The sequence below is a fragment of the Streptomyces sp. NPDC050433 genome, assembly GCF_044458565.1.
Taxonomy (GTDB): Bacteria; Actinomycetota; Actinomycetes; order Streptomycetales; family Streptomycetaceae; genus Streptomyces.
In genome coordinates, this window is the sequence record NZ_JBITIB010000026.1 from 1 (window position 1) to 56916 (window position 56916).

Annotated in this window: 51 protein-coding genes and 2 pseudogenes (1 of these 53 only partly in view); 26 read left to right on the forward strand and 27 right to left on the reverse strand. The window is 70.5% G+C overall.

Annotated features, from left to right (window positions below; all coding sequences use genetic code 11):
* Positions 1 to 158: 158 nt before the first annotated feature.
* Positions 159 to 515 carry an iron-sulfur cluster assembly accessory protein gene (locus tag ACIBLA_RS27705; RefSeq protein ID WP_023542295.1) on the reverse strand — a complete coding sequence of 119 codons (357 nt, stop codon included), beginning with the start codon at positions 513 to 515 and terminating at the stop codon, positions 159 to 161.
* Between the two features lie 300 nt (positions 516 to 815).
* Between ACIBLA_RS27705 and nadA the strand changes: the two genes are divergently transcribed.
* Positions 816 to 2003, forward strand: a complete 1188-nt coding sequence (gene nadA, locus ACIBLA_RS27710) for a quinolinate synthase NadA (protein ID WP_363246726.1) — start codon at positions 816 to 818, stop codon at positions 2001 to 2003.
* 81 nt (positions 2004 to 2084) lie between these two features.
* Here the strand turns inward: nadA and ACIBLA_RS27715 are convergent, their stop codons facing one another.
* The 5 genes from ACIBLA_RS27715 to ACIBLA_RS27735 all read right to left on the reverse strand — a co-directional run bounded on the left by ACIBLA_RS27715 (position 2085) and on the right by ACIBLA_RS27735 (position 8592).
* Positions 2085 to 5267 (reverse strand): efflux RND transporter permease subunit, encoded by a 3183-nt coding sequence (locus ACIBLA_RS27715; protein WP_399200196.1) that lies wholly within the window; start codon positions 5265 to 5267, stop codon positions 2085 to 2087.
* Between the two features lie 145 nt (positions 5268 to 5412).
* Entirely contained in the window at positions 5413 to 6099 is a 687-nt protein-coding gene (locus tag ACIBLA_RS27720) for a response regulator (RefSeq protein WP_399200197.1), read from the reverse strand.
* Positions 6096 to 7322: a sensor histidine kinase gene (locus tag ACIBLA_RS27725; RefSeq protein WP_399200198.1), complete on the reverse strand. Its 1227-nt coding sequence runs from the start codon at positions 7320 to 7322 to the stop codon at positions 6096 to 6098. Before ACIBLA_RS27725 ends, ACIBLA_RS27720 begins: the two co-directional genes overlap by 4 nt.
* Positions 7323 to 7500: 178 nt before the next feature.
* Positions 7501 to 7782 carry a hypothetical protein gene (locus ACIBLA_RS27730; protein ID WP_363246722.1) on the reverse strand — a complete coding sequence of 94 codons (282 nt, stop codon included), beginning with the start codon at positions 7780 to 7782 and terminating at the stop codon, positions 7501 to 7503.
* Between the two features lie 9 nt (positions 7783 to 7791).
* A complete protein-coding gene (locus tag ACIBLA_RS27735; RefSeq protein ID WP_363246721.1) occupies positions 7792 to 8592 on the reverse strand; it encodes a PspA/IM30 family protein in 801 nt (266 codons plus the stop codon).
* Between the two features lie 273 nt (positions 8593 to 8865).
* On the opposite strand from ACIBLA_RS27735, the gene ACIBLA_RS27740 reads away from it, so the two are divergent.
* From ACIBLA_RS27740 to ACIBLA_RS27750, 3 genes are all read left to right on the forward strand, one after another.
* Complete coding sequence (locus ACIBLA_RS27740; protein ID WP_399200200.1) at positions 8866 to 9462, forward strand: DUF3043 domain-containing protein; 597 nt, start codon at positions 8866 to 8868, stop codon at positions 9460 to 9462.
* Positions 9463 to 9503: 41 nt separating this feature from the next.
* Positions 9504 to 10256 carry a methyltransferase domain-containing protein gene (locus ACIBLA_RS27745; protein ID WP_363246729.1) on the forward strand — a complete coding sequence of 251 codons (753 nt, stop codon included), beginning with the start codon at positions 9504 to 9506 and terminating at the stop codon, positions 10254 to 10256.
* Between the two features lie 136 nt (positions 10257 to 10392).
* Positions 10393 to 12171, forward strand: a complete 1779-nt coding sequence (locus ACIBLA_RS27750) for an ABC transporter ATP-binding protein (RefSeq protein WP_399200264.1) — start codon at positions 10393 to 10395, stop codon at positions 12169 to 12171.
* A gap of 82 nt (positions 12172 to 12253) precedes the next feature.
* Here ACIBLA_RS27750 and ACIBLA_RS27755 read toward each other — a convergent pair whose 3' ends face one another.
* Positions 12254 to 12481, reverse strand: a complete 228-nt coding sequence (locus ACIBLA_RS27755; RefSeq protein ID WP_363246719.1) for a hypothetical protein — start codon at positions 12479 to 12481, stop codon at positions 12254 to 12256.
* A 93-nt stretch (positions 12482 to 12574) separates the two neighbouring features.
* On the opposite strand from ACIBLA_RS27755, the gene ACIBLA_RS27760 reads away from it, so the two are divergent.
* From ACIBLA_RS27760 to ACIBLA_RS27770, 3 genes are all read left to right on the forward strand, one after another.
* Entirely contained in the window at positions 12575 to 13831 is a 1257-nt protein-coding gene (locus ACIBLA_RS27760; protein WP_399200202.1) for a bifunctional adenosylcobinamide kinase/adenosylcobinamide-phosphate guanylyltransferase, read from the forward strand.
* 58 nt (positions 13832 to 13889) lie between these two features.
* Positions 13890 to 14990, forward strand: a complete 1101-nt coding sequence (gene cobT, locus ACIBLA_RS27765; protein ID WP_399200265.1) for a nicotinate-nucleotide--dimethylbenzimidazole phosphoribosyltransferase — start codon at positions 13890 to 13892, stop codon at positions 14988 to 14990.
* A gap of 99 nt (positions 14991 to 15089) precedes the next feature.
* A complete protein-coding gene (locus tag ACIBLA_RS27770) occupies positions 15090 to 16331 on the forward strand; it encodes a DUF1963 domain-containing protein (protein ID WP_399200203.1) in 1242 nt (413 codons plus the stop codon).
* Between the two features lie 64 nt (positions 16332 to 16395).
* On the opposite strand, the gene ACIBLA_RS27775 is transcribed toward ACIBLA_RS27770, so the two are convergent.
* A complete protein-coding gene (locus ACIBLA_RS27775; RefSeq protein WP_399200204.1) occupies positions 16396 to 17169 on the reverse strand; it encodes a hypothetical protein in 774 nt (257 codons plus the stop codon).
* 99 nt (positions 17170 to 17268) lie between these two features.
* Here ACIBLA_RS27775 and ACIBLA_RS27780 point away from each other — a divergent pair, with 99 nt between their 5' ends.
* The 8 genes from ACIBLA_RS27780 to ACIBLA_RS27815 all read left to right on the forward strand — a co-directional run bounded on the left by ACIBLA_RS27780 (position 17269) and on the right by ACIBLA_RS27815 (position 29154).
* Positions 17269 to 18066, forward strand: coding sequence for an adenosylcobinamide-GDP ribazoletransferase (locus ACIBLA_RS27780; protein WP_399200205.1), 798 nt, complete (start codon positions 17269 to 17271; stop codon positions 18064 to 18066).
* Positions 18067 to 18289: 223 nt separating this feature from the next.
* Entirely contained in the window at positions 18290 to 19846 is a 1557-nt protein-coding gene (locus ACIBLA_RS27785) for a leucyl aminopeptidase (RefSeq protein ID WP_399200206.1), read from the forward strand.
* 362 nt (positions 19847 to 20208) lie between these two features.
* Complete coding sequence (lpdA, locus tag ACIBLA_RS27790; protein WP_363246776.1) at positions 20209 to 21597, forward strand: dihydrolipoyl dehydrogenase; 1389 nt, start codon at positions 20209 to 20211, stop codon at positions 21595 to 21597.
* Positions 21598 to 21693: 96 nt separating this feature from the next.
* A complete protein-coding gene (gene sucB / locus ACIBLA_RS27795; protein ID WP_399200207.1) occupies positions 21694 to 23475 on the forward strand; it encodes a 2-oxoglutarate dehydrogenase, E2 component, dihydrolipoamide succinyltransferase in 1782 nt (593 codons plus the stop codon).
* A 195-nt stretch (positions 23476 to 23670) separates the two neighbouring features.
* Entirely contained in the window at positions 23671 to 24294 is a 624-nt protein-coding gene (locus tag ACIBLA_RS27800; RefSeq protein WP_399200208.1) for a GntR family transcriptional regulator, read from the forward strand.
* Between the two features lie 216 nt (positions 24295 to 24510).
* Entirely contained in the window at positions 24511 to 27201 is a 2691-nt protein-coding gene (gene aceE, locus ACIBLA_RS27805) for a pyruvate dehydrogenase (acetyl-transferring), homodimeric type (protein ID WP_399200209.1), read from the forward strand.
* Between the two features lie 125 nt (positions 27202 to 27326).
* Positions 27327 to 28145: a MerR family transcriptional regulator gene (locus ACIBLA_RS27810; RefSeq protein ID WP_399200210.1), complete on the forward strand. Its 819-nt coding sequence runs from the start codon at positions 27327 to 27329 to the stop codon at positions 28143 to 28145.
* Positions 28146 to 28188: 43 nt separating this feature from the next.
* Positions 28189 to 29154: a helix-turn-helix transcriptional regulator gene (locus tag ACIBLA_RS27815; RefSeq protein ID WP_399200211.1), complete on the forward strand. Its 966-nt coding sequence runs from the start codon at positions 28189 to 28191 to the stop codon at positions 29152 to 29154.
* On the opposite strand, the gene ACIBLA_RS27820 is transcribed toward ACIBLA_RS27815, so the two are convergent.
* On the reverse strand, positions 29145 to 30074 hold the full coding sequence (locus tag ACIBLA_RS27820; RefSeq protein ID WP_399200212.1) for an SDR family oxidoreductase: 930 nt from the start codon (positions 30072 to 30074) through the stop codon (positions 29145 to 29147). The two genes, ACIBLA_RS27815 and ACIBLA_RS27820, sit on opposite strands and share 10 nt — an antisense overlap.
* 136 nt (positions 30075 to 30210) lie before the next feature.
* On the opposite strand from ACIBLA_RS27820, the gene ACIBLA_RS27825 reads away from it, so the two are divergent.
* Entirely contained in the window at positions 30211 to 30735 is a 525-nt protein-coding gene (locus ACIBLA_RS27825) for a DUF4240 domain-containing protein (RefSeq protein ID WP_363246784.1), read from the forward strand.
* Positions 30736 to 30748: 13 nt separating this feature from the next.
* On the opposite strand, the gene ACIBLA_RS27830 is transcribed toward ACIBLA_RS27825, so the two are convergent.
* A complete protein-coding gene (locus ACIBLA_RS27830; protein WP_399200213.1) occupies positions 30749 to 31243 on the reverse strand; it encodes a GNAT family N-acetyltransferase in 495 nt (164 codons plus the stop codon).
* A 36-nt stretch (positions 31244 to 31279) separates the two neighbouring features.
* Here ACIBLA_RS27830 and ACIBLA_RS27835 point away from each other — a divergent pair, with 36 nt between their 5' ends.
* Both ACIBLA_RS27835 and ACIBLA_RS27840 read left to right on the forward strand, forming a co-directional pair.
* Positions 31280 to 32182 carry a TIGR01777 family oxidoreductase gene (locus ACIBLA_RS27835; protein WP_399200266.1) on the forward strand — a complete coding sequence of 301 codons (903 nt, stop codon included), beginning with the start codon at positions 31280 to 31282 and terminating at the stop codon, positions 32180 to 32182.
* A gap of 653 nt (positions 32183 to 32835) precedes the next feature.
* Positions 32836 to 34299 (forward strand): annotated as a pseudogene (locus ACIBLA_RS27840) (NAD(P)/FAD-dependent oxidoreductase); the annotation flags it as partial.
* A gap of 23 nt (positions 34300 to 34322) precedes the next feature.
* Here ACIBLA_RS27840 and ACIBLA_RS27845 read toward each other — a convergent pair.
* On the reverse strand, positions 34323 to 35930 hold the full coding sequence (locus ACIBLA_RS27845; RefSeq protein ID WP_363243553.1) for a regulator: 1608 nt from the start codon (positions 35928 to 35930) through the stop codon (positions 34323 to 34325).
* Positions 35931 to 36227: 297 nt separating this feature from the next.
* On the opposite strand from ACIBLA_RS27845, the gene lipB reads away from it, so the two are divergent.
* The 4 genes from lipB (at position 36228) to ACIBLA_RS27865 (ending at position 39368) form a co-directional block, all read left to right on the forward strand.
* Positions 36228 to 37040, forward strand: coding sequence for a lipoyl(octanoyl) transferase LipB (lipB, locus tag ACIBLA_RS27850; protein WP_363243552.1), 813 nt, complete (start codon positions 36228 to 36230; stop codon positions 37038 to 37040).
* A gap of 124 nt (positions 37041 to 37164) precedes the next feature.
* Positions 37165 to 38130 carry a lipoyl synthase gene (lipA, locus tag ACIBLA_RS27855; RefSeq protein WP_363243551.1) on the forward strand — a complete coding sequence of 322 codons (966 nt, stop codon included), beginning with the start codon at positions 37165 to 37167 and terminating at the stop codon, positions 38128 to 38130.
* 319 nt (positions 38131 to 38449) lie between these two features.
* Positions 38450 to 38650: a hypothetical protein gene (locus ACIBLA_RS27860; protein WP_399200267.1), complete on the forward strand. Its 201-nt coding sequence runs from the start codon at positions 38450 to 38452 to the stop codon at positions 38648 to 38650.
* Positions 38651 to 38669: 19 nt separating this feature from the next.
* Positions 38670 to 39368, forward strand: coding sequence for a DUF4191 domain-containing protein (locus ACIBLA_RS27865; protein WP_363243549.1), 699 nt, complete (start codon positions 38670 to 38672; stop codon positions 39366 to 39368).
* A 242-nt stretch (positions 39369 to 39610) separates the two neighbouring features.
* On the opposite strand, the gene ACIBLA_RS27870 is transcribed toward ACIBLA_RS27865, so the two are convergent.
* Positions 39611 to 40075, reverse strand: coding sequence for an RDD family protein (locus ACIBLA_RS27870; RefSeq protein WP_363243548.1), 465 nt, complete (start codon positions 40073 to 40075; stop codon positions 39611 to 39613).
* A 296-nt stretch (positions 40076 to 40371) separates the two neighbouring features.
* Between ACIBLA_RS27870 and glnA the strand changes: the two genes are divergently transcribed.
* The gene (gene glnA / locus ACIBLA_RS27875) at positions 40372 to 41781 is read left to right on the forward strand and encodes a type I glutamate--ammonia ligase (RefSeq protein WP_363243546.1); all 1410 of its coding nucleotides are present in this window, start codon (positions 40372 to 40374) and stop codon (positions 41779 to 41781) included.
* 247 nt (positions 41782 to 42028) lie between these two features.
* Here glnA and ACIBLA_RS27880 read toward each other — a convergent pair whose 3' ends face one another.
* The 11 genes from ACIBLA_RS27880 to ACIBLA_RS27930 all read right to left on the reverse strand — a co-directional run bounded on the left by ACIBLA_RS27880 (position 42029) and on the right by ACIBLA_RS27930 (position 50026).
* The gene (locus tag ACIBLA_RS27880; RefSeq protein WP_399200214.1) at positions 42029 to 42229 is read right to left on the reverse strand and encodes a hypothetical protein; all 201 of its coding nucleotides are present in this window, start codon (positions 42227 to 42229) and stop codon (positions 42029 to 42031) included.
* 263 nt (positions 42230 to 42492) lie between these two features.
* A complete protein-coding gene (locus ACIBLA_RS27885; protein ID WP_399200215.1) occupies positions 42493 to 43101 on the reverse strand; it encodes an AAA family ATPase in 609 nt (202 codons plus the stop codon).
* The gene (locus ACIBLA_RS27890; RefSeq protein ID WP_399200216.1) at positions 43098 to 43700 is read right to left on the reverse strand and encodes an exonuclease domain-containing protein; all 603 of its coding nucleotides are present in this window, start codon (positions 43698 to 43700) and stop codon (positions 43098 to 43100) included. The genes ACIBLA_RS27885 and ACIBLA_RS27890 overlap by 4 nt, the downstream gene beginning before the upstream one ends.
* Positions 43697 to 44875 carry a radical SAM protein gene (locus ACIBLA_RS27895; protein WP_399200217.1) on the reverse strand — a complete coding sequence of 393 codons (1179 nt, stop codon included), beginning with the start codon at positions 44873 to 44875 and terminating at the stop codon, positions 43697 to 43699. The genes ACIBLA_RS27890 and ACIBLA_RS27895 overlap by 4 nt, the downstream gene beginning before the upstream one ends.
* On the reverse strand, positions 44872 to 45483 hold the full coding sequence (locus ACIBLA_RS27900) for a nucleoside-diphosphate kinase (RefSeq protein ID WP_399200218.1): 612 nt from the start codon (positions 45481 to 45483) through the stop codon (positions 44872 to 44874). Before ACIBLA_RS27900 ends, ACIBLA_RS27895 begins: the two co-directional genes overlap by 4 nt.
* A complete protein-coding gene (locus ACIBLA_RS27905; protein WP_399200219.1) occupies positions 45480 to 46502 on the reverse strand; it encodes a thymidylate synthase in 1023 nt (340 codons plus the stop codon). Before ACIBLA_RS27905 ends, ACIBLA_RS27900 begins: the two co-directional genes overlap by 4 nt.
* 90 nt (positions 46503 to 46592) lie before the next feature.
* Positions 46593 to 46994: a hypothetical protein gene (locus tag ACIBLA_RS27910; protein WP_399200220.1), complete on the reverse strand. Its 402-nt coding sequence runs from the start codon at positions 46992 to 46994 to the stop codon at positions 46593 to 46595.
* A gap of 261 nt (positions 46995 to 47255) precedes the next feature.
* A complete protein-coding gene (locus ACIBLA_RS27915) occupies positions 47256 to 47573 on the reverse strand; it encodes a DUF6415 family natural product biosynthesis protein (RefSeq protein ID WP_399200221.1) in 318 nt (105 codons plus the stop codon).
* A gap of 119 nt (positions 47574 to 47692) precedes the next feature.
* Positions 47693 to 48055, reverse strand: coding sequence for an ATP-binding protein (locus tag ACIBLA_RS27920; protein WP_399200222.1), 363 nt, complete (start codon positions 48053 to 48055; stop codon positions 47693 to 47695).
* Between the two features lie 223 nt (positions 48056 to 48278).
* On the reverse strand, positions 48279 to 48740 hold the full coding sequence (locus tag ACIBLA_RS27925; protein WP_399200223.1) for a DUF6415 family natural product biosynthesis protein: 462 nt from the start codon (positions 48738 to 48740) through the stop codon (positions 48279 to 48281).
* A gap of 107 nt (positions 48741 to 48847) precedes the next feature.
* Positions 48848 to 50026 carry a helix-turn-helix domain-containing protein gene (locus ACIBLA_RS27930; protein WP_399200224.1) on the reverse strand — a complete coding sequence of 393 codons (1179 nt, stop codon included), beginning with the start codon at positions 50024 to 50026 and terminating at the stop codon, positions 48848 to 48850.
* 96 nt (positions 50027 to 50122) lie between these two features.
* Between ACIBLA_RS27930 and ACIBLA_RS27935 the strand changes: the two genes are divergently transcribed.
* Positions 50123 to 50653 carry a flavoprotein gene (locus ACIBLA_RS27935; RefSeq protein ID WP_399200225.1) on the forward strand — a complete coding sequence of 177 codons (531 nt, stop codon included), beginning with the start codon at positions 50123 to 50125 and terminating at the stop codon, positions 50651 to 50653.
* A 385-nt stretch (positions 50654 to 51038) separates the two neighbouring features.
* On the opposite strand, the pseudogene ACIBLA_RS27940 reads toward ACIBLA_RS27935, so the two are convergent.
* Both ACIBLA_RS27940 and ACIBLA_RS27945 read right to left on the reverse strand, forming a co-directional pair.
* Positions 51039 to 51817 (reverse strand): annotated as a pseudogene (locus ACIBLA_RS27940) (transposase family protein).
* Between the two features lie 57 nt (positions 51818 to 51874).
* Positions 51875 to 52501, reverse strand: a complete 627-nt coding sequence (locus ACIBLA_RS27945; RefSeq protein ID WP_399200226.1) for a LysE family translocator — start codon at positions 52499 to 52501, stop codon at positions 51875 to 51877.
* Positions 52502 to 52811: 310 nt separating this feature from the next.
* Between ACIBLA_RS27945 and ACIBLA_RS27950 the strand changes: the two genes are divergently transcribed.
* A complete protein-coding gene (locus ACIBLA_RS27950; RefSeq protein WP_399200228.1) occupies positions 52812 to 53597 on the forward strand; it encodes a class I SAM-dependent methyltransferase in 786 nt (261 codons plus the stop codon).
* Here the strand turns inward: ACIBLA_RS27950 and ACIBLA_RS27955 are convergent.
* Entirely contained in the window at positions 53566 to 54597 is a 1032-nt protein-coding gene (locus tag ACIBLA_RS27955) for a zinc-binding alcohol dehydrogenase family protein (protein ID WP_399200229.1), read from the reverse strand. The two genes, ACIBLA_RS27950 and ACIBLA_RS27955, sit on opposite strands and share 32 nt — an antisense overlap.
* A gap of 336 nt (positions 54598 to 54933) precedes the next feature.
* A complete protein-coding gene (locus ACIBLA_RS27960; protein WP_399200230.1) occupies positions 54934 to 56184 on the reverse strand; it encodes an exo-alpha-sialidase in 1251 nt (416 codons plus the stop codon).
* Between the two features lie 122 nt (positions 56185 to 56306).
* On the opposite strand from ACIBLA_RS27960, the gene ACIBLA_RS27965 reads away from it, so the two are divergent.
* Positions 56307 to 56916, forward strand: the 5' end (the start) of a protein-coding gene (locus ACIBLA_RS27965) for a hypothetical protein (RefSeq protein WP_399200231.1). 680 nt of this gene lie beyond the right edge of the window; 610 of the gene's 1290 nt are visible here — the first part of the coding sequence; the start codon lies at positions 56307 to 56309; the stop codon falls past the right edge of the window.

The window sequence follows — 56916 nt, forward strand, 5'->3', positions numbered from 1 at the left end:
GGGGCGCCGGCCCGCGGGGGGCCGGCTGGGCCGGCGCGGCGGTCGGGGCCCCCCCCGGCCCCGTGCGCATTCCCGGGCGTCCACCGGGTTACCGGGGGGGCCCCCCCGCGGGGGGGCCCACCGCCTTTCACCGTCTCGTCACGAGCGCGGGACCGCGATCAGCTGAAGGAGTCGCCGCACGCGCAGGAGCCGGAGGCGTTGGGGTTGTCGATCGTGAAGCCCTGCTTCTCGATCGTGTCGACGAAGTCGATGGAGGCACCACCGAGGTACGGGGCGCTCATCCGGTCGGTGACGACCTTGACGCCGCCGAAGTCCTTCACGACGTCGCCGTCCAGCGAGCGCTCGTCGAAGAACAGCTGATAACGGAGACCGGAACAGCCGCCGGGCTGGACCGCGACGCGCAGCGCGAGGTCGTCCCTGCCTTCCTGGTCGAGCAGGGCCTTGACCTTGCCCGCGGCGGCGTCGGACAGGAGGATGCCGTCGCTCACGGTGGTGGTCTCGTCCGATACGGACATCTGCTTCTCTCCCGAGGTGGGGCCTCCCCGCCGGGGCAGGGGAAGTGCGGACTCATTGCCGACAGCTACAACCGTCACGGCCGCGGATTCATTCCGGGCCCCGCCGCTCGCCTCGTCTGTCGTTCGTGCTCGGTGGGTCCCCTTCATGCTCGCACACCGGGCCCGAGAGGGGCACGGGTCACGTTCACGGGAACGCGTCACATCGACGCTATCGACATCGTCAAAGTGACGTGAAGGGGTTATCATAGATAATGTCATTTAGACGAGAAGGCTCTCCGCAGAGAAGAAAGGGTGCGTGACGTGACCACGGCCCAACCCCGTCAGGATCTCGCAGTCCAGCCGACGCCTCTCGCCCTGCTCCTGCTCGGCCGCGAGGCCGACCCCCGGAGCGAGCGCGGTGTGGAGTGCCCCGGTGACCTGCCGTCGCCGTCAGACCCGGATCTGGTCGAACGCGCCCGCGCGGCGAAGGAGAAGCTCGGCGAGAAGGTCTTCATCCTCGGCCACCACTACCAGCGCGACGAGGTCATCCAGTTCGCCGACGTGACCGGGGACTCGTTCAAGCTCGCCAAGGACGCCGCCGCGCGCCCCGAGGCCGAGTACATCGTCTTCTGCGGCGTCCACTTCATGGCCGAGTCGGCGGACATCCTGACGGCCGACGACCAGAAGGTCGTCCTGCCGGATCTGGCCGCGGGCTGCTCCATGGCGGACATGGCGACGGCCGAACAGGTCGCCGAGTGCTGGGACGTACTGACCGACGCGGGCATAGCCGAGCGGGTCGTACCCGTGTCGTACATGAACTCCTCCGCCGACATCAAGGCCTTCACCGGCAAGCACGGCGGCACCATCTGCACCTCGTCCAACGCCGAGCGGGCCCTCAACTGGGCCTTCGAGCAGGGCGAGCAGGTCCTCTTCCTGCCCGACCAGCACCTGGGGCGCAACACGGCCGTCCGGGACCTGGGGCTGTCCCTGGAGGACTGTGTCCTCTACAACCCGCACAAGCCGAACGGCGGTCTGACCGCCGAGGAGCTGCGGAACGCGAAGATGATCCTGTGGCGCGGGCACTGCTCCGTGCACGGCCGCTTCTCGCTGGACTCGGTCAACGACGTCCGTGAGCGGATCCCCGGAGTGAACGTGCTGGTCCACCCGGAGTGCAAGCACGAGGTGGTCTCCGCCGCCGACCACGTGGGGTCGACCGAGTACATCATCAAGATGCTGGAAGAGGCGCCGGCCGGCTCGAAGTGGGCGATCGGCACCGAGCTGAATCTGGTCCAGCGGCTGGCGAACCGGTTCGCCGCCGACGGCAAGGAGATCGTCTTCCTCGACAAGACGGTGTGCTTCTGCTCCACGATGAACCGCATCGATCTGCCGCACCTGGTGTGGGCGCTCGAATCGCTCGCCGAGGGCAAGGAGATCAACCGGATCCAGGTCGAGAAGGAGACGGCGGACTTCGCCCAGCTGGCGCTGGAGCGGATGCTCGCACTGCCGTAGGCGGTGAGCTCCAGGGAGCAGCGGTAAGGGGCGCCCGCCAATGGCGGACGCCCCTTACTCATTTACTGCTCCGGACCTCGGTCAGACGTTGACCGGCTCCGGCGACGGCACGTCGGTACGCGGCGGCGTACCGTCGCCGCCGTCCCCGCCGCCCGACTTCGCCGCACGCTTCGCCGCCTTCTTCTTGGCCCGGCGCTCCTTGCGGAGCTCGACCATCGAGTAGAGCGTCGGGACCAGCAGCAGCGTCAGGAGCGTCGACGTCAGCAGACCGCCGATCACCACCACGGCCAGCGGCTGGCCGATGAAGCCACCCTCGCCGGTGATCCCGAGCGCCATCGGAAGCAGCGCGAAGATCGTGGCCAGCGCGGTCATCAGGATCGGGCGCAGTCGGTGCCTGCCGCCCTCGACGACCGCCTCGACCACGCCGAGCCCCTGCGACCTGTACTGGTTGATCAGGTCGATCAGCACGATCGCGTTGGTCACCACGATGCCGATCAGCATCAGCATGCCGATCATCGCCGGCACACCCAGCGGTGTACCGGTGACCAGCAGCAGACCGATCGCGCCGGTCGCCGCGAACGGGATGGAGACCAGCAGGATCATCGGCTGGACCAGCGACCTGAACGTGCCCACCAGCAGCATGAACACGATCGCGACGGCCGCCAGCATGGCGAGCCCCAGCTGGAGGAACGCCTCGTCCTGGTCCTCGGACACACCGCCGATGGAGGCGGTCGCCCCCTCCGGCAGGTCGAGCGCGCTGATCTTCGACTGGAGCGTGGTGCCGACCGCGCCGGTGTTGTCACCGACCGGCCTCGCGGTGATCGTCGCGGCCCTGGAGCCGTCGATCCGGGTCATCGACAGCGGACCCGGCGCGAGCTTCACATCGGCGATCTGACCGAGCTTCACGCCGCCGAGCGGCAGCGCCTTCAGCTCGGCGATCGTCTTGGCGGGCTTGGCGGACGTGACGTACACGTCGCGCTCGGTGTCACCGAGGATCGCCTTGCCCGACGGCGTACCGCGCACGGCCTGGCCGACGGCCATCCCGAGCGTGGTCTCGTTGAACCCGGCGTCGGCGGCCTTGTCGTTGGCCTTGACCGAGATACGCGGGATGCTCTGCGCCAGGTCGCTCTGGACGTCGGTGACGTCGTCGATGCCGGCGACCTCGTCCCGTACCTGCTCGGCGGCCTTCGCCAGGGTCTTGGCGTCGGACGCCTTGACGACGACGCTCAGGTCCTGGCTGCCGAAGCCGTCGCCGGCCGAGATGGTCGTCTCACCGATGCCGTCCAGCTCGCCGAGGGCCTTGTCGATGGCGTCGCTGGTCCCCTCGTACGTCCCCGAGTCCTTCAGCGTCACCTGGTAGGACGCCTGGTTGGCACCGGTACCGCCGCCGAACGCCGCCATGAAGCCGGAGGAGCCGACGGTGACCTGGTAGTCCTTGATCTCGTCGAAGCCGGCGAGCGTCTTCTCGACCTTCTGCGCCGCCGCGTCGGCCGCCTCCAGGCTGGTGCCCGGCGCCAACTCCTGCTTGACGGTGAGGACTTCCTGCTCGCCCTGGTCGAAGAAGTTGGTCTTGAGCAGCGGCGCCATGGCGAACGTACCGAGCAGGATCACGAACGCCAGGACGACGCTGGTGATCCGGCGGCGGGTCGCGAAGCGCAGCACCCTGACGTACAGCCGCTGCATCCGGCTGTTGGACTCCTTCTCCTCCGCGATCCGGCGGGCCTCGGCGGGGTCGATCCCGCGTACGGCCTTCGGGGCGCGCAGGAACCAGTACGAGAGCACGGGGACCACGGTGAGCGAGACGAGCAGCGAGGCCAGCAGGGCCGCCGTGATCGTCAGCGAGAACGAGCCGAACAGCTCGCCCACCATGCCGCCCACGAGGCCGATCGGCAGGAACACCGCGACCGTGGTGAGCGTGGAGGCGGTGACCGCGCCCGCGACCTCCTTGACCGCGGAGGTGATCGCGAACTCGCGCTCCTCGCCGTAGCCCAGGTGCCGCTTGATGTTCTCCAGGACCACGATCGAGTCGTCGACGACACGGCCGATCGCGATGGTGAGCGCGCCGAGCGTGAGCATGTTGAGCGACAGGTCGCGGGTCCACAGCACGATCAGCGCGAGGACGACGGAGAGCGGGATGGAGACCGCCGTGACCAGCGTCGAGCGGATCGAGGCCAGGAAGACCAGAATCACGAGCACCGCGAAGAGCAGACCGAGCGCGCCCTCGGTCGTCAGACCGGAGATCGACTTGGAGACCGCCGGGCCCTGGTCGCTGACCACGGTCAGGTCGGCGCCTTCGCCGAGGTCCTTGCGGAGGTCCGGCAGCTTGTCCTTGACGGCGTCGGAGATGGCGACGGCGCTGCCGTCCTTGTCCATGGTGGCCATCACGGCGAGGCTGGGCTCGCCGTTCGTGCGGGTCAGGGACGTCGCCTCGGACGGCTCCTGCTCGACGCTCGCGATGTCACCGAGGCGTACGGGGGCACTGCCCTGCTCCCCGCCACCCTGCCCTGCGGCGCCCGGCTGCGGACCGCCGACCCGCAGGTCCTCGATCTGCTTCAGCGAGGTGAAGCCGCCGCCGACCTGCACGGTGCGGCTCTTGCCGTCCTCGGAGAACGAGCCCGCGGGGAGAGTCGCGCCGCCCGCCTTCAGCGCCTCCGAGAGCGCCATGGAGTTGAGGCCCGCGGCTGCGAGCTTCTTCTCGTCGGGGGTGACGGAGACCTGGAGGTCCCTGACACCGTCGATGGTGACCTGGGCGACGCCGTCGATGTCCTCGAGCGCCGGGACGACCGTACGCTCCAGCCGGTCGGCGAGCGCCTGCTGGTCCTCGCCGGAGGAGGCGGCGAGGACGACGGTCGGGATGTCGTCCGTGGAGCCGGCGATGACCTGCGGGTCGACATCCTCGGGCAGCTGCGCGCGGGCGCGGTTCACGGCCTGCTGGATGTCGGCGACCAGCTGTTTCGAGTCATCTCCGCCGAAGTCGAAGCTGGCCATGATCACGGCGTTGCCCTCGCTCGCCGTGGAGGTGACGCCGGTGATCCCGTCGACGGCCTCGATGGAGGCCTCGATCGGTTCGACGACCTGCTTCTCGACCACATCGGGCGAAGCGCCCTGGTAGGGGGCGAGAACCGAGACCATCGGAAGTTCGATGGAGGGCAGCAGCTGCTGCTTGAGCTGGGGGATCGCGATGGCTCCGAAGACAATCGCGATGATCGATATCAGCCCTATCAGGGCCCGTTGCGCGAGGCTGAATCTGGACAGCCAGGACATGGGGTCTCTCTCCTGTGGTGTACGCGTGCAGAAGGGCGCAGGGGCCCTTCTATACGATCTGCCATCCGAGAGTGCCGATCGGGCGACCCGAGGGCGATTTCCTTACGGGCCGCATACCGCGCCTGGAGTACGCAACGGCGGGTGCCTACTCCACCCTTGGACGTACCAGGCCCGATTCGTAGGCGATTACCACCAATTGGGCCCTGTCCCGCGCCCCCAGTTTGGCCATGGCCCGGTTGACATGAGTCTTGACAGTGAGCGGGCTGACCACCAGACGCTCCGCGATCTCGTCGTTCGAGTGGCCGCCGGCGACGAGGACGAGGACCTCGCGCTCGCGCACCGTCAGGGCGGCCAGCCGCTCCGAGTACGCCGCCGAGTCGGGTCCCTCGTCCGCGCTGCCGCCCTGCGCCAGGAAGGTCGCGATGAGCCCCTTCGTCGCGACGGGCGACAGCAGCGCCTCACCGGCGGCGGCGATCCGGATGGCGTTGAGGAGTTCTTCGGGCTCGGCCCCCTTGCCGAGGAAGCCGGAGGCACCTGCCCGCAGCGACTGCACCACGTACTCGTCGACCTCGAAGGTCGTCAGCATGACCACCCGCACCCCGTCCAGCTCCGGGTCGGCGCTGATCATGCGGGTGGCGGCGAGACCGTCCGTACCGGGCATCCGGATGTCCATCAGGACGACGTCGGCCTTCTCGGAACGGGCCAGCGCCACGGCCTGGGCCCCGTCGGCCGCCTCGCCCACGACCTCCATGTCCGGCTCCGAGTCCACCAGCACCCGGAACGCGCTGCGCAGCAGTGTCTGGTCATCGGCCAGCAGCACCCTGATCGTCATCTGTCCTCCCCCGTACGCGCCTTGACCGGCAGTATCGCCTGCGTACGGAAGCCGCCCCCGTAGCGGGGGCCCGCGGTGAGGGTGCCGCCGAGGGCGGTGACACGCTCCCGCATACCGAGAAGGCCGTGGCCGCTGCCGTCGGCGGGCTCGCCGGTGCCCGTGCCGTTGTCCAGGACGGTGACCTCGACGGTCGGGCCGACCCGTACGACACTCACCTCGGCCTTCGCGCCGGGCCCCGCGTGCTTGCGCACATTGGTCAGCGCCTCCTGGATGATGCGGTACGCCGCGAGGTCGACGGCGGCGGGCAGACGCGCCTCCGCATCGGCTCGGGCCACCTCGACGGGGAGCCCCGCGTGCTGGAAGGTGCCGACGAGTTCGTCGAGGAGCGCGAGGCCGGGGGCCGGTTCGGTGGGAGCGGCCGGGTCGCCGGACTGGCGGAGCAGGCCGACGGTGGCGCGCAGTTCGCTGAGCGCGGAGCGGCTGGCCTCGCGTACGTGCGCCAGTGCCTCCTTGGCCTGGTCGGGGCGCTTGTCCATGACGTGCGAGGCGACTCCCGCCTGGACGTTGACCAGCGCGATGTGGTGCGCGACGACGTCGTGCAGGTCGCGGGCGATCCGCAGCCGCTCCTCCGCGACCCGGCGGCGCGCCTCCTCCTCGCGGGTGCGTTCCGCGCGCTCGGCGCGCTCCCGTATGGCGTCGATGAAGGCGCGGCGGCTGCGTACCGCGTCTCCGGCGGCGCCGGCCATACCGGTCCAGGCGAAGATGCCGAGGTTCTCCTGCGTGTACCAGGGGGTGGGTCCGGACAGCATCGCGGCGACCGTCAGCGTGGCCATGGTGGCCAGGCCGACGCGCCAGGTGGTGGGGCGGTCGGTGCGCGAGGCGACGGTGTAGAGGGCGACGACGGTGCTCATCGCGACCGGCGAGGCCGCGTCGCTGGCCAGCAGCTCGGCGACACTCACGGCACCGGTGAAGGCGAGCACGGGGAAGGGGTTGCGGCGCCGGAGGACGAGGGCGCCCGCCCCGAGGACCATCAGGACCACGCTGCGCAGACCGGGGGCCTCCTGGTCGAACGCGGGCAGCGCGTTGTGGCGGGGGCGCGGGTCGGCGAGCGCGCCGATCAGCATGCACACGAGCACGGCCGCGGCCAGCCCGGCGTCGAACGCGAGGGGGTGGGCTCGCAGCCAGCTCCTGACGCGGTCGAAGCCGGTTCCGAGTGAGGTCACAACCGAACGGTACGGCGTACGGCGCCGTACGGATGCGATCCGGTCACCGGCAGTCCACCCCGGCACGCTCCGGAGGGTCTTCCCAAGAACACCGCCGGCCGGGCACAGCACGATGCCCCGTGCGGTGGCACGGGGCATCGGGAGTGCCGGAGCGTGGTGCGGGGCGGGGCCGGAGGGATCAGGGGGACGGGATCAGACCGTCGTCGCTGAGCAGTGCGCGCACTTCTTCGAGCGTGGCACCCGGAGCGGGCAGAATCAGCCCCGACGGCTCCAGGGAGTCGTCGGGCACCGGCTCGCCCAGCTCGCGCACCTTGCCCAGGAGCGCGTGGAAGGTCCGGCGGAATCCGTCCTCGTCAGCCGCGTTGATCTCGGCGAGAAGTTCGTCGTCGAGCTTGTTCAATTCGGCCAGGTGACTGTCCCCGAGCTTCACCTGGCCCTCCCCCATGATCCGTACGATCATGACGCGCCCTTAGCTCTTGTCGAATTTGTTCGGAGTCCCCGAGGACTGCGAGTCGCCCTGCTTCTGGTCGGCCGCACCGCCCTCGATGGCCTGCTGCGACGACGAACCGCCCGCCAGCTCGGCCTTCATCCGCTGAAGCTCCAGCTCCACATCCGTACCACCGGAGATCCGGTCCAGCTCCGCGGCGATGTCGTCCTTCGCCAGCCCGGAGTGGTCGTCCAGGGCACCGGAGGCCAGCAGCTCGTCGATCGCGCCGGCCCGCGCCTGGAGCTGCGCGGTCTTGTCCTCGGCACGCTGGATGGCCATGCCGACGTCGCCCATCTCCTCGGAGATGCCCGAGAAGGCCTCCCCGATCCGGGTCTGCGCCTGCGCGGCCGTGTAGGTCGCCTTGATGGTCTCCTTCTTCGTACGGAAGGCGTCGACCTTGGCCTGGAGGCGTTGGGCCGCGAGAGTGAGCTTCTCCTCCTCGCCCTGCAGCGTGGTGTGCTGCGTCTCCAGATCGCTGACCTGCTGCTGGAGGGCGGCGCGGCGGGACAGCGCCTCACGCGCCAGATCCTCGCGGCCGAGCGCCAGCGCCTTGCGGCCCTGGTCCTCCAGCTTGGTGGACTGGCCCTGGAGCTGGTTCAGCTGCAGTTCCAGCCGCTTGCGCGACGTGGCCACATCGGCGACGCCGCGGCGCACCTTCTGAAGCAGCTCGAGCTGCTTCTGGTACGAGTAGTCGAGGGTTTCGCGCGGATCCTCAGCCCTGTCCAGGGCCTTGTTGGCCTTCGCGCGGAAGATCATCCCCATACGTTTCATCACACCGCTCATGGGCTTCGCGCGCCCCCTTCTGACGGACTCCGGATCCAGCACTCCTACAGAACCCACAGTACGGGCCCTGCCTCTATTACCGCACTGTTCGGGCACGGATGGGCTCATCCCCAAGGACGACTGGCCCCCGTGCCGCTCCGGCGCAGGGAGTAGGTGATCTTCGGGGGCAGTGGGGGCTTAAGTCCCCTCTGCACCAGTACAGACGTCCGCCGTTGCCGGATCGTTCCCCTCCGGGGTGGGTCGGCCGGACATCACCCCGTACCCTTGTGCTTTGTGTTCCGTAGCCGCTCCAAGGACGAGAAGGCCCCCACCGGCAAGGTGACGGCGGACCTCTCCACACAGACCCGTGACCCGCAGGCCCCGAAGGGCCGCCCGACCCCCAAGCGCAGCGAGGCCCAGACGCAGCGCCGCCGCGCCTCGACGGCGCCGACCGACCGCAAGTCGGCGATGAAGAGACAGCGCGAGGCCCGCCGGATAGATCTGGCGAAGCAGCGCGAGGCGCTGGCCAGTGGCGACGAGCGTTATCTGCCGGCCCGCGACAAGGGGCCGGTGCGCCGCTTCGTCCGCGACTACGTGGACGCGCGCTTCTGCATGGCCGAGTTCTTCCTGCCGCTCGCGGTGATCATCCTCGTACTGAGCATGGTCCGCGTCGGCCAGCTGCAGAACATCGCGCTGCTGCTCTGGCTCGGCATCATCGTGCTGATCATCGTCGACTCCATCGGCATCTGGATCCGGCTGAAGAAGCAGCTCGCCGTGCGCTTCCCGAACGAGCCCAAGCGCGGCGCCGTCGCCTATGCCCTGATGCGTACGCTCCAGATGCGCCGGCTGCGCCTGCCGAAGCCGCAGGTCAAGCGCGGGGACCGGCCCTGAGCACTGGGGCATCCGGCTTCACGGGAGGATCCGCCGGCTGGCTGGCGGGACTCGGCGGACTGCGGAACATCGTCCGCCAGGAGCTGGTCTCGCGGCAGCTCGACGAACAGCTGGCCGCGCGCTATCCGGTCGGACAGCGGCTGCGGGTGCTGGACGTCGGGATGGGTCAGGGCACCCAGGCACTGCGGCTGGCGCGTGCCGGGCACGCGGTGACCGGGCTGGAGTCCGATCCGGAGATGATGGCCTCGGCGCGTGCGTCGCTGGAGGCCGAGCCCGCCGGGATCCGTGAGCGGGTCAGGCTGGTCGAGGGCGACGGGCTCGAGACCGGGGTGCACTTCCTGCCGGGCAGCTTCGACGTGGTGCTCTGCCACGGCGTGCTCATGTACGTCGAGGAGCCGGACGCCATGCTCGCGGGGCTCGCCAGGATGCTGGCACCGGGCGGGCTGCTCTCGCTGCTCGTACGGAACGCGGACGCGCTCGCCCTGCGGCCGGGGATCGCCGGTGACTGGGCGGGGGCGCTGGACGCCTTCGACTCCCCCACGTACACGAACAGACTGGGCCTGCCGGTCCGCGCGGACCGGCTGTCCGCGCTGACGGCGACGCTGGCGGGGATCGCGGCGCCGCTCCACACCTGGTACGGGGTGCGGGTCTTCTCCGACAACATATCCAACGACGCGGAGCTGCCCCCGGCGGCCGAACTGGAGCGGCTGCTGGCCGCGGAGGACCGGGCGGGGCGTACGGAGCCGTACCGAAGGGTCGCGGCGCTGCTGCACCTGTGCGGCGTACGGGGATGATCGCGGGCACCGCGCGGGGGCGGTCAGGCGCACGCGCCCGTAGCGCGTCCGTACGGATGTGAGCACCACGGGGACGACCGGGACGGTCCGGCAGACGCACAGCGGCAGCAACAGCGACAGCGACGACAAGAGCGACGTGAAGACGGGGACGGACGGCGCGGAGAAGACTCCGAAGCTGTCCGCCGGGGAGACATGGCGGGCCCTGTACGGGCACTTCCGGCCGCACCGGTGGATCGTCGCCCTCGGCGCGCTCCTCACCCTCGTGGGCGCCGCCACCGGGCTGGCGCAGCCACTCGCGGCCAAGGCCCTGGTGGACCGGCTCGGTGAGGACGGCTCGATCACCGGGATCCTGCTGCTGCTCACCGCTCTGGTGGTGCTCGGCACGGCCGTCGAGTCGGTCGGCGCCTACATCCTGGAGCGGACCGCCGAGTCCGTCGTGCTCGCCGCCCGGCGCGGCCTCATAGGGAGGCTGCTGCGGCTGCGGCTGCCCGAGGTCGAGCGGACCCAGCCGGGCGACCTGATGTCGCGCGTCACCTCGGACACCACGCTGCTGCGCGCCGTCACCACGCAGTCGATCGTCTCCGCCGCGACCGGCGGGCTCACCTTCGTCGCGACGATCGTGCTGATGGCGTTCATGGACCCGGTGCTGCTCGGGGTCACGCTCGGTGTGATCGTGCTGATCGGCGGCGCCTTCGCGCTCGTCCTGCCGAAGATCGCGCAGGCCACCCAGCGTTCGCAGGAGGCGGTGGGACGGATCTCCACCGTCCTGGAGCGCGCCTTCGGCGCCTTCCGGACCCTCAAGGCGTCGGGCGCCGAGGAGCGGGAGGCAGCGGTCGTGGAGGAAGCCGCGCGGGACGCCTGGCGGCATGGCGTCAGTGCCGCGAAGTGGCAGGCGCTCGCCTCCTCGTCGATCGGCCTCGCCATCCAGATCTCGTTCCTGGCCGTGCTCGGGATCGGCGGGGCACGGGTCGCGTCGGGCGCCATCTCGATATCGACGCTCATCGCCTTCCTGCTGTTTCTCTTCTATCTGATCGACCCGGTGTCACGACTGGTCGAGGCGGCGTCGCAGTACCAGGTCGGTACGGCGGCCGTCGCGCGGATCATCGAGGCGGAGCGGCTGGAGATCGAGCGGGTCGATCCTCCCAAGGAGGCGCCGGTGGACGGGACTTCGTACGCCGCCTCCGTGTCCTTCGAGGACGTCGTCTTCCGCTACCGCGACGGGCTTCCGCTCGTCCACCACGGCGTCTCCTTCGAGGTGCCGGGCGCCGGGATGACGGCCTTCGTCGGCCCCTCCGGCGCGGGCAAGACGACGGTGTTCGGTCTGATCGAGCGGTTCTACGACGCGACGGGCGGCCGGGTCCTGATCGACGGCAGGGACGTGCGGGACTGGCCGCTGGGCGAACTGCGCGCGGCCATCGGGTACGTCGAGCAGGACGCGCCCGTGCTGGCGGGCACGCTCCGGGAGAATCTGGTCTTCGCCGCGCCCGCCGCCACCGACGAGCAGATCAGGGACGTGCTCGTACGGACCAAACTGGAGCGGCTCGTGGAGCACCTGCCCGAAGGGCTGGAGACACTGGTCGGCCACCGCGGGTCCAAGCTGTCCGGCGGTGAGCGGCAGCGCGTGGCGATCGCCCGCGCGCTGCTGCGCGGGCCCCGGTTGCTGCTGCTGGACGAGGCGACGTCGCAGCTGGACGCGGTCAACGAGATGGCGCTGCGGGACGTGGTGGCCGAGGTGGCCAGGGAGGTGACGGTGCTGGTGGTGGCGCACCGGCTGTCGACGGTCACGCTGGCGGACCGGCTCGTGGTGATGGACGCGGGGAAGGTGCGGGCGGTGGGCACGCACGCGGAGCTGGTGCGGAACGACCCTCTGTACGGAGAGCTGGCGGCGACGCAGTTCCTGGCGTCGGCCCGCTGAACCGGGCGCCTCGGGGAGGTTCGCTCTCAGGCGCCGGACGGGCTTGCCGCCGGGCGCCCGAGAACGAACCGCGAACCCGCTGTCAGGCCTCGTCGGGCGTGCTCTCCGGGTCGGCCTGAAGGCTCATCGGCCCGTAGATCTCGCTGTTGTCCTCGAAGAGCGTCACCTGGTCGGCGCCGCCCTCCAGCAGCTCCTTCCAGGCCTCACCGATCCAGGACTCGGCGTCGCCCTGCGTGGTGAACTCCTCCGGTTCCACGGCCGGTTGGACCTCCGTCCCGTCGGCCTTCTCGAACCGCCACGTCCACGCCATGTCCGCCTCCCGGGGCCCGCCGAAATGATCCGCTTGCTGCCCGCAGCGTAGCCGGGCGCGCACCCAGCGCGGTGACACGGGAGGATCAAGCGCGTGGAACTGACTCTGCTCGGCACCGGAGCCCCCGACGGACTCCCGCGCCCTCACTGCCCCTGCGCCGCGTGCGCCACCGCCCGCGGACCCCTCGCGCGTGCGGCGACCGCGCTGCTCGTGGACGGCGCGGTGCTGCTCGACCTCACGCCGGGTGCGGCGCTCGCCGCCGCGCGGGCCGGGCACTCGCTGAACGGCGTACGGCAGGTGCTGCTCACGCACCCGCACGACGGCCCGGCCGTCGAGCTGCCCGCCGGACTGCCGACCGCCGGACGGGTCGCGGACGGACGGCTGTTGACGCTGATCAGCGGGCACCGGGTGCGGGCCGTACCGATGGACTCCCCCGGTACGGGGTACGAGGTGACGGCCCCCGGCGGCGAGCGGCTGCTGTATCTCCCGCCGGGCGGCGCCCCTGCGGGGCTCCCGGCGGACAACGGTGGCGGGACGGGCGGCGGGACCCGCTCCGCGCGGGACACCGGGCCCGCCCCGTACGACATGCTGCTCGCCGATGTGATCGGCCGGCCCGACGCCCTGGCCCGGCTGCGCGCCGCCGGTTCGGTGGGCCCGACCACCGACGTCATCGCCGTCCATATCGGCCACGAGGTGCCGCCGGGCGCCGAGTTGGACCGCAGACTGGCGGCGGCGGGCGCGCGGGCCGTGCCGGACGGGACGACGCTGGTGGTGGGCGAGTACCACGCCGTACCCGATCTGCCGCGCCGCACGCTGGTGACGGGCGGCGCGCGCTCCGGCAAGTCCCTGGAGGCCGAGCGGCGGCTGGCCGCGTTTCCCGGCGTGCTGTACGTCGCGACCGGTGGGGCCCGCGACGGCGACCCGGAGTGGCGGGCCAGGGTCGCGGCGCACCGGGACCGCAGGCCGGGTTCCTGGCGGACGGCCGAGACCTGTGACCTGGTGCCGCTGCTGGCCGGTGAGGGCCCGCCGGTGCTGATCGACTGCCTGTCGCTGTGGCTGACGGACGCGATGGACCGGGTGGGCGCCTGGGACGACGCGACGTGGGACGCGGGACCGCGACCGGCCAGGGCGACGCTGGGCGCGCGGACGGGCGAGCTGGTCGGCGCCGTGCGCGCGACGCGGCGCACGGTGGTCCTGGTGACCAACGAGGTCGGTTCGGGCGTCGTACCCGCGACGGCGTCGGGCAGGCGCTTCAGGGACGAGCTGGGGCGGCTGAACGCGGCCGTGGCCGCCGAGTGCGAACACGTCCTGCTGGTCGTCGCCGGGCAGGCCCTGACGCTGCGCGGCTGACGGCGGGCGGGCCGGTACGAGTGGCCGCGCTGCCGGTACTGTTCGGCGAATGAGCTCGCTGAATCTCGACGACTTCTCCGATCTGATCGAGCGCCCCGACGGTGGTCTGCGGCGTGACGCCGAGGAACGCCGCGAACGGCTGATCGTGCCGCAGGGCGCCCTGGGCCGGCTCGACGAACTGGCCGAGTGGCTGTCGGCCGCCCAGGCGACCGTGCCCGTCACCGCGATCGAGCAGCCGCGCGTGGTGCTCTTCGCCGGTGACCACGGTGTCGCCTCGCTGAACGTCTCCGCGCGCCCTGCCGGCGGCGCGCATCAGCTGGTCCGCGCGGTGCTGGAGGGCGAGAGCCCCGTGGCCGTGCTGGCGCGCCGCGCGGGAGTGCCCGTACGGATCGTGGACGCCGGACTGGACTGCGATCCGGAGCTGCTTCCTACGGAGGTCGTACGCCACCGGGTGCGGCGCGGCAGCGGGCGTATCGACGTCGAGGACGCGCTGACGATCGAGGAGGCCGAGCAGGCCGTACGGCTCGGCATGGCGATCGCCGACGAGGAGGCCGACTCCGGCACGGATCTGGTCGTCCTCGGCGATCTGAGTGTCGGCGGTACGACGCCGGCCGCCGCCCTGATCGCGGCGCTGTGCGGCACGGACGCGTCCGTGGTCACCGGGCGCGGCGGCGCGGGGATCGACGACCTGGCGTGGATGCGCAAGTGCGCGGCGATCAGGGACGCGCTGCGCAGGGCGCGGCCGGTGCTCGGTGACCAGCTGGAGCTGCTGGCGACGGTGGGCGGGGCGGATCTGGCGGCGACGACCGGGTTCCTGCTGCAGAGCGCGGTGCGGCGGATGCCGGTGATTCTGGACGGCGTCGTCTCGGCGGCGTGCGCGCTGGTCGGCCAGCGGGCGGCGTTCCGGGCCCCGGACTGGTGGCTCGCGGGCCAGGTGAGCGGGGAGCCGGGGCAGGGCAAGGCGCTGGACCGGATGGCGATCAATCCGCTGCTCGACCACGGGGTGGTCGTCGGCGAGGGGACGGGCGCGCTGCTGGCGCTCCCGATGGTGCAGGCCGCGGCGGCGCTGGCGGCGGAACTGCCGGAACGGCCGCAGACGCCGGAGCCCGCGGAGGCGGATGCGGAGGCGGAGAGCGCGGGCGTCGAGGACATCACGTAGCCCGGTGACGGCCCGCGTTCACCGGGCCCCACGGGAACGGGTGGCGGGGCCGGTGATTGCTGGGCTCGCCGATCATCATTTTCCGACCGGAAGGCCACGGTGGACAGGGAAGCTCTGCTGACGCTGCTGCGCGACAGCCTGCCCGCGACATACCGGCAGGTTCGACTGGAACTCACCGGACCCGGACCGGACCTCGCAGCGGACGGGGGCGTCACCGTGCGGCTGTGCCTGCACAACGACGGCACCGGCGAGTACGGAGAGCAGACGGTCCAACTGGTCCCGTCAGGACAGGACCCGGAGCGTGCCGACTCGTACGTCCAGGCGTGGGCGCGGTCGCTGCCGTCCCTGCTCGCCTGTGTCGTCGACCGGTCGGGCGGGCGATCCCTGACACCCGGCGTACTGGAGTTCCCTCAACTGGTGCTCGGACAGAGCCGGAAGCAGACCGCGTCGCAGCTGACCGAACAGTTCACGGATCCCCGCGCGGTGCGGGCCCTGGCCGCGGCGGCGGACGCCGCCAACGCCGCGGAGTGGATACGGGACGTGTGCCGGGACGTGCGGATGGACAAACATGCGGACGCGCTGGTCGGGTTGCGCCGCACCGGGATCGATCTGATCCCCGCTCCGGCGGGGTCGGTCACCGGACGCACCCGCCTGGGCGGCCTTCCCGACGCGGCGTCCGACGCGGCCTGGCCGTGCCGCGGAGATCGGCCGATGACCTTTCTGGCCCAGATCGATCTCGCCGAGATCAGCCCGTTCGACGATGACCGGTTGCTGCCTTCCGACGGCTTGCTGCACATCTTCGCCGACCTCTCCAGTGGCATCGCGTGGGACGACACCGCGCATGGACCAGGGGTGCTGATCATGACCGGCCGGACACCGGATACCCGCGCACTCGGCATCGTCTCTGCTCCGGCGGGAGCACAGGTGTTCCCGCGGCGTCCCGTCGTACCCGCGGTGGACCTGTCGCTGCCGCCGCTGGAAAGCCCCTTCTACCGCGACCTCACCGACCTGGACCTCACCGGCTGTGACCCCGCCGATCCGGATGAGGAGTTCGCGGCGTTCATCGAGTTCCTCAACGAGTTCCATCCCCCGCTGGCCGACGAGGACCGGCCGCGGCACCACCTGCTCGGCTACGCCGATCCCCTGCAGGGCGATCCCTGGGAGGAGTGCGCGACCGCGGAGCCCGGCGTGCCGCCCGCGCGATGGCAACTGCTGGCACAGATCGACTCCGAACCGGACGCCCTGCTCGGCGACAGCGGCGTGATCTACATCTTCGTGCCGTGCGACGCGCTGAGCACCGGCGACTTCGCCAAGGCTCGTGGCGTACGGCAGATGTACTGACGGCATGCGGTCAGGCTCGGCGGCGGGGCCAGCGGCGATCCCCAGAACGCCGGCGGGAGGCGACTCAGTGCGGCGGTCCGGGAGTCGCCGCGCGCTTCAGCTCGTCGTCCGGGGCGCCGCCGATCCAGTCCTGGACCCGGCGGCGCGGCGCGGACCAGCGGCGGTCGCGGTGGTACGCGCGCAGCGTCATCCGGGCGCGCGCCCGGTGGCGGCGCCGGTAGAACCGGCGGGCCCAGACCGAACCCGGTCGCGCCAGCCGCAGCGCGCCGACGATCGCCACCGGGGGCACCAGCACACCCACGAGCGCCATCGGCAGCTTCCCCTTGAGCAGCGTCACGAGGACGAAGAGAAAGCTGATGCCGAGGCTCACCAACAGCGAGGTGCGGTCGCGCCGTTCCTCCGGCGAGAGCGAGTCCACGCCGAGCGGCGAGAAGCCGCTCAGCACGAGCAGCGCCAGCGCGGCGGCCAGGACCACGACCTCCACACTCTGCCGGCCCTGCTCGGTCCAGTACACGTCGTCCAGATGCAGGATCAGCGCGAACTCGTCGAGGACGAGCCCGGCGCCCATCCCGAAGATCACCGCCCACACCGCTGCCCCGACGCCTTGTCTGCCGCTGCCGACCGCGCCGAAGCCGCCGATCACCATGAGAATCACGCCGGGCACCACGTGGTGGATGTGCGTCCCGCCCGATCCGATGTTCCGGAACGGCCCCTTTCCCGCGCGGATCAGCCGGGTGATCATCCGCGTGATCGCGAAGGTCAGTACGAAGGAGACCAGCACGAGCAGCATGGGGACCTTGCCCGGCTCGACGAAGTTCTGGTGGAACCAGGAACCCATGCCACCCGCCTCCGCTTTGACTCTTTTATTCGCTTATGGGCAACTTACCGGCTGTACGCCGGTCCGAGCGTCCACCGCCTCCCGGCTACTGTTCGCGCGATGAGCGCCCCACGTTCGACGCCCGCGACAGCCGACGGCATACGGTTCGCCTTCGGCACGCTCACCGCGCTCCCGGTCCGGGTGCACCGCTGGGACCGCGACGCCGCCCGTGCCGGAATGCGGGCGGCACCCCTGGCCGGCCTCGCCGTCGGCCTGTGCGCCGCCGCCGTGGGCGGCCTGCTCCTGCTGGCGGGTTCGGGGCCGCTGCTCGCCGCCGTGGTCACCACCGCCGTCCCCGCCGCGCTCACCCGCGCACTGCATCTCGACGGTCTGGCCGACACCGCCGACGGACTCGGCAGCGCGAAACCGGCCGAGGACGCGCTGCGGATCATGAAGCGGTCGGACATCGGGCCGTTCGGCGTGATCACCCTGCTGCTCGTCCTGCTGGCGCAGGTGGCCGCGCTGACGGAGCTGTACGACGAGGGCTGGGCGTACGGCGCCGTCGCCGCCGCCGTCGCGGCCGTCACCGCGCGGCTCGCGCTCACACTGGCCGCGCGCACGGGCGTGCCGCCGGCGCGGCCCGAGGGGCTGGGCGCCACCGTCGCGGGCTCCGTCCCCGCGCGGGCGGCGGCGCTCACGGCGCTGCTGGTGACGGCGGCGGTCGCGGCGGCGTGCGGCGCCCTGTTCGGGCCGTACGGCGCCCTGCACCACGCGCTGTCCCTCGCGGCCGGTCTCGGCGCCGCGCAGTTGCTGCTCGCGCACTGCGTGCGCCGCTTCGGCGGCGTCACCGGGGACGTCTTCGGCGCCCTCGCGGAGACGGCGGCGACGGCCACCCTCGTGCTCCTGACGCTGGGTTGACGGCCCGTCATCCGCCGCCCCGGCGCGGGGCATACCGGCCGACATACCCGCCGACATACCGAGATGCCCGAAGTAAGTCCTCCGCTGTGAACGGAGATGAACACCGCGCGTAGGCTCGTTCCAGGTGCTCCGCGGGCCGAATTACGATGCGGTGGGCACGGCCGGCCCTGCGAAAGACCGGCTTCCGCCGAAGAACCTTCTATGGAAGCGAGATTTCACCACCGTGACTGCTCTCACTCTCAGTACCGCCGGCGCGGCCACCCTGCGCGCCGACGCGATCGTCGTCGGTGTCGCCAAGGGGGCCAAGGGCCCCTCCGTCGCATCCGGCGCCGAGGCCGTGGACAAGGCCTACGACGGCAAGCTCGCCTCCGTCCTGGAGTCCCTCGGCGCCACGGGTGCCGAGGGCGAGGCGACCAAGCTGCCCGCGCCGTCCGGCCTCAAGGCCCCGATCGTCATCGCGGTCGGCCTCGGCACGACCCCGGAGAAGGACGAGGCGTACGGCGCCGAGACCCTCCGCCGGGCCGCGGGCGTCGCCGCCCGCACCCTCTCCGGCGCCAAGAAGGCCGCGTTCGCGCTCCCCGTCGAGGGGGCCGAGGACGTCGCGGCCGTCGCGGAGGGCGCGCTGCTCGGCGCGTACGCCTTCACCGCGTACCGCGGCACCGAGAAGACCGCCAAGTCGGCCAAGTCCGGCGCGAGTGACAAGGGCGACGGCGGTGTGAAGCAGCCGCTCGGCGAGGTCACGCTGCTCGGCGCGAAGCCGCGCGACAAGGCGCACAAGGCGGCGGTCGAGCGCGCGATCTCGCTGACCGAGGAGATCAACCGCGCCCGCGACCTGATCAACACCCCGCCGAACGACCTGTACCCGGAGACCTTCGCCGCCATCGCCACCGCGGCCGGCAAGGAGCACGGCGTCAAGGTCCAGGTCACCGACGAGAAGGCGCTCGTCAAGGGCGGCTACGGCGGTCTCCTCGGCGTCGGCCAGGGCTCGGAGCACGGCCCGCGCCTCGTACGCCTGGAGTACACGCACGCCAAGGCGAAGAAGACGATCGCCCTGGTCGGCAAGGGCATCACCTACGACTCGGGCGGCATCTCGCTCAAGCCGCCGGGCCACAACGAGACGATGAAGTGCGACATGAGCGGCGCCGCGGCCGTTCTCGCCGCCGTCGTGTCCGCCGCCCGCCTCGGTCTCCAGGTCAATGTGACCGGCTGGCTGGCGCTCGCCGAGAACATGCCGTCGGGCACCGCGACGCGCCCCGGCGACGTGCTGCGCATGTACAGCGGCAAGACCGTCGAGGTCCTGAACACCGACGCCGAGGGCCGGCTCGTCCTCGCGGACGCGATCACCCGCGCCTCCGAGGAGAAGCCCGACGCGATCGTGGACGTGGCGACTCTGACCGGTGCCATGGTCGTGGCGCTGGGCAGCCGGACCTTCGGCATCATGTCGAACGACGAGGCGTTCCGTACGTCCGTGCACGAGATCGCCGAGGCCGTCGGCGAGGCGTCCTGGCCGATGCCGCTCCCGACCGAGCTGCGCAAGGGCATGGACTCCCCCACCGCCGACATCGCCAACATGGGTGAGCGCATGGGCGGCGGCCTGGTCGCCGGACTGTTCCTCAAGGAGTTCGTCGGCGAGGGCATCACCTGGGCGCACCTCGACATCGCCGGCCCCGCCTACCACGAAGGCGCGCCGTACGGCTACACGCCCAAGGGCGGCACGGGCTCCTCGATCCGTACGCTGGTCAAGCTCGCCGAGCGCACCGCCGCGGGCGACCTGGGCTGACCGAAGCGACGGCGGCCCCTCGGCCGCCCGCGGGAATGTGTGGCCCGCCCCGTGGGTTCCGGTTGAGTAGTACCGGGGCTCGCGGGGCGGGCCGTTCCGTACGCGTGCGTCCCACGGGTACGACGTGTGTACGGCGCGTGTACGGGCATCCGCAGGAGCATCCGTACGACTCGGTAACCCCTGATCGCGGCCGCCCGGCCGTCTCAGAACCCCGGCCCCGCGTCCCGCCGCCCTCCGACAAATGCAAAGATGGGTTCTCGGCAGGACAGGGCCCCCACCACAGGGCCGACGAAACAGCGGCCGAACACCAGCCGCCGCCCGGTCATCGACCGCGCCCGGCGCACATGCATGGAGGACGTGACGTGGCGAACGACGCCAGCACCGTTTTCGACCTAGTGATCCTCGGCGGCGGTAGCGGCGGTTATGCCGCGGCGCTGCGCGGAGCGCAGCTGGGCCTGGACGTCGCCCTGATCGAGAAGAACAAGCTCGGCGGCACCTGCCTGCACAACGGCTGCATCCCCACGAAGGCCCTGCTGCACGCGGGCGAGATCGCCGATCAGGCGCGCGAGTCCGAGCAGTTCGGTGTCAAGGCCACCTTCGAGGGCATCGACATCGCCGGGGTCCACAAGTACAAGGACGAGGTCGTCTCCGGCCTCTACAAGGGCCTTCAGGGCCTGGTCGCCTCCCGCAAGGTGACCTACATCGAGGGCGAGGGGCGGCTGTCGTCCCCGACCTCCGTCGACGTCGACGGCCGCCGCGTGCAGGGCCGTCATGTCCTGCTCGCCACCGGCTCCGTACCGAAGTCGCTGCCCGGTCTGACCATCGACGGCCAGCGGATCATCTCCTCGGACCACGCGCTGAAGCTGGACCGCGTCCCGGAGACGGCGATCGTCCTGGGCGGCGGCGTCATCGGCGTCGAGTTCGCCTCGGCGTGGAAGTCCTTCGGCACGGACGTCACCGTCATCGAGGGCCTCAAGCACCTCGTACCGGTCGAGGACGAGAACAGCTCCAAGCTCCTGGAGCGCGCCTTCCGCAAGCGCGGCATCAAGTTCAACCTCGGCACCTTCTTCGACAAGGCCGAGTACACGCAGGACGGTGTGCGCGTCACGCTGGCCGACGGCAAGACCTTCGACGCGGAGGTGCTGCTGGTCGCGATCGGCCGCGGCCCCGTCTCGCAGGGCCTCGGCTACGAGGAGCAGGGCGTCGCGATGGACCGCGGCTTCGTCCTCGTCGACGAGTACATGCGCACCAACGTGGAGACGATCTCGGCCGTCGGTGACCTCGTCCCGACGCTCCAGCTCGCGCACGTCGGCTTCGCCGAGGGCATCCTCGTCGCGGAGCGGCTGGCCGGTCTGAAGACCGTCCCCGTCGACTACGACGGTGTGCCCCGAGTCACGTACTGCCACCCCGAGGTCGCGTCCGTCGGTATCACCGAGGCCAAGGCCAAGGAGATCTACGGTGCGGACAAGGTCGTCGCTCTGAAGTACAACCTGGCGGGCAACGGCAAGAGCAAGATCCTGAAGACCGCGGGCGAGATCAAGCTCGTCCAGGTCAAGGACGGCGCCGTGGTCGGCGTCCACATGGTCGGTGACCGTATGGGCGAGCAGGTCGGCGAAGCGCAGCTGATCTACAACTGGGAGGCTCTGCCGGCGGAGGTCGCGCAGCTCATCCACGCGCACCCGACGCAGAACGAAGCCCTCGGCGAGGCCCACCTGGCCCTGGCCGGCAAGCCCCTGCACGCCCACGACTGATGCGTCGGTCCGGACGCGACGACCACTACCGCACTTCCCCACGCCCGGCGCCCGCCGCCGGCTGGGGAGATCCCACCGTTAGGAGCAACTGAAACCATGGCGGTTTCCGTAACCCTGCCGGCGCTCGGTGAGAGCGTCACCGAGGGCACTGTCACGCGCTGGCTGAAGGCCGAGGGCGAGCGCGTCGAGGCCGACGAGCCGCTGCTCGAAGTCTCCACCGACAAGGTCGACACGGAGATCCCGGCGCCCGCCGCCGGTGTCCTGGCGTCGATCAAGGTCGCCGAGGACGAGACGGTCGAGGTCGGCGCCGAGCTGGCCGTGATCGACGACGGTTCCGGCGGAGCCGCCGCCGCCGCGGCGCCGCAGGCCGCGGCTCCGGTCGAGGCCGCGCCGGAGCCCGCTCCGGCGCCCGCCCCCGTACAGGAGGCACCGGCGGCTCCGGCGCCGGCGCCCGCGCCGGCCGCCCAGGCGCCGGCCGGCGGCGGCTCCGCGGCGGGCACCGACGTCACCCTCCCCGCGCTCGGCGAGAGCGTCACCGAGGGCACCGTCACCCGCTGGCTCAAGGAGGTCGGCGACGCTGTCGAGGCCGACGAGCCGCTGCTGGAGGTCTCGACGGACAAGGTCGACACCGAGATTCCCGCCCCGGTCGCCGGTGTGCTGCTGGAGATCGTGGTCGGCGAGGACGAGACCGCAGAGGTCGGCGCGAAGCTGGCCGTGATCGGCGCCGAGGGTGCCGCTCCGGCGGCTGCTCCGGCACCGGCTCCGGCCGCGCCGAAGGCGGAGGCTCCCGCGCCGGCTCCGGCGCCCGCACCCGCCCCTGCGCCCGCGCCCGTGCCGGCCCCCGTCGCTCCTGCCGCGGCGCCCGCTCCGGCCGCTCCGGCTCCGGCCCCGACGGCGCCCGCCGCTCCCGTCGCCGCCCCGGCTCCCGCCGCCGCTTCCGGCGACGAGGGCGCGTACGTGACACCGCTCGTACGCAAGCTCGCCGCCGAGAACGGCGTCGACCTGGCCTCGGTCAGGGGCACCGGCGTCGGTGGCCGTATCCGTAAGCAGGACGTCGTCGCCGCCGCGGAGGCCGCCAAGGCCGCCGCCCAGGCTCCGGCTCCCGCCGCCCCGGCCCCCGCCGCGTCGAAGGCCCCCAAGCTGGAGGTCTCCCCGCTGCGTGGCCAGACGGTCAAGATGCCGCGCATGCGCAAGGTCATCGGTGACAACCTGATGAAGGCGCTGCACGGCCAGGCGCAGTTGACGTCGGTCATCGAGGTCGACATCACGAAGCTGATGAAGCTGCGCGCGCAGGCCAAGGACTCCTTCGCCGCCCGCGAGGGCGTGAAGCTGTCCCCGATGCCGTTCTTCGTCAAGGCCGCGGCCCAGGCGCTGAAGGCCTACCCGGTCGTCAACGCCCGTATCAACGAGGCCGAGGGCACCATCACGTACTACGACTCGGAGAACATCGGCATCGCCGTGGACTCCGAGAAGGGTCTGATGACGCCGGTCATCAAGGGCGCGGGCGACCTGAACCTCGCCGGCATCGCGAAGAAGACCGCCGAGCTGGCCGGCAAGGTCCGCGGCAGCAAGATCACGCCGGACGAGCTGTCCGGTGCGACCTTCGCCATCAGCAACACCGGTTCGCGCGGCGCCCTGTTCGACACGATCATCGTGCCCCCGAACCAGGTCGCCATCCTGGGCATCGGCGCGACCGTCCGCCGTCCGGTGGTCATCAACCACCCGGACCTCGGCGAGACGATCGCGATCCGCGACATGGTCCACGTCGTGCTCTCCTACGACCACCGCCTGGTGGACGGCGCGGACGCCGCCCGCTACCTGACGGCGGTCAAGGGAATCCTGGAGGCGGGCGAGTTCGAGGTCGAGCTGGGCCTGTAGTCCCCACCCGGCAGTACGTCAGGACGGCGCCCCCGCCCGGAGAGATCCGGCGGGGGCGCCGCCGTATCCGCGAACGCGCGGACACGGCCCCGGGGAACGGTTGCGTAAAACGCCTTCCTTCCCTCGGTCATCACCCACCTGGGACCCGCCGCTGGAGGGGTAACCTCGGCCACGGTCACCCGAAGGAGCCCCGTCATGACCCCGCCCGTCATCCACTCGCTGCGCGAGCAGATCCGCGAGCACATCGTGGAGGGCATCGTCAGCGGACGCTGGAAGCCGGGTGAGCGGATCGTCGAGCGGCGGATCGCGACCGAGCTGGCCGTCAGCCAGACGCCCGTACGCGAGGCGCTGCGCGAGCTGGAGTCGCTGCGGCTGATCGAGTCCGCGCCGAACAAGGGCGTACGCGTACGGAATCTGACCGCCGCGGACCTTGAGGAGAGCTACCCGGTGCGGGCCGGTCTGGAGCAGATCGCCGCCGAGCTGGCCGCCGAGCGGCTGGCGGTCGACACCTCCGCCCTGGAGCCGCATGTGACGGCGCTGTACGAGGCCGACCGGCGGGCGGACGGGACGGCGCAGGTGCGGCACACCGTCGACTTCCACCGCGAGCTGGTGCGCGCGGCCGGGAACGGGGTCCTGCTGCACACCTGGGAGGGGCTCGGCATCGAGGTGTTCACGGCGCTGTCGATCCGATGGCTCGGCACGGTCCAGAAGTCGTACGCCGAGGAGCATCAGGAACTGGTCGAGGCCTTCCGCCGCCGCGATCCCCGTATCGGCTCACTGGTGAAGGACCACGTGCTCGGATGTGCACCACGCGCCTGAGCCGCCGCCCGTTTCCCACCACTTTGCGGCGTCACCGCGTGCCCCGGCGACCGGCACTGAATGCCAATTTCTTCAGATCATGAAATTTTGCCGTCAACTCTTTGATCGATCATCGATCAGCGATTTACAGTCGTCATCGGGCTGCACCCAGCCCTTCGCCCTGTCCTGCCAGACAAGGCCTCTCTCGACCCACCTCCTGTCCGGAAGGCGGCGACCATGCCCAACCCCGTAGGCAAGCTTCCGAGCGAGCTCGACCAGCTCCCGGACCGCGACGCCGAGGAAACCGCCGAATGGGCGGCCTCTCTCGACGCCGTCACCGAGCATGCGGGCCCGCACCGTGCGGCGTATCTGATGCGGCGCACGCTCCAGCACGCCGAGAGCGCCGGGGTCCCCGTGCCCGCTCTGCTGGAGACGGACTATCTCAACACCATCCCGACCGCCGCCGAGCCCGCCTTCGACGGCGACGAGGCGATGGAGTCCCGGATCGCCGGCTGGAACCGCTGGAACGCCGCCGCCATGGTCACCCGTGGCTCGCGGCTCGGCGTCGGCGGCCATATCGCCACCTTCGCCTCCGCCGCCTGGCTCTACGAGACGGGCTTCAACCACTTCTTCCGCGGCAAGGAGTCCAAGGACTCTCCCGGCTCCGGCGACCAGCTGTACATACAGGGCCACGCCTCCCCCGGCATCTACGCCCGCGCGTTCCTCGACGGCCGGCTCACCGAGGAGCACCTCGACAACTTCCGCCAGGAGGCCGGCGGCAAGGGCCTCCCCTCCTACCCGCACCCCCGGCGGCTGCCCTGGCTGTGGGAGTTCCCCACCGTCTCCATGGGCCTCGGCCCGCTCTCCGCGATCTACCAGGCGCGCTTCAACCGCTACCTGACCAACCGCGGGATCAAGGACACCTCCGCCTCCCACGTATGGGCGTTCCTCGGCGACGGCGAGATGGACGAGCCCGAGTCGACGGCGGCACTCGCCCTCGCGGCCCGCGAGGGACTCGACAACCTCACCTTCGTCATCAACTGCAACCTCCAGCGCCTCGACGGCCCCGTCCGCGCCAACTTCAAGATCGTGCAGGAGCTGGAGTCGCAGTTCCGCGGCGCGGGCTGGAACGTCGTGAAGTCGCTGTGGGGCTCCGCCTGGGACGAGCTGTTCGCGCTCGACACCACGGGCGCCCTCGTAAGGAGGCTGCGCGCGGTGCCGGACGCGCAGTTCCAGACGTACGCGACGCGCGACGTGGCGTACATCCGTGAGCACTTCTTCGGCGCCGAGCCCGCGCTCGTGGAGCTGGCGAAGCTGCTGACCGACGCGAAGATCGCCGAGTGCTTCCACACCTCGCGCGGCGGTCACGAGGCCCGCAAGGTGTACGCGGCCTACCGCGCCGCGCTCGCCCACCAGGGCGCGCCGACCGTGGTCCTCGCCCAGACGGTGAAGGGCTACACGCTCGGCACCGGCTTCGAGTCGCGCAACGCCAACCACCAGATGAAGAAGCTCTCCGGCGAGCAGTTCCGCACCATGCGGGACCTGCTGGAACTTCCCATCCCGGACTCGAAGCTGACCGAGGAGCTGGTGCCGTACGGCCACCCCGGCGCCGACTCCCCCGAAGTCCGCTATCTCCAGGAGCGGCGTGCGGAACTCGGCGGGCCCGCCCCGGCCCGCCGAGTGCATGCCGTCGCGCTGCCCGAGCCGTCCGAGAAGGCGTTCCAGTCCGTCTACAAGGGCTCCGGCAAGCAGTCGGTCGCCACGACCATGGCGTTCGTCCGGCTGGTGAAGGACCTGATGCGGGACAAGGAGACCGGCAGGCGCTGGGTCCCGATCGTCCCGGACGAGGCGCGTACGTTCGGTATGGAGGCGCTGTTCCCGTCGGCCGGCATCTACTCGCCGCTGGGCCAGACGTACGACCCCGTCGACCGCGACCAGATCATGTACTACAAGGAGGCCAAGGACGGCCAGATCCTCAACGAGGGGATCACCGAGGCCGGTTCGATGGCCGACTTCATCGCCGCCGCCACGTCGTACGCGACGCACGGCGAGACGATGATCCCGTTCTACATCTTCTACTCGATGTTCGGCTGGCAGCGCACGGGCGACCAGATGTGGCAGCTCGCCGACCAGCTCGGCAAGGGCTTCATCGTCGGCGCGACGGCCGGCCGTACGACCCTGACCGGCGAGGGCCTCCAGCACGCGGACGGCCACTCGCACCTGCTCGCGGCGACGAATCCGGCCTCGCTGAACTACGACCCGGCGTTCGCGTACGAGGTCGCGGTCATCGTCAAGGACGGGCTGCGGCGGATGTACGGCCAGGCCGCCCCAGGCGAGGACTCGGACGTCTTCTACTACCTCACCGTCTACAACGAGCCGATGCCCCAGCCAGCCATGCCCGAGGGCGTGGAGGAGGGCATTGTCAAGGGCCTGTACCGCTTCAAGGAGGGCGTGCCCGCCAAGGCGGACTCGCCGCGGCTCCAGCTGCTCGCCTCCGGCACGGCCATCCACTGGGTCCTGGAGGCCCAGGAACTGCTCGCCGCCGAGTGGGGTGTCACGGCCGACGTCTGGTCGGCCACGTCCTGGGGCGAGCTGCGCAGGGACGCTCTGGAGTGCGACGAGGCGCTGCTGCGCGGCGAGCAGCGCACGCCGTACGTGACGCGCGCCCTGGAGGGGGCGCCGGGGCCGGTGCTGGCGGTCAGCGACTGGATGCGCCAGGTGCCCGACCAGATCAGCCAGTGGGTCGAGCAGGACTACTCCTCGCTCGGTACGGACGGCTTCGGCCTCTCCGACACCCGTGAGGCGGCCCGCCGGCACTTCGGTGTCGACGCCCGGTCGATCACGGTCGCGGCGCTGGCACAGCTCGCGCGGCGCGGCGAGGTGCCCGCGTCGGCGGTGAAGGAGGCGCGGGAGCGCTACGGCCTGTGACCCGTCCTCTGTAAGGAAGCGGCTTCGGCCGGCCCTCGTGGTCGGCCGGAGCCGCTTCCTCATGAGGTGACGTCCACGGCATGCTTGACCCTGACACCGTGTGAAGCGGTGCAGTGGAGGACGTCATGTTCACCATCGGAGACTTCGCCAGGCACGGACGTGTGTCGGCCCGCATGCTGCGTCACTACGACGCGATCGGGCTGCTGCGTCCCGCCCACACGGACCCGTTCAGCGGCTACCGCTACTACACGGCGGCCCAGCTCGCCCAGCTCAACCGGGTCATCGCCCTCAAGGATCTCGGCTTCACGCTCCAGCAGGTGCGGGAGATCCTGGAGGACCGGGTGAACGCGGACGAGCTGCGCGGGATGCTCACGCTGCGCCGGGCGGAGCTGGAAGCGGCGATGGCGGCGACCGCCGCCACGCTGGCCCAGGTCGAGGCGAGGCTCCGGTCGATCGAGAGCGAGGGGCACATGCCCACCGAAGATGTCGTCGTCAAGCACATTCCAGCGGTGCGGGTGGCCGAACTGACCGCCGTGGCCGCCAGTTACGAACCCCAGGACATCGGCCCGGTGATCAGTCCTCTGTACGAGGAGCTGTTCCGGCGCCTGGAGTCGGCCGGGGTGGCTCCGACGGGGCCCGGTATCGCCCGCTACGAGGACGCCCCCGAGGGAAACGGCGCGGTCGTCGTCCACGCGGGAGTGGTGGTCGCCGCCGACCCGGCGCCGGGCCACGACTTCGAGATCCTGGACCTGCCTCCCGTTGAGCGGGCCGCGACGATCGTGCACCGGGGATCGATGGAGACGATCATGCCGACCGCCCAGATCCTGGCCCGCTGGATCGACACGGGCGGGCACCGCTCGGCGGGTTACGCGCGCGAGGTCAACCTCGAATGCCCGGCGGACAAGGACAAGTGGGTGACCGAGCTCCAGGAGCCGCTGGTGTAGCTCTTGCGCCCGGCCCACGGCGGCGCGCGTGGACAATGGGGCCATGCGCGCTACCCGGCTGATCAAGATGGTGCTGCTCCTCCAGGCGCGGCCCGCCATGACCGGGGCCGAGCTGGCACAGGAGCTGGAGGTGTCCGAGCGCACCGTCACCCGCGACGCACTCGCCCTCTCCGAGGCCGGAGTGCCCGTCTACGCGGACCGGGGGCGCTCCGGTGGCTACCGGCTCGTCGGCGGCTACCGCACGCGGCTCACGGGCCTGGCACGGGGCGAGGCGGAGGCCCTGTTCCTCTCCGGGCTGCCGAACGCGCTCCGCGAGATGGGCCTCCAGGACGCGGCGTCCGCCGCCCGGCTGAAGGTGTCGGCGGCCCTGCTCCCCTCCCTGAGGGGAGCGCCGGACTCGGCGGCACAGCGCTTCCACCTCGACGCGCCCGGCTGGTTCAACGAGCCGGAGACGCCCGAGCTGCTGCCGGCCGTCGCCGAGGCCGTGTGGGACGACCGCACCGTCGTCGCGCGCTACCGGCGCCAGGACGCCGAGGTGGAGCGGGAGTTGGCACCGTACGGACTCGTGCTCAAGGCGGGCGTCTGGTACCTCTGCGCCCGCGTCGACGTGTCCTTCCGGGTCTACCGGATCGACCGCTTCACGGAGGTCACGCTCTCCGGCGAACGATTCGAACGGGACGAGACCTTCGACCTCCCCGCGTTCTGGGACGAGCGGGCGGCGCAGTTCGCGCGCTCGATCCTCCGTACGGAGGTGGTGCTCCGGCTCTCCCCCGACGGCCTGCGCAGGCTGCCGTACACGACCGACCGGGCCTCGGTACGGGAGGCGACCGAAGCGGCGGACCCGCCGGACGACGACGGCTGGACAACGCTCACGCTCCCCGTCGAGTCGCCCGACGTGGCGTTCGCCCAGCTTTTCGCCCTCGGGCCGGAGCTGGAGGTGCTGGAGCCGGCGGAGCTGCGCGCCCGCTTCGCCGACTCCGCCGACCGTACGGCGCGCCTCTACCGGTAGCCGTCCATGGGGACCTCCGTGGCGGGCGCCGCCGCCTCGGCCGCCAGGTACCCCCACATGTCCGGCCGGCTGCCGTCCACGTCCGTGACGCCGTACTCCTTCGCCAGCTGCCCGCTGGAGAGCGACTGCCCCGCCCAGCGCTCCCGCTCGGGGTCCGCGACGAGCGCGGCGACTCCCCGGCCCACGTACACCGGCGTCTCCGAGAGCGCGAAGTGCCGGTGGATCTTGATTCCCTCCCGCCAGTTCTCCTCGGTGATGCCGAAGCCGTCGAGCATCTCCTCGGAGCGCAGGAAGCCGGGGGTGACCGCGACCGCCGTGCCGCCGACCCTCTTCAGCTCGTCGGCCAGCAGATAGGCCATCCGGATCGGGGCGTTCTTGGCGAGGTCGTAGTAGAGGTTCTCGCGCGGTGTCCTGTTGGACTCGGCGGTGCCGTCGGTGACCTCCACGACCAGGCCGCCCGGCCGCCGTACGAGCAGGGGCAGCGCGACACTGCTGGTGATGAGATGGGTCCTCACCCCGAGGTCGAGCATCCGCAGCCCGCGCTCCAGCTCGATCTCCCACACGGGGGTGTCGAAGTCGAGGAACTTGTTCCCGCCCCACACGTCGTTCACCAGCACATCCAGCCGGCCCTGCTCGCGATCGATCCGCTCCACCAGCGCCCGTACCCGCTCGACCTGAAGGTGGTCGGTCGGTACGGCGATGCCCTCGCCGCCCGCGCGGGTGACCAGCTCGGCGGTCTCCTCGATGGTCTCCGTGTGGCGGCCCACCTCGCTGGCCTTCTCACGCGTGGTGCGCCCCGTGACGTACACCGTCGCCCCGGCGGCGCCCAGCTCCACGGCGATCGCCCGGCCGGCGCCTCGGGTGGCCCCCGCCACCAGTGCGATCTTGTCCGTCAGCAGCTTGTCGTGGTTGTCGGTCATCTGTCTGCTTCCTGTCTGTCGGTCTCACAGCCGACCGTTCCACGGAAAGGAGACATCTTCTGTCCGGCATACGCGGAACTCCCCCGCTTTCCGCGCTCCGCGTGCGCGGCCCCCCGCCAAGCACGATGCTGTATCCGTGACCGACGAGACGGAGTTCTGGGAGATCATCGACGCCACGCGCGAGGCCGCCGGCGGCGACCCCGACGAGCACGCCGATCTCCTCGTGGAGCGGCTGCTCCAGCTGGACCCCGACTCGGTCCTGGACTTCGGCCGGCACTTCGAGACCCGCTACAACCGCGCGTACGAATGGGACCTGTGGGCGGCTGCCACGATCCTGCTCGGCGGCGCGAGCGACGACGCGTTCGACTACTTCCGCTGCTGGCTCATCGGCCAGGGCCGGGAGGTCTTCGAGGGAGCGGTGCACGACCCGGACAGCCTCGCGGAGCTGATCGGCGAGTTCGACGAGGAGATCGACGGCGACGGCGAGGACCTGGGGTACGCGGCCGACGAGGCGTACGAACAGCTCACCGGCTCCGTCGCGCCCGACCTGGGGGTCGCCCCGCAGGCCCCGGAGCCCGAGGGCACGCCGGTCGACTTCGAGGACGCACAGGCACTGGCCGACCGGCTCCCCCGGCTCTGGGAGCGGTTCGGCGTCGACTGACCGCGCGCCCCCGTCAGACATCCAGCGAACGGCCCATGAGCACGTCGTCGACGTACCGCCGGTCCAGGAAGAACTCCCCTGGCAGCACCCCCTCCACCACGAAGCCCTCCGACTCGTACAGCGAGCGCGCCGGCTTGTTGTGCCCGAGCACCCGCAGCGTCATCCGCACCGCGCCCTCGGCCCGCGCCCTCTCCATCGCCGCGCGCAGCAGCCTCCGCGCCACGCCCCGGCCGCGCGCCCACTCGTGCACGGCGAGCCCCTGGATCTGCCGGACGTGCGCGTTGCAGGCGAGCGGGGTGGGCGGCACCAACCGGATGTAGCCGGCGATCCGGGCGTCGGCCTCGGCGACCAGATAGTCCTGCGGCCGGTGACGCGCGTCGAAGAACGGTTCGAACGGCGGCTCCTGCCTGGGCGTCACCGCGTGGAGGGACGACCAGGTGTCGTGGTCGAGGCGGCTGAGGGCGTCGTCGTCAGACGGGAGAGCCGCGCGTATGAGTGGTTCCGGCATGGCAGCAACTGTCCCATGCGGGTGGGTAACGGCAGGATGGGAGTCATGAGGATCGCGATCACCGGCTCCAACGGGCTCATCGGCACGGCGCTCAGGCGCTCCCTGCGAGCGGACGGGCACGAGGTGGTCCGCCTGGTCCGGCGTCCCTCCCGCGCGGGCGACGAGGTCGAGTGGGACCCCTCCCGCCGGTACGTGGACGTGAGCGGGCTGTACGGCTGCGAGGCCGTGGTCCATCTCGCGGGCGCGGGGGTCGCGGACCACCGATGGACCGACGCGTACAAGCAGGAGATCAAGAACAGCCGCGTCCTCGGTACGGCGGCCATCGCCGAGGCCGTCGCGTCCCTGGACACCCCGCCCGGCGTCCTGGTGTGCGGAACGGCCATCGGCTTCTACGGCGACACGGGCGACCGCCCGGTGGACGAGTCCGCGCCGCCCGGCGAGGGGTTCCTGCCCTCGGTGTGCGTCGAGTGGGAGGACGCGGCGGCTGCCGCGTCGGACGCGGGCGTACGGACGGTGCTCGCCCGCACGGGGCTCGTCGTGGCCCGCGAAGGCGGCGCGTGGGGGCGGCTGTTCCCCATCTTCCGCGCGGGGCTGGGCGGCCGGCTCGGCGACGGGCGGCAGTACTGGAGCTTCATCTCCCTGCACGACCACGTGGCGGCGCTCCGGCACTTGATCGACACGGAGTCCCTGTCGGGCCCGGTGAATCTCACCGCCCCCGAGCCGGTGACGAACCGCGAGGTCACGGCGGCGATGGGCCGTGTGCTGCACCGCCCGACGGTCCTCGCGGTGCCGTCCGTGGCGCTGAAGGTGGCGCTGGGCGAGTTCTCGCAGGACGTACTGAGCAGCCAACGGGTACGGCCGAGGCGGCTGCTGGAGTCGGGGTTCACGTTCGCGTTCCCAAAGATCGACGAATCGATTGTCTCGGCGTTGCGCGTGTAGCGCGGGTTGCGGGGGTTGCGGGGTTGCGTGGTGGGCCGGGTTGGTATCAGCCGGCCCCGGTGCCGACGGGTCCGTCCTCAATCGCCGGACGGGCTGGGTGGTTGCGGTGGTGGCCGGGTGCCGCTCCGGGGTCATGCCCGGACGGCATGATTTACGGCGCGTGCCCCGTTCGTTGGCCCCGAGAGAACCGGCATTCCCACGCGCCACAAATCAGCCTGAGTGTCCGACCACGACCCCTGCGCGCCCCCCTTCAGCCCGCAGGACGGGGAACGGCGCCCGGCCGCCCACCCGACTGGTGAGGTCCCGCGCGGCCGTTTCCCTGCGCGGGGCAACCCGGCAGTAGGCCACCGGACCGGCCGCCCACGCGGCTTGAACAGCGTCACGTGGCGGCGTGAGGGGGGCGGGGTCGTAGGAGGGGTGTGTCCGGACACTCAGGCTGATTTGTGGCGCGTGAAGAAGAAGGCCTCAGCGGATCCAACGAACCCTGCACGCGCCGTAAATCATGCCGTCCGGACATACCCGTCCGGAGACCCCGCACCCCGCCCCCAGGCCGACGAAACAGCAACCCAAACCCCCCGTGTGCGCCCCCGCCGCTCCGATGCCCCCGCCACTGCGCGACTGCGAACGGCCGGTTCCGTTCCTAGTCTCGACCCCGCACTCAGGTATTCCCTGGACGGGGGCCGGGCACCAGCCCCGGACCGCACAGCCGCGCCGACCTCGGGGAGGGGCACGTGCTCAGTACTGAACATCACGCGGACGTCGTCATCATTGGCGCCGGAATCGCCGGCCTGTCGGCAGCTCATCAGCTGACCCGCGCCGGTGTAACAGTCACCGTCCTGGAGACCGCCCCTTACATCGGCGGCAGGATGGCCACCGAGGACCTCGACGGCTTCCGGCTCGACCGCATCGGTCAGATGCTCAACACCTCGTACCCGGAACTGCTCCGCACCCCCGCCCTGGCGGACGCCTCCCTACGGATGTTCTCGCCGGGCGTGCTCGTCCACAGCGAGGGACGCCACCACCGCGCGGGCGTCACCGTCGCCGCAGGGAGCGCGCGGGGCGCACTCACCGCCGCGCGCGCCCTCGCAAGCGCCCCGCGCGCCAGGACCCCCCGGACACGCACCCCCCGCGCCAGGGCCGTACGGCCGGGCTACCGCCCCCCGTTGGGCAACGCGCTTGACCAGGCCCGTCTCCACGCGGCCTTCGGCCGTCTCGCGACCACGCCGGTGAACCGTCTGCTGGTCCGCCCCGAACGCCCCGCCCTCGCCGCGCTGTCCGCGCGCGGACTGCCCGCGCGGACGGTCGACGGCTTCGTACGCCCCCTGCTGTCAGCGCTGCTCTGCGACCCGGACCTCACCACGTCCAGCCGCTGCGCCGACCTGGCCCTGCGCAGCTTCGCCCGCGGCCGGCTGTGCGTCCCCGAGGGCGGAGCCACCGCCCTGCCCGAGCTGCTGGCGGCCACGCTGCCGCCCGGCACGGTGCGGACGGGCGTGTGTGTGACGGACGCGTCGATCAGCTCAGTCGGTACGAAGGAGCACGGCGAGATCACCTGCCGCTCCCTGCTCGTGGCGACAGGCGCCCGCGCCGCCGCCGAGTTGCTGCCGGGCCTGCGGGTGCCGGACTTCCACCCCGTGACGGTCCTTCACCACACCGCCCCCACGCCCCCGTTGACCGAACCCGCGCTGCTCCTGGACGGAGACCGTCGCGGCGGCCCCGTCGCCCACACGACGGTCATGAGCGCGGTGGACCCGTCGCGCGCCCCGGCCGGCCGGACGCTGATCTCCTCGACGGTGCTCGGGCTCCGTACGCCGCCGCCCGAGGCGGAACTCGACGGCGCGGTCCGCGCGCATCTCGCCACGCTGTACGGCACGTCGACCACCGACTGGGAGCTGCTGGCCGTCCAGCACGACCCGGAGGCCGTCCCCGCGATGCCGGCGCCGCACGATCTGCGCCGCCAGGTGCGGCTGTTGTCGGGGCTGTACGTGTGCGGGGACCACCGCGACACCAGCACCGTCCAGGGCGCCCTCTCGTCGGGCCGCAGGGCCGCGTACGCGATCCTGGACGACCTGGGCGTACGACCCGGCGACGGGACCGTCCACCTGCCGACCGCGGCGTAGGGCAAGGGGCCGCGCCGCCCCGCTCAGCCGAACGCCGCGATCCTGTCCCGGTACTTGCGTACGGCCGCTGCCTCCCGGTACGGCTCCAGCCGCCGTTCGAAGTCCCGTACGTAGTCCACCGCACGTGCCGAACGGATCTCCGTGGCCTGCTGCGCCGCCTCCGCCCCCAGCGCGCACGCCTGGTCCAGTTCGCCGAGCCCCAGGTGGGCGGAGGCGAGCACCACGCGGCAGAAGAGGCGGCTGCGCGCGAACGCGGGTGACCGCAACTGGAGGGAACGCTCGGCGTGTTGGACGGCGGCGCGGTACTGCTGGAGATCCCGGTAACTGTGCCCGAACTCGTCGGCGAGCTGCCCTTCGTCGAAGGTGCGTGCCCAGTGCGGCACGTCGTCGCCGGGCCGGGCCGACTCCAGGGCGCGCTCGGCCCGCGCGAGAGAGGTGGTGCAGGCCCGCGCCTCGCCGAGTACGCCGTGCCCGCGCGCCTCGACGGAGTGCAGCAGCGCCTGCACGACGGGCGGCGCGGACGAGCCGACGCCCTGCTGGGCGACGCGGGCGAGCTGGACCGCCTCCCGGCCGTGGCCGAGGTAGACGGCCTGGCGGCTCATGGTGATCAGGACGAAGGAGCCGTACGCCCGGTCGCCCGCCGCCTGGGAGAGCCGCAGCGCCTGGACGAAGTAGCGCTGGGCGAGCCCGTGCGCGGCGATGTCGTACGAGGTCCAGCCGGCCAGCCTGGTCAGGTCGGCCGCGGCGGCGAACAGCCGCCGCCCGGTGGCCTCGCCGTACACGCCGCGCAGCATCGGCTCGCACTCGTGCTCCAGGTACCGGACGAGTGCCTGCCGGGCGTGGCCGCCGCCGTACGCCTGGTCGAGGGTGCGGAACAGCTCGCTGACGGAGCGGAGGGCCGCGATGTCGCCGCCGCCGACCCGCTGACCGGCGACGCGGTCCGTCTGCCGGGGCGCGGGGACACCGGCGGGCGCGGCCTGCCGGTGCACGGTCCCGCCGCCCTGGGCGGGCACACGGGCGCCCCTGTCCTCCCCCGCCCGGCCCACGCGACCGGCACCTCCGCCTCCGTAGGAGGGCGTCTTCCCGTACGACGTACCCGCCCCCGCGCCCCCGGCCGGGGCCAGTTGGGGACCGGCCCCCACCGACCTCCCCGGCGTACCCGGCGACGCCGACCCGTCGTGCCCCACCCGCTCGTCCGCGCGGCCGATCAGCCAGTCGCGGCTCGGCACCACCAGCCCCGCCGGAGTGAACGCGATCTTGCGCAGCTCCGCGTGGCTCCCCGAGTCCTTGCGCCAGAGTCCGCCGACGATGTCGACGGCCTCCTCGGGGGTCGACGCGAATTCCAGCCCCGCGTACACGGGCGCGCAGGCGTCCAGCCCGAGGTCCTGCGCGGAGAGCCGGCGGCCGAGCCGGCGCGTGAAGACCTCGGCGATCAGCGCGGGGGTGGTGCCGCGCGGCTGCTGACCGCGCAGCCATCGCGTGACGGACGTTTTGTCGTACCGCAGGTCGAGGCCGTGTTCGAGCCCGAGCTGGTCGACCCGGCGGGCGAGACCTGCGTTGGAGAAACCGGCTTCTGCGATGAGCGCGGCGAGCTGGCGGTTGGGGATGCGCTGCGGAGGTCGTTCCGACATCAGCTGTACGGTCTCCTGCCTTCCGGGCCCCGGAAGCCCTGATGGAACGGCGCGAATTTAGCGGTCCGAGCTGCCCGCACCGTCACGTTCGTCCCACATTCATCCGATCGTGTGAGGATTGCGGACTTAGCTGACGTACCGCGTCCACCGCTCCCGTACCGCCTCACGGGCCCTACGGGCCTGCCGGACCGCTCCGGACGACGCGGTCGTACAGTGGCTGAGGCGCGATATGTGCACCGTGCCCGGATGTCGCGGGGCCCCCGCGGAACTCGGGCACAGACGAGAGAGGCAATGCCCGTGAGTGAGCTGCGGTTCGTCCATCTGGGCTTCGGCGGCGACGCCGTCGAGTACCAGGAGGCGTGGCAGAAGCAGCGCGAGGTCCACGCGGCCCGCTTCGCGGATGAGATCCCCGACACCTGCCTGCTGCTCGAACATCCGCCCGTCTACACCGCGGGGCGGCGTACGGAGGACAGCGAGCGCCCTCTGGACGGGACCCCTGTCGTGGACGTCGACCGCGGCGGCAAGATCACCTGGCACGGTCCGGGCCAGCTCGTCGGCTATCCGATCCTGAAGCTGCCGCGTCCCGTGGATGTGGTGGCGCACGTACGCCGTCTTGAGGAGGCGCTGATCCGCACGGCGACGGACTTCGGCGTGCGGACCACGCGGGTGGAGGGCCGCAGCGGCGTATGGGTGCTCGGCGATCCGGTGGAGGAGCGCCCGGCCGTGGGCGGTCTGTCGCTGGACTTCGACCCCCGCGTGGACGACGGGGAGTTCGACCCCCGCCTGAACGGCCCCGAGTACGCGCCGTCCAACGCGGGCCAGCGCCGCGAGGACCGCAAGCTCGCCCAGATCGGCATCCGCGTCGCGAAGGGCGTGACGATGCACGGCTTCTCGATGAACGTGAACCCGGACAACACCTGGTTCGACAAGATCGTGCCGTGCGGGATCCGGGACGCGGGCGTGACGTCGCTGTCGTACGAACTGGGCCACGACCTCACGGTCGCCGAGGTGCTTCCGGTCGTGGAGCACCATCTGCGGAACGTGCTGGAGCAGGCGGAGCCGAAACCTCGCGAGGTGGAGGCCGAGGCCGTCGTGCCGATACGCGGCTGACCCCGGGCGCGGGGCGCACGGGGGGAATGCCCCCAACCGACCACGCAGTACCAAGCAATCAACGGGCGTACTCTGGTGTTCACCGAAGATTCGAATGCCGCGCCAGCAGAGAGAGGTGCCGGACGTGTCCGCTGTCGCACCCGACGGACGCAAGATGCTGCGCCTGGAGGTCCGGAACAGCCAGACCCCCATCGAGCGCAAGCCCGAGTGGATCAAGACCCGGGCGAAGATGGGGCCCGAGTACACCAAGATGCAGAAGCTCGTGAAGAGCGAGGGCCTGCACACCGTGTGCCAGGAGGCCGGTTGTCCCAACATCTACGAGTGCTGGGAGGACCGCGAGGCGACTTTCCTCATCGGCGGCGACCAGTGCACGCGACGCTGTGACTTCTGCCAGATCGACACGGGCAAACCGGCGGCGCTGGACCGCGACGAGCCCCGCCGGGTCGGCGAGTCCGTCGTCACGATGGACCTGAACTACGCCACGATCACCGGCGTCGCCCGCGACGACCTGGAGGACGGCGGCGCCTGGTTGTACGCGGAGACCGTGCGCCAGATCCACGCGCAGACCGCGGAGCGCGAAGCCGGCCGTACGAAGGTCGAACTCCTCATCCCGGACTTCAACGCCGAGCCCGAGCAACTGGCCGAGGTCTTCTCCTCGCGCCCCGAGGTGCTCGCGCACAACGTCGAGACGGTGCCGCGGATCTTCAAGCGGATCCGTCCCGGCTTCCGTTACGAGCGTTCCCTCGACGTCATCACGCGGGCCCGCGAGGCCGGCCTGGTCACCAAGTCCAATCTGATCCTCGGCATGGGCGAGACCCGCGAAGAGGTCAGCGACGCGCTGCGCGATCTGCACGACGCGGGCTGCGAGCTGATCACGATCACGCAGTATCTGCGGCCCTCCGCGCGCCACCACCCCGTCGAACGCTGGGTGAAGCCGCACGAGTTCGTGGAGCTGAAGGACGAGGCCGAGGCGATGGGCTACTCCGGTGTGATGTCGGGGCCGCTGGTCCGGTCCTCGTATCGCGCGGGGCGGCTGTTCCAGCAGGCGATGGAGCGCCGGAGCGCGGAGTCCGTCCGCCAGGCGGTGTGAATCCGCCGGCTTGCGCCCGAGCGTCGCGCGGGCCCGCTGTGTGAATCCGAGCACAAGCGACTACTTGGCAGTAACGGCCGCACCGCCGCGGCCCGTACGCTCCCCGCAGGTGGCGGGCGGTGTACGGGCCGCGGCGCTGTTCGGAGGTACGGCCGCGGGCATTCACGGCCGTTTGACCGCTTGGTCACGCACTGGTAACACCGGTGGGTAACCCTCATTCGTACGCACCGCGCACCACCCGCTCCAGCCCCGCCACCCGCACTCGTTCCTAGGGGGAACAGCCACCATGCAGGCCGCGCCGGTACGACCCGTCACCGAGGTGATGGCGGCAGCCACCCGCCCCATCGCCCTCCCCTCCGTCTCCGCCGCCCTGCGCGCCATGGAGTCGCTCCTCCTCGCCGGCGGCCAGCGCACGGCCCGCAGGAACGCCTGGACGGCCGTCCTGGAGGACCGCCGCAGGGCCAAGGACCGGGTCGAGGCGCAGCACGTACTGGAGGCCGTGTCGGGCCGCACTTCCTGAGCCACGTAAACTTCGGTTCATGGCGAGGAAGGAAAACGCAGACACTGCTGCGGAAACTGGGCGACTGAAGCAGATCGCTCTTACCTACAAGATGACCCGACGGGTCGACAAGAGGGTCGGTCTCGTCGTCGCGGGCGTGGGACTCGTTACCTTCGGCGTCCTCCTCGCGATCGGTTTTCTGGTCGGTCACCCCATTTACCTGGGCATTCTGGGCTTCATTCTGGCCTTCCTCGCGATGGCGATCGTCTTCGGACGCCGCGCCGAGCGTGCTGCCTTCGGACAGATGGAGGGCCAGCCGGGAGCGGCGGCGGCCGTGCTGGAGAACGTGGGCCGCGGCTGGTCCACGACCCCGGCGGTCGCGATGAACCGCAGCCAGGACGTGATCCACCGCGCGGTCGGCAAGGCCGGCATCGTCCTGGTGGCCGAGGGCAACCCGAACCGGCTCAAGAGCCTGCTGGCGGCCGAGAAGAAGAAGATGGCGCGCATCGTCGTCGATGTGCCGGTGCACGACATCATCGTCGGCGACGGCGAGGGTCAGGTGCCGCTGAAGAAGGTCCGTACGACGATGCTCAAGCTGCCTCGGGTGCTCTCCGGCCCGCAGGTGACGGCGGCCAACGACCGGTTGCGGGCGATGGGCGACCTGATGAGCAACATGCCGCTGCCGAAGGGGCCGATGCCGAAGGGCATGCGGATGCCGCGGGGCGGAAAGATGCGCTGACCGCCGGACACACGTGAAGGGCGGCGGGGAACGCGAGTCCCCCGCCGCCCTCTCCTACGTTCTGGCCAGATGTTCCTGCTAGGTCCTGTCCGGGCGATCTTGTCGGATAGCCCGGGGCGTCTGGTGCGGTGCGTCGCAAGGCGCCGAAGTGCCCGCAGGGTGGTTTCCTGTGGGCATTTCGGCAACGCGGCGAGGTGCCGTGCCAGGCGTTCCGGGCCCGGCAGAGATCGCCCGGACAGGGCCTAGATCCTGACCTGTACGGCACGGGCGAGCCGGTCGTGCAGCCCGCGCCCGTCGCGGTCCCAGATGAGGGCGGGCACGGCGAGGCACAGCAGCACGCTGCGGAGCAGGGCCCACCCGAAGCCGAGCCGGTGGCGGCTCTCGGAGATGACCCGCAGGCCGAAGACGCGCTTGCCGAGGGTGGAGCCGACCGTCCCGACGGTGAGGATGTGCAGGACGAGGAGAACGCCGAGCGCGTAGTTGGCGGCGCCCTGCGCGTCGCGGACGAAGAGGCCGTACGCGATCAGCATGCACAGCGCCCAGTCGAGGAAGAGCGCGCCGAGACGCCGCCCGAAGGGGGCGACGGAACCGGGACCCTCCTTCGGCAGCCCGAGGCGCTCGCCCCGGTATCCGAAGTCCGCGCCCATCTCCTCGGCCACCGCGCGCGGTCCGGAGAGCCACGATCCCACTGCTTGCCTGTTGTCCACCCGACCACGGTACTGCGCGGGCGCATGTACACCAGGGTCCGGGGGTACGGATCGGGCCGGACCCCCGCCCCCGCACCGCCCAACCGCCCACCCCCGCCGGGCCGTTTCAAGCCGCGGTGGCCGGACTGTGGAACGGCGCACACCCAGGCCGGTTAACTTCGGCGAAACAAATGGGTCATGCTTGAGAAATCCCGCATACCTATGGTCGGGTCCTGCGTGTGCCACCGCACTGGCCGCACGACCAGTAGCGATAAACCCCCGCCCCATCCTCTGGGGACGGGAGGAGGAGGAGCTGGATGTTCCAGAACGCCGACGACGCCAAGAAGTTCATCGCGGACGAGGACGTGAAGTTCGTCGATGTCCGCTTCTGCGACCTGCCTGGCGTGATGCAGCACTTCACGATCCCGGCGAAGGCGTTCGACCCGGATGACGAGCTGGCCTTCGACGGCTCGTCGATCCGCGGCTTCCAGGCGATCCACGAGTCGGACATGGCGCTGCGCGCGGACCTGTCGACCGCTCGGGTGGACCCGTTCCGTCGCGACAAGACGCTGAACATCAACTTCTTCATCCACGACCCGATCACGGGTGAGCAGTACAGCCGCGACCCGCGCAACATCGCCAAGAAGGCCGAGGCCTACCTCGCCTCGACCGGCATCGCGGACACCGCGTACTTCGGCCCCGAGGCCGAGTTCTACGTCTTCGACAGCGTGCGCTTCAACACGACGTCGAACGAGAGCTTCTACCACGTCGACTCCGAGGCCGGCGCCTGGAACACGGGCTCCACCGAGGACAACCGCGGCTACAAGGTCCGTTACAAGGGCGGCTACTTCCCGGCCCCGCCGGTCGACCACTTCGCCGACCTGCGCGCCGAGATCTCCCTGGAGCTGGACAACGTCGGCATCGCCGTCGAGCGCCAGCACCACGAGGTCGGCACCGCGGGCCAGGCCGAGATCAACTACAAGTTCAACACGCTGCTCGCCGCGGCCGACGACCTGATGCTCTTCAAGTACGTCGTGAAGAACGTCGCCTGGCGCAACAACAAGACCGCGACCTTCATGCCCAAGCCGATCTTCGGCGACAACGGTTCCGGCATGCACGTCCACCAGTCCCTGTGGGCCGGTGGCGACCCGCTGTTCTACGACGAGCAGGGTTACGCGGGCCTCTCGGACACCGCCCGCTACTACATCGGCGGCATCCTCAGGCACGCGCCGTCGCTGCTGGCGTTCACGAACCCGACGGTGAACTCGTACCACCGCCTGGTCCCCGGCTTCGAGGCCCCCGTCAACCTGGTCTACTCGCAGCGCAACCGCTCGGCCGCGATGCGCATCCCGATCACGGGCTCCAACCCGAAGGCCAAGCGCGTCGAATTCCGCGCCCCGGACCCGTCGTCCAACCCGTACCTGGCCTTCTCGGCCCTGCTCCTCGCGGGCCTCGACGGCATCAAGAACAAGATCGAGCCGGCGGAGCCGATCGACAAGGACCTCTACGAGCTGGCCCCGGAGGAGCACGCGGACGTGGCCCAGGTCCCGACGTCCCTCCCGGCGGTACTCGACGCCCTGGAGGCGGACAACGAGTACCTGCAGGCGGGCGGGGTGTTCACGTCGGACCTGATCGAGACGTGGATCGACTACAAGCGCACGAACGAAATCGCCCCGATCCAACTGCGCCCGCACCCGCACGAGTTCGAGCTGTACTTCGACATCTAAAGGGCGAGGTCCGGCCACTTGGGCGGAAGGCTCACCAACAAGCACTGACCTGCGAGAACACTTCTCACCAGTTCTCACGGCGACCGCTTGTCTTCCACCCCCTCGTGCACCGAGTGTGCACCGCCGGACCGTTCCCTGACGTGACGTCAGAAACACTGCGAGGGCCGCTACCCCATAACCGGGGCAGCGGCCCTCGTCGGCTTGTCCGGGCTCTGCGTGCGGCGGCAGGTGGCTGAGGACCACTCCTTCAGCCCCAACTGCAACCACGTACATGAAAGGGTCCACCGCGAATGTTGTGATCCTTCATGCGCGCCACCACGTAGTCGTAGTCGTAGCGGCCATTGACCTTCTGAGCGAACAGCGGCAAGAGTTTGTAGTAGCGACGTTCGCTGATTCCGATCCGTGTCCACGGGGACCGGTCCGGCGCCTCGCTCTTCCGGTACTGCATGATGGCGATGCTCGCCTTACGACGCACGTACCGACGAGTCGCCCCGCGCCCCGCGCCGGATCGAATCCGGGGTGCATCAATTGTTCGAGCAGTGTTGCAGCCGCAGAGGCTTTGTCTGGGGCACGAGTCTCACGCTGCATTCGATCGACCTGCCGGGGGGACGCCATCGCGACGGCGTTCGCCAGCGCCGGCTCGTCGCCCGTAGCCGAGGCACGAAATTCTCTATTTGACGACATAGATGTTGTCTGCTGGCGGCGTGCTGCTCATGGCGTGGCCTGGTTGGGGCAGAGCTGGAGTGCCAGTTCGACGGCGTTGGCCTGGCTGCCGGGGTCGCTGGTGACTCGCTGGTGCGGGATCTTGTCTTCGGCGAGGAGCGCGTGGGTGTGGTGGTCGACCAGCGCACGGTAGCGGGCGTCGTAGTCGTGCTTGCTCTCGACCGGTAGGGCCTCGTCGAGGACCGTGGCCAGGAGCAAGTTGTACTTCTGCGCCTGCGTGGAAGCCAGGAGCCGTAGCCGTTCGCACTCCAGCAGGTCATGGGTCTTCTGTCGCCATTGCTGGGCGGCGTGGAAGTAGGCGAGGGCGTCCCAGGCTGCGCGATCGGCGAGGACGACCTGGATCGGTTCGGGGGCGGGGCGGGCGGCTGCGGCGATTTCGTCGGCGATGCCTTGGGTGATGACCCATTCAGTGGAGGCGGCGGTGTGGTGCTGCATTTTCGGGAGGCCGGTGAGTGCGGCTCGTTTTCCGAGTCGGCCGGTGCGGGCTACGGGGATTCCGTGGGCGCGTAGTTCCATCTCGATGCGTTTGAGGAGGGTGGTCTTGCCGGTGGAGTGGGTGCCCATGACGCCGATGCGGATGGGCTGAGGGGTGGTCACCACAGGGTGGGGTCCTTGTCTGGTTCGGGGGCCCCGGGCAGGCCGGGCGGCACGGCCGCCGCGACGAGCTGGTCCCAGGTGTCGTACCGGTTGGCCATGAGGATCAGGAGCTGGGCGGTGGCGTAGGCGTCGAAGGTGGCGCGGTGGCGGTGTGCGGGGGCCGCGGTCAGGTCCGGCCGGAGGTGTTCGATCAGGGCGTCGAGGGTGTACTTGGGCAGGTTGGGGTGAGTGGCCTTGGCGAGGCGGAGGGTGTCGATGACTCCGGCCGGCTGCCACGTCGGGAGGTGTGCGGAGAGCACTCGGTGGTCGACGTGGGCGTTGTGGGCGCAGATCCATGAGGTGCCCAGGAGGGTGTGGACCTGGTCGGCGATCTCCTCCCAGACCGGCTCGGTTTCCAGCCGGTCGTTGGTCAGGCCGTGGACGCGGGCGGCGAACGGGGTCACGGGGTGCCGGGGTTTGGTCAGCCATGCCCCGGTTGTGCTGGTGTCCGGCCGTCCTTCGCGTACGGGGAGTGCGGCGACTTCGACGAGGTCGGGTGGGTTGGCGCCGTTGCCTTCGACGTCAACCACGAGGAGCGGGGGCCAGGAGGAGAAGTTCATGCGGGGGTGGGTCCGTTCTCCGCCGTCCAGCCGATGGGGGCCCGGCCGTGTCGGCGGCGGTGGTGAGGTTTGGTGCGGTCGTGGCACTGGTAGCCGAAGCCGTGCTGGAGGTAGTAGCGCGGCGGCTCGTCCAGTCCCTCCACGACGATGGCACGGTCGTTGACCTCCACCACGCCCGTCGCGCCGAGTGCTTGGGCTTCGCGCGTGACGACCGCCGGATCGGGCTTGACCCAGGCCGCCTGGCACCGCGCGATCTGGGTTTCGGGGCAGATGTCGCACAGTTCCCGGATGCCGAAGTGGCCGTTGTAGTCGGCCTCTCCGTGCGCGTAGGCGACCCCGCAGCTCGTCTTGCGGAACAACGCCCCCCACGTGCCGTCCTGTTGGAAGGCGTCGAGGATCCGCTGCTCGGCCCCCTCGGGCATGATCTTCCGCCGCGCCGTCTCGTCGTAGGGCATCGGCAGTCCGTGCGCCTGGTAATAGGAGGCGATCTGGTCGCGGAAGAACAGGCCGGTGAAGACGGTCGCGTGCGCGTGCCGGGACAGTTCACGTGCTCGTTCGATGTCGGCGGCGGAGTCGTTGAGGCCGGGCACGATCGGACGCCAGTACAGGACGGTGCGGTATCGCTCGGCGTGCTCGTACAGGGTGCGCAGGCTGCGCGCGGCGATAGCCGAGTCGACAGGCTCGATCGCCGGGTTGGTGATGTTGGAGTGCGTGACCAGCACGGTCAAACGCAGGTGGGTGAAGCTGTTGAGGACGGCGCAGTCCTCGGGCGTCACCCGCCACCGCGTGATGATCAGTACGTGATTGGTCAGGCCCTGCTCGTCCAGGGCCCGCAGCACGTTGAACACGTGCGGCTTGACGATGGGGAGCATGGGGTCCGTGGCCCGGTTCAGGAGCTGGACGGGCGTCTTGTGCGCCCGGAAGTACGGGTGCCCGACGAGACGGGTGACGGCCTCCTCGTCGCTCATGAGGCGCCGGGGGGCCTTCATCTCGAAGTTGTCGAAGAGGTGCCGGACGCAGTACCCGCACTCCAGCGGGCAGCCGACGATCCAGTTCAGCGACAGCCCCGACTTGCGGTACTCGATCACGTCGGCGAGTTCCGGCTTGAGTGCGCCGATCTTTTCGGCGGCAAGGATGGGCAGGGCACGGCGTAACGGGGAATTGAGAAGGGTCATGTGGATCTCCAGTCGGGGGTGTGGCGGAGCGGATGCTCGGCTGCCGCACGCTGGTGCGGTGGGTGCTGGGGTGGTGGGGTGAGTAACTTGCGGCGGCGGGCGCCGTACCAGGTGCCGAAGTCCCGGCGCGCGGCGTCGGGGTCGTCCGAGGTGTGCACGAGGTTGTTCACCAGCCGACGGCCGGCGAGAGCCTTCTCCAGGCTGTCGCGGCCGAGGTCCCCGCGGATGGTGCCCTTGGCGGCCTGCGTGGGGTCGAAGTGACCGAGCAGGTCCCGCACTCTGCCGTGGATACCGGCGTCGCCGTGGGCGAGGGCGACGGTCACCGGCTTGTCCGCGTACAGGGCGTCGAGCGCGGCGGGAATGTCGCGGCCGGTGAACCAGTCGGCGTCCACCAGCAGGTCCCAGTAGTGCACGTGGGCCTGCCACGCCCTCGCCGTCAGGTCGAGCTGGCCGAGCACGGTGACGCCGCAGACAGCGATCCGCTCAAGGACCCGGTCGGTAAGGCCCGTTGCCACGCAGTCCGGCTTGCAGAGAATCACCGTCCACCGGTCCCAGTCGACGCCGTCGACCACACCGCCGCTCCAGGACGGCTTACCGACCGCCGTCATGACGGTGCTCCGACATCGGGCATGCGCGTGGGCCAGCGGTGGGCCACCAGCCAGCGAAGCCCTGGGTCGAGGGCGCCCAGCACGTTCTCGTTGACCGGGTCCGCTGGGCAATGGCGGATCTGCCGGTGGACCTCGAACAGCAGCAGCACCTGCTGCCAGTACGGGTCGAAGCCGAGCGACGTGGTCTCCTGCGGCCGTAACCGGCCCCGGCCGGTGCGCAGTCTCTCCTCGTGCATGAGCAGCTCGGAGACGGTCGAGAAGGACGTGCTAGCCGGCATTCTCGGGAACGGGAACCGCGGTTTCGACGTGGTCAGTTCGGCCTCGGCCAGGACTCGCCTGATGCGCGGGACGTCGCGCTCGCCGACGTGAGCGGAACCGATGTGATGGGTGTAGGTGCCCAGTTGAAGACCGAGCTGTACGGCGGCGAACTCCTGGATCATCGTGAAGGAGAACGTGTCGGACAGCAGCCCCCGGTCACAGTCATTGGCCCGCATGTAGCAGACCATGTGGACCCGGCCTTCGCGGACGAGGAGATGCAGCGCGGCCACGCAGGACATGTCGGGGTTATCAGCAACGGCCAGCTCGTCGGCGGTGAAGATCGGCAGCAGGCCCCGCTTGCTGTCCCGCTCCATACGAAGCAGCTCCAGGACCTGGTCGAACGGCGATGTGCCGCCGACCGTGGCCGGGTTGAACATGCGCGAGCCGTACGCGGAGCCGCCCATCGTCCGCCCGTCACGCGAAAACCGCCGCACATGCGGCGCGTAGTACGCCAGCATCTCCACATCGTCGCGACCGCCGAGGTACCAGAGCGCCTCGGCGAAGTGCCAGACAGGGTTGACCTTCCGCTCGGCCAGATACGGAAGACGCGCACGCGGATCGGCGATCTGGAAACTGAGCCCGATTCGCTCACGCGCGGAATTCCCACGCGGCGCGTTCCGGTACTCGAACCGATCCACCAGATGACCGAGCACGTCCAGATACGCGCGCTCAAAGTCCGGATAGACAGGTGGAGTTAACACTGGTTCCTCCTTCAGGTACTCGGCCGGGAATCGCACCGGTGGTCCGCTGGGACAGGCCGTGGAGCAGCCCGGCACACTGTGCCGGGATGGTCATGTTCCCGATCGGAGAGCGGCCAGGAGACCCCGCGCGGCCTGTGCGTCGATGGGGCTGACTGCCAGGGTGGCGTCGCTGTCGCAGCGGACGCAGTCGTGGTGGAAGTACAGATCGAGGAAGCCGCCGCCGGTCACTGCTGTGAAGGCCGCGCCGAGACGGCGCATGACCTGCCGCACCTCGGGCCATTCCTCCAGGTTCCGTTCGACCGTTTGTACCGGCGCGCCCAGGAGACAGGCGAGCCGGTCGGCGGTGGCGACGGTGACCTCGCCCAGCTCCACCGTGCCCCCGACTACAGACAGACCGGGGATCGAGTCCGTGCTGACGGAATGCGGCGCGGAGAGTGTCGGTGGTCTCCTGGACGGGGTCGTGCTGTCTGCGTCAGCGATCGTGGTGCGCATGGTGGAGTCTCCGGGAAGTACGTGAGCGGGCGTCGAATGCCCTGGGCGGCGTGTCGAGTCAACCGGCTCAGAAGGAAAGGCAGTTGCGGTGCTGTTCAGGTCGAGGCGGGGCGCGTTGGCGCCCGCCGTATCCCGGTGGGTCCTCGGTCGTGGCTGTCTTGCCAGCGGCTCCGCCCTCCGCGTGGTTTCCATCAGAGTCGGGACGCGAGGCTTGGAAGCTGAGTGGACCGGCGCGCGGCCCGGGACCAGCAGAGGCGGTCGTCATGCGACCTCCTTCACGATGTTGGTTTCTGCCAGCCGTTCCAGCAGGTCGTTGACGAGCCCGGCCGTCCGCCGCAGGTGCCCGAGGGCCTGGCGGGAGTCGTCTGGCAGGGCCTCGGAGCGCAGCGTGTGCGCACGCTGAAGGAGACGGCACACCCGAGAGTCCCCGACCCCGACCCCGGCGGCGTTGGCGATAGCCACGAGCCGCAGGAGATCGCCACGCAAGCGTTCGGCGATCTCTCCGAACTCGCTCTCACGGGGGTCCTGTTCGTCCAGGACATCACCGCTGTCGTCCGCGATCGCTTCCAGCGGTTTCACCTGACGAAGCAGGCTGGCGATGCGGGCGAGACCCTCGGAATCGAGGGGTGGAGACCACCGCTCAACCGGGGGTGCTGTGGGCCGGACGGTCTCTGCAAGGACCAACGAGGAGGAGTGCATCAGCTGCTCCTGGCGGTGAACGTGCACCAGGTGCAGGTGCCTTTGCGGCCCCAGTCACGGGCGAAGAAAGAGACAAGCTGCATGCCGCGTCCACCTTCGTCATCCGGACATGTCTCCCGCACCTCCGGGCGGCCGGATGAGTGGTCGTCAACCTCGATCAGCACTTCACCGGCGGTGTCACAAGTGACCTGGAAAGAGACCGAGTTGGCGTTGCCGTGGACGATGGCGTTGGTGACGATCTCGCTGACCAGCAGCTGCACCGTCCCGACCACATCTCGATCTCTGACGCCGGCCCTCTCCAGCACGGCGGCCGTCACCCGACGCGCAGCCTCCACCCGCCTCGGATCGGCATCGAACGACATCTCAGCGTGCGCACTTCTCATCGGCCGTCTCCAAGTCGCCGTCTCGCCACCCGCCGGGATCGTGTCGAGGCGGGCCGGTAAACGCCGGGAGAGGAGAGCGGGAGTGCGGTGTGCCAGAGGCGTGGGATGCATAGGAATTCCTCTGAGGTCGTGTAACACCCGACCCGACTGGCACAGGACTTCGCGTTCTTCTGACGCCGCTGTCGCCTGTCGCAGCGGTCGCTCAGTTCCGCTGCTGGCCTTGCGGGGCAACGTGTTGTGCCGTTGGTCTTTGCTGCCTCAGCCCGGCACCTTGCAGACGCCGGCGCTGATCCAGAAAGTCATGGTCTTCATCCGGGTCCGCCAGGCGCTGAAAGTGGCGGCACAGTGCCTCGACGGAGCGGGCGAGGAGTGTGGCGTGCCGTACGGGGCCGAGCGAGCTGGGGTCGGCCGCCAGACGACGTCGTGCTTCGCCGATTCCTGCTTGAGCGCATGCCTCGTCTCGTGGCCCGGCTACGGCGCACCGCCGTTCCAACTCCGGGATCAGCAGGTTCAGGTGCCCACGAAGTTGGAGAGTGAGCAAGATCAGTGCTTCGCCGACGGGAGGCTCGGCGACGTCGTCGAGGAGGGCGGCTGCCGCGGCGGTCATCGTGGAGATGTCGAGCGGGAACGTACTCTGCATCGCCAGATAGGTGGTCTCGTCCATGGCGTACTCCCCGGCTCGTCGGTGATGAGGTGTCACCAGCGTGCGGCGCGAGGAAGGGGCTAACTGTCACTCTTCAGTGACACCCGCCGGGGCGGGGGTGACACCTATCAGAGACCGATCCATCCGGCCATACTGTCCAACGTGTCCGGAGTCGTGCGCCGCTTGTGCACCAGGCCCTTGATGGTCTCGCGCGCGCCCGGGTGATAGCGGGTCTGCTGCGGGGCCATCTTTCGCGCCGTCACCAGGTCTTCCAGCGCGGACTCGGTACGCCCGATCTCCATTTCCGCGCGAGCCTTGTCGACGTGGAAGTGAGCCCGGCGGGACAGCGGCCACGAATTCGGCATCGTCACCGCCGCCGCGTCTGTGACCGCTTTGCCGTAGCGACGCAGCTCCACATCCGCCGACACCTCGTGCAGTTGCACATTTGTCGGGCCGAAGCTGAGCCAGTGGACGTGTCCCGCCTCGCCCGTGTGGCCGGCCAGCCGCCGGGCTTCCGCCAAGTGCGTCTTGACTGTCGCCTTGTCCTGGGCCCGTGCTGCGATCACGGTGGCTCCGAGATGAAGCTGCCCGGCGACGGCAAGAGACTCGACGGTCTCGTCGGCGTCGCCGATGAGACCGTGGCCGGCGGCGATAAGCCGGAGTCCGATGGTGTGTTCGCCCTCGCGGAAGTAGACCAAAGCCCTCATGTACTGGCGCACGGCGGCGAGGAGGGGATCGGAGGCGCGCTGCGCTGCCCAGTCCATTCGGGCGAGGGCGATGCTCGACAGGTCGAAGTAGCCGAGCTTGACCGTGATGTCGTGGGCGGTGCGGTAGGTGGACGCGAGGGATCGCCACAGTTCCGTGGTGGGGTTCCGTTGCGCGACGGTCGTGAGTTCCGCGATGACTGCGGGCAGTGCGGTGGCCGCTTTGTTGAGCTGGGTGGCGCGGACCTGGCGGCAGAGGTCGTCCGCCGTAGTGATCAACTCCGGAACGCTTCGGGGGCGGAGGTCGGGGTCGGCGCCGAGGTCGTAGAGGTCGAGCGATTCGCGGATGGGGCGGATGAGTTCCGCGAGCCGGTCCTGCTGGAGTTCCGTCACGTAGGGCTGTCCTGTCAGGGCGGTGACGTCGATACGAAGTGCCCTGGCGACAGCCGAGACAAGGTCTGGGCTAGCGTTCTTGTGTCCCGCTTCGACCTGATGGAGCAGGCTGTATGAGTAGGGGATGAGCCCGGCGAGGCCGCGTTGTGTCAGCCCGGCGAGTTTCCTCTGGTCGGCGATGCGGGTGCCTGTGTGCTCGTCCTTGCGCATACGGGTCTCCGTTCCTGACTCGTCATCTGGAACGGTACTCGCGCCAGCCCCTGAGCCGACCGGTTCCCGGCTTTCGCATGTGGTCGACTGGACCGCATGACGAGGACCTTGTACCTGTTCGGCAGCGCAGCGCCCCCGGTGTTCGACATCGCACACGTGGTGAGTAACGCGCAGGAGCGCGGTTGGGATGTGTGTCTCGGGTTGACACCGACGGCCGCCCGTTGGCTCGGTGATCAGCTGCCCGCACTGGAGGAGCGGACAGGCGGCCCGGTCCGGTCCGAGTACAAGCTGCCGGGGCAGCCGGACGTCTGGCCGAAAGCGGATGCGATCCTCGTCGCGCCGGCCACGTTCAACACGATCAACTCGTGGACGCTGGGGATCACGTCAAGTTTCGTCGTCGGGGTAGTCGCCGAGGGTATCGGGAAGGGCATTCCGCTGTTGACGATGCCGTGCGTCAACGCGGCGTATGCGCAGCATCCCGCGTTCCACCGGTCGTTGGAGACGCTCCGCAGCGCCGGAGTGCGGGTGTTGTACGGCCCCGGAGGGTTCGAGCCGAACCAGCCCGGCGAGAAGAAGCCGTACCCATGGGCTGCGGCGCTGGACGCGGTGAAAGCAGTCACGGGCTGACGCGTCCGTCACCGTCGGCCAACTCCTCGATCCCGCGCGACAGGACCCCCGGCAGCACGCGGAACGGGCGGCCGATGAGATCCGTACGGCACTCTCTTCGCGTGGTTCGGAAGCAGACCGCGGCACGCCGGGCGTGACGAGAGAACCCTTCCTCCAGCCCGAAGGCTGGCAGGGGCGTAGTTCCCGCCGTGGATGCCGTACTAGCCAAGGCAGCGGCCTGATCGGCTACTCGGGTTCGGTGCTAGACGCTACCCAGCGGAGAGCACTTCGCCGGGCGGGGCCTGCCCACCGTCCAACGTGCCGAGGCGCAGCTTGCCTCCGCGCAGGAAAACTTGTGGCAGAAGAAGGTCGACCGTCACCCCGCCCTGGATGACCGGCGTGACCTCTACCGCGAGGAAGTCACCACCGCGATCGAGCAGTACCAGGCCGACAGCCGCAAGTACCGGCGGATCCATAACAGCCTGCAGACCCTCTTCATGATCGGCTCAGCCTCCATGACCACGATCGCAGCCCTGGACACGGGCAAAGAGCTGACTTGGCGGCAGAGCGTAATCAGCCTCGCCATCCACTGGGGCAACTCCTCGCCCGGGGTGCGGCGGTGGGGCATGAGGAGTCTGGTGCCCGGATAGCTGCCGTCGGCCATCGTCAGCGTTTTGCCCACGGCGGCCCTCGCACCGGATTCCGCCCACGCCTTGCAGTCGTTACGGTTGCCCGGCAACGGCCGACCAACCGCAACGACCAGCCGGGTATCGGCGTCGATGACGACCTGATGGTTGGTGGAGTAGCGGTAGTTCTTGGACTGCTCGCTGATGCTGTGGTCACGGGTGGGGACCAGGGTGCCGTCCACGATCAGCACGGTGCCGTTCGCGAACCGGCGCCGGGGCTGGAGCGCGAGAAACGGCCCGCGCTGGTCGATGATCCGGTCGGCTGCCGACTTCGAGACCCGAACAGTAGGGCGAGCTGGCGCATCGTCAAGTTCGTCCGCCAGTAAGCGGTGACCAGCAACACGCGGTCTGGGAGAGGCAGGCCCCACAGCCGGCCCCGCCGTGCGGCGTCCGCGCCCTCACGGCGCAGCGCGGTCACCAGCTTCCCGAAGCAGCGTGGGCTCAGCCCGGTGAACGGGGCTATCCAGGACGGCTCCGACGCCGTGATCACACCAGTCACGCGAAGATCATCTCCTTGTGACCGGCAGCTACGGGACAGGCAAAGGGTGCGGGGCGCTTACCTCGCCGTTGCGGTTCGAATCCCCAAGCTGACCAGCACAGCTCCCGCCAGACGACTCATCCCACGGCGGAACCGGGGCGTGTCGATTGCCGAGCGCGCGGCGGCCACCACTGACGTCCAGAACAGCAGCCAGACAAGGACGACGACCGTATGCGCGACCGCAAGCGCCGCGATCTGCGGCGCGATGGGACGGCTGGACGTGAGGAACTGCGGAACGAGGGTGAGATAGACCGACGCCGCCTTCGGGTTGAGGACGTTGGACCACAGACCTTGCCCGAAGCCCCCAAGCTGAGTCCACGGCAGGCGCCATCGCACCCGTCTCGTTGCATCGATGCCTCGACGTGCTGAGCGCCACGTGGTCACGCCCAACCAGATGAGATAGATCCCGCCCAGGATCTTCACCACCGTCAACGCGTGCGCCGACGACATGACAAGGGCCGACAAGCCAACTGCGGCGAACGCTGCATGCACCAGGAGCCCACACGCTGAGCCGAACGTGACGAGCACGCCATCGGACCGCGAGCCAGCGATCACCCGCTGTGTGACAAGGGTGAAGCTGGTGCCAGGAATCAACGTGAGAGGTGTGACTGCGGCCACGAAGCCGAGTACCTGATGCCACTGCACACAACGAGGATAGGCAGCGGTAGCACCTCCAACCACCCCTTCCCCAGCGGCTCTTCCAGCCTGGGCGGAGACCGCGGCGTCTACTTCGACTTGAAGATCATTACGGGACAAGCCTTAGGAGAACCACAGGTCAGAGCTCGGTTCCACTCACCTGGGCTGCCTGTTGGCCGTCGGCCGTGCTCCTCACTCGCTGAGGAGCACGGCCGACGGCCTTTTACGTGCTGCGGTCACCCTTGTGCCGCGCCCGCTTGGCGCCGTGACGCGAGAAAGCGGTGGTCGCGCTGGCTCGGGGTCGCATACGTTCGGCTGCATGGTTGACGCAGCTTTCGGGCATCCGCGCCTCGCCGCCATCTACGATCCGCTCGATCCGGATCGCGGCGATCTCGACGCGTATCTCGCGATGGCGGGGGAGTTCGGTGCGCGGTCCGTGCTGGACATCGGGTGTGGTACGGGCGTGTTCGCGCTGCTGCTCGCCGGGCGCGGGATTGCGGTCACCGGGATCGATCCCGCGCGGGCGTCCGTCGACGTCGCGCGTGGCAAGCCGGGCGCGGAGCGGGTGCGCTGGCTCGACGGTGACGCGGGGGATCTGCCGCCCATGCGGATCGACCTGGTGACGATGACGGCGAACGTCGCCCAGGCGATCGCCGATCCGCAGGCGTGGCGGACGACGCTGCGCGGCGCGTACGAGGCGCTGCGGCCCGGCGGGCGGCTTGTCTTCGAGACGCGCGATCCGGCGCGGCGCGTGTGGGAGGAGTGGGCGGGGTGGACGCGCGAGACCACGTACCGCGTGACGGACATCCCGGGCGTCGGCCACGTCGAGACCTGGGCCGAGCTGACGGACGTGAGCCTGCCGCTGGTGAGCTTCCGGTGGACGCATGTGTTCGCTGTGGACGGGGACGTACTGATCTCGGAGTCGACCCTGCGCTTCCGCGAACGTAGGGAGATCGAGCGGGACTTGCACGAGCAAGGCTTCGTCGTCGAGGACGTACGCGACGCACCTGACCGGCCGGGCAGGGAGTTCGTGTTCGTGGCCCGGCGCGGTACCGCGGAGCCGCACGGTCGAATCAGTCGGGTACGAGAACGGCCGCGCCGTTGACGCGGTCCGCGGCGAGGTCGGCGAGCGCCTTGTCCGCCCGGCTCATCGGGTACGGACTCACGGTGACCTGAATGCCGATCCGTTCGGCCAGGGCGAGGAATTCGCGGCCGTCCGACCGGGTGTTGGAGGAAACGCTGCGTAGATTCCGCTCCTGGAAGAGATGGCGCTGGTAGTTCAGCGACGGGATGTCCGAGAGGTGGATACCCGCGATCGCGAGCGTGCCGGACCGGTCCAGCGCCTCCAGGGCCACGGGGGCCAGATCGCCCACCGGGGCGAACAGGATGGCTGAGTCCAGCGGTTCGGGCGGGCGGTCGTACGCGCCGCGGGCGGACGCGGCGCCCAGTCTCAGAGCCAGCTCACGTGCCCGCGCCGACCTGGTCAGTACATGGACCGTGGCACCTTCGGCCAGAGCGACCTGAGCCGCCAGATGGGCCGACGCGCCGAAGCCGTAGATGCCGAGGCGGCCCCCCTCGGGCAGGGCGCTGCGGCGCAGTGAGCGGTAGCCGATGATCCCGGCGCACAGGAGGGGCGCGAGCGAGGCGGCGTCCTGGGTCTCTGTGAGCGGGTAGGCGAAGGCCCCGGGTACCAGCGCCAGGTCGGCGAAGCCTCCGTCCGCGTCCCATCCCGTGTACGTGGACCGGGGGCAGAGGTTCTCCCGCCCGGCGCGGCAGTAGCGGCAAATCCCGCAGGTTCCCCGCAACCAGGCGCCACCGACCCGGTCTCCGATACGGAACGACGAGACCGCCTCGCCCGTCGCGATCACGCGACCGACGATCTCGTGGCCCGGAACGGTCGCCGGCCGGCGGGGCGCAAGATCCCCTTCGGCCAGGTGCAGATCGGTACGGCAGACGCCGCACGCCTCCACTCGCAGCAGCAGGTCGCCGGGGCCGGGGGTGGGTGTGCGCCGGTCGACACGGACCAGGGGTCCCGTGCCGATCGGGCCGGGTCGCTCGACGGCCCAACCGTGCTGCGTCTCCGGCGTGGAGACGGTGAACGTCATGATTCCAGCTTGCGACCGGGGCGCCACCGGGGCAAACGGATCCGCGAGCCTCGCACCGCCCTGCCCGCCCTGCCCGCCCCGGGACCGGCTTCACGCGCGTACGTGGTGGCGGCCGGGGGTGTCTTGTCGATCAGGCCGGATCAGGGAGCGCCGCCGCAGCAGCGGCTGATGTCACGTTGGTGCGTGCGATCGCAAGGCGGAGGAGGGAGACATGGCGGGAGCCGGGGCTCCCTAGGCCCGGCAGAAGCTGGTGGCAGGGATGACGAGTCGCGTTCCGTCACCCTGGACAGAGGGGACCGTACGGCCTCACCCGGCCTCGGCGGGCTCCGTCGTCAGTTACGTGACCAGTGACGCGACCGGGAGCGGGGCGAACCGGATGGTCTCGTACGCCGTGGTCGTCCCCGTCTCGTAGAGGATCCCGACGTGCTCGTCGTCCAGCTGGACGAGGTCGGAGTAGGCGGCCTTGGCGTCGGAGAGCCGGTGGCCGGTGGACCACGTCGCGCCACCGTCGAGGCTCGCGCGTACGGTCATCCACGCCCGGTCGCGGGGGTCGGCGGGCGCGGCCATCAGCAGTGGGGCGTCCGGCACTTGGCCGCCGGCCTGGAGGAGGCTGCCCTGCACAGCCGGCGCCGTGATGCCGGTGGCGGCCTCGAAGGGGGCGGCGAGCGTCGCGCCGCCGTCGCGGCTCCAGGCGTGGACCCGGTTGCCGGGGGCGCTGCCCTTCTGGTCGCGGGCGTTGAAGTAGACAGTGCCGTCGGGGAGTTGGGCGACGGCTGTCTCGTTCACATGGTGGGTGCCGTCACCCGCCGGGTCGACGTACCCGATCCGCCAGGTCTCGCCGCCGTCGTCGCTGAGCAGGGAGTGCCCGGCGTAGTGGCGTGGCTCCGCACCCGTGTCCGTACTGCCGTCGGCGGGGGCCACGGAGTGGTTGGCGCCGACGACGAGACGCCCCGCGCCGGGTCCGGCGGTCAGCTCGACGCCATGACCGGGGCCGGTGGCGTACCAGCGCCAGTCGGGCCGCTTCACCTGCTCGGTGATCTCGCGCGGGGCGGACCAGGTGGCTCCCGCGTCGGCACTGGACTGTACGAACACCCGGCGCCCGTCCTCCGGGGAGACCTGCCCCGTCATGATCGCGGACTCCGTGGCGTCGCCGCCGTTGCGCGTGGTCAGCAGCACCAACCGGCCGCCGTCACCGACGGCCACGGGCGCGGGGTTGCCCAGCGTGTCCTGCCCGGAGTCGGCGACCGGCCGCGACTCCGACCAGGTGCACCCACCGTCGTACGAAAGGCGCCGCACCACGTCCACGTCCCCGTGGTCCGCCTTCCCCAGCCGCCGCCCCTCGGCGAAGGCGACCAGCACGTCCCGCCCGGACCCCGGCTCCTTCACCGCCACCATGGCCGGAATCCGGAAGGTGTCGTAGCCGCCCTCCCCGGACACGAACACGTCCACGGCACCGCACTCCCCCGCCGCACCGGAGCCTGTCGCCGACCCTGATCCCGATCCTGATCCCATCTGGCACCCCACCATCACCACTCCGAGCCCGACGACGACCAGGCGCCCCGCCCAACTCACCGCACGACGTCTCATCACCCTCCATCCCACCCCGGCCCAGCCTTCACCGCCCGGAACACCACGCCTCCGCCGGGTGAACAACACATGCACGCCGACCGACCCGCGGCGGGCGCCCGGAAGGCGCCTAAGATCGGCGGATGCCGGAGCGAGCGTCAACCACCCCGCGTCAACTGCTGCGTTGGGCGCGCCGGGTGGTCGCCGTGCTCGTCAGTGGGTGTGCGCTGCTCGGAGTCGTACGGGTCGTGGCGCCCGCGACCGGTGGGGTGGACGGTGAGCCCGGCGGGGTGCGTGGGCAACTGGCCTTCATACGCGCCGCCCTGGACGAGGGCGCGGGGGACGAAGCCCAACAGCAGTTCCCCGAGGGGTACTTCTTCCTGCATGCCCTGTACGGGCTGAGCTGGGTCGAGTGGGGGATGCGGGAGCCCGTCGGCGAGGCCCGTGACGAGGCTCTGCGGGAGGCTCGGTGGGCGTTGGCGCGGCTGGACTCGGCGGCCGGGCGGGCCGCGTTCAGTCCGGGACTGACCCCGTCGTACGGGGTCTTCTACCGTGGCTGGACCAACTGGCTGCGCGGGGGCACGCTCATGCTGCGGCCGGACGGCGAGCGCGACCCCGCGCAGGTGCGGAGGTTCGCGGCCGACTCCGCCGCTCTCGGGGCCGCGTTCGAGGAGTCCGCCTCGCCGTATCTGACGGCGTATCCGGGGCAGGCGTGGCCCGTCGACTCGACCGTCGCCGTGGCCTCGCTGCGGC

Bases quoted from the DNA above. Each gene is read 5' to 3' on its own strand.
- glnA (WP_363243546.1), top strand. From the start codon at position 40,372: ATGTTCCAGAACGCCGACGACGCCAAGAAGTTCATCGCGGACGAGGAC.
- ACIBLA_RS27720 (WP_399200197.1), bottom strand. From the start codon at position 6,099: ATGACGATCAGGGTGCTGCTGGCCGATGACCAGACACTGCTGCGCAGC.
- ACIBLA_RS27910 (WP_399200220.1), bottom strand. From the start codon at position 46,994: ATGCGCACCACGATCGCTGACGCAGACAGCACGACCCCGTCCAGGAGA.
- ACIBLA_RS27930 (WP_399200224.1), bottom strand. From the start codon at position 50,026: ATGCGCAAGGACGAGCACACAGGCACCCGCATCGCCGACCAGAGGAAA.
- ACIBLA_RS27950 (WP_399200228.1), top strand. From the start codon at position 52,812: ATGGTTGACGCAGCTTTCGGGCATCCGCGCCTCGCCGCCATCTACGAT.
- ACIBLA_RS27800 (WP_399200208.1), top strand. From the start codon at position 23,671: ATGACCCCGCCCGTCATCCACTCGCTGCGCGAGCAGATCCGCGAGCAC.
- aceE (WP_399200209.1), top strand. From the start codon at position 24,511: ATGCCCAACCCCGTAGGCAAGCTTCCGAGCGAGCTCGACCAGCTCCCG.
- ACIBLA_RS27935 (WP_399200225.1), top strand. From the start codon at position 50,123: ATGACGAGGACCTTGTACCTGTTCGGCAGCGCAGCGCCCCCGGTGTTC.
- ACIBLA_RS27865 (WP_363243549.1), top strand. From the start codon at position 38,670: ATGGCGAGGAAGGAAAACGCAGACACTGCTGCGGAAACTGGGCGACTG.
- ACIBLA_RS27960 (WP_399200230.1), bottom strand. From the start codon at position 56,184: ATGAGACGTCGTGCGGTGAGTTGGGCGGGGCGCCTGGTCGTCGTCGGG.
- ACIBLA_RS27845 (WP_363243553.1), bottom strand. From the start codon at position 35,930: ATGTCGGAACGACCTCCGCAGCGCATCCCCAACCGCCAGCTCGCCGCG.
- ACIBLA_RS27830 (WP_399200213.1), bottom strand. From the start codon at position 31,243: ATGCCGGAACCACTCATACGCGCGGCTCTCCCGTCTGACGACGACGCC.
- ACIBLA_RS27775 (WP_399200204.1), bottom strand. From the start codon at position 17,169: ATGGGTTCCTGGTTCCACCAGAACTTCGTCGAGCCGGGCAAGGTCCCC.
- ACIBLA_RS27890 (WP_399200216.1), bottom strand. From the start codon at position 43,700: ATGAACTTCTCCTCCTGGCCCCCGCTCCTCGTGGTTGACGTCGAAGGC.
- ACIBLA_RS27735 (WP_363246721.1), bottom strand. From the start codon at position 8,592: ATGAGCGGTGTGATGAAACGTATGGGGATGATCTTCCGCGCGAAGGCC.
- ACIBLA_RS27715 (WP_399200196.1), bottom strand. From the start codon at position 5,267: ATGTCCTGGCTGTCCAGATTCAGCCTCGCGCAACGGGCCCTGATAGGG.
- ACIBLA_RS27895 (WP_399200217.1), bottom strand. From the start codon at position 44,875: ATGACCCTTCTCAATTCCCCGTTACGCCGTGCCCTGCCCATCCTTGCC.
- ACIBLA_RS27705 (WP_023542295.1), bottom strand. From the start codon at position 515: ATGTCCGTATCGGACGAGACCACCACCGTGAGCGACGGCATCCTCCTG.
- ACIBLA_RS27955 (WP_399200229.1), bottom strand. From the start codon at position 54,597: ATGACGTTCACCGTCTCCACGCCGGAGACGCAGCACGGTTGGGCCGTC.
- ACIBLA_RS27835 (WP_399200266.1), top strand. From the start codon at position 31,280: ATGGGAGTCATGAGGATCGCGATCACCGGCTCCAACGGGCTCATCGGC.
- ACIBLA_RS27925 (WP_399200223.1), bottom strand. From the start codon at position 48,740: ATGGACGAGACCACCTATCTGGCGATGCAGAGTACGTTCCCGCTCGAC.
- ACIBLA_RS27755 (WP_363246719.1), bottom strand. From the start codon at position 12,481: ATGGCGTGGACGTGGCGGTTCGAGAAGGCCGACGGGACGGAGGTCCAA.
- ACIBLA_RS27730 (WP_363246722.1), bottom strand. From the start codon at position 7,782: ATGATCGTACGGATCATGGGGGAGGGCCAGGTGAAGCTCGGGGACAGT.
- ACIBLA_RS27810 (WP_399200210.1), top strand. From the start codon at position 27,327: ATGTTCACCATCGGAGACTTCGCCAGGCACGGACGTGTGTCGGCCCGC.
- ACIBLA_RS27880 (WP_399200214.1), bottom strand. From the start codon at position 42,229: ATGCAGTACCGGAAGAGCGAGGCGCCGGACCGGTCCCCGTGGACACGG.
- ACIBLA_RS27815 (WP_399200211.1), top strand. From the start codon at position 28,189: ATGCGCGCTACCCGGCTGATCAAGATGGTGCTGCTCCTCCAGGCGCGG.
- ACIBLA_RS27900 (WP_399200218.1), bottom strand. From the start codon at position 45,483: ATGACGGCGGTCGGTAAGCCGTCCTGGAGCGGCGGTGTGGTCGACGGC.
- ACIBLA_RS27820 (WP_399200212.1), bottom strand. From the start codon at position 30,074: ATGACCGACAACCACGACAAGCTGCTGACGGACAAGATCGCACTGGTG.
- ACIBLA_RS27920 (WP_399200222.1), bottom strand. From the start codon at position 48,055: ATGTCGTTCGATGCCGATCCGAGGCGGGTGGAGGCTGCGCGTCGGGTG.
- ACIBLA_RS27780 (WP_399200205.1), top strand. From the start codon at position 17,269: ATGAGCGCCCCACGTTCGACGCCCGCGACAGCCGACGGCATACGGTTC.
- sucB (WP_399200207.1), top strand. From the start codon at position 21,694: ATGGCGGTTTCCGTAACCCTGCCGGCGCTCGGTGAGAGCGTCACCGAG.